Source organism: Micromonospora sp. NPDC047134, from assembly GCF_040643455.1.
Lineage (GTDB): Bacteria > Actinomycetota > Actinomycetes > Mycobacteriales > Micromonosporaceae > Micromonospora.
Genome location: NZ_JBEYUI010000008.1, coordinates 168249 through 214186, shown reverse-complemented (window position 1 = coordinate 214186; position 45938 = coordinate 168249). Strand labels below are relative to the sequence as shown.

The window sequence follows — 45938 nt, the reverse complement described above, 5'->3', positions numbered from 1 at the left end:
GGGGGGGGGGGGTGGGGGGGGGGGGTGGGGGGGGGGGGGTGGGGGGTGGGGGGTGGGGGGTGGGGGTGCGCGGGGGGTTAGAGGGTTAGGCGGATGGTGGCGGTCAGGACCAGTTGGGCCAGGGCGGTGGGGACGAGGATCAGCCAGCAGAGGCGTTGGAGTTGGTCCTCGCGCAGGCGGGGGAAGGAGACCCGCATCCAGATGATCACGAAGCTGACGGCGGCGACCTTGAGCAGGGTCCAGAGCCAGCCGAGTTGGGCGTCGGCGAAGGGGCCCTGCCAGCCGCCGAGGAACAGCACCGTGGTCAGCGCGGCGATCACCACTATGCCGACGTACTCGGCGAGCAGCAGGAAGGCGAAACGCAGGCCGGTGTACTCGGTCAGGTAGCCGAAGACCAGTTCCGAGTCGGCCACCGGCATGTCGAACGGCGGTCGGCGGATCTCGGCCAGCCCGGCCAGGAAGAAGACCACCATGGCGGGGGCCTGCCAGATCAGCCACCAGGGCTGCCACGCCTCGACGATGCCGGACAGGCTGAGGGTGCCGGCGGCCATCGCCACCGAGGCGGCGGCCAGCACCAGCGGCAGTTCGTAGCCGAGCAGTTGGGCGGCCCCGCGTACCCCGCCGAGCAGGCTGTACTTGTTGGCGGAGGCCCAGGCCGACATCAACACCGCCAGCACACCCACCCCGACCACCGCGAGCACGAAGAACAGACCGATGTCCAGGGGCTGCCCCACCAGGTCGTTCGGGCCCAGGGGGATGACCAGCAGAGCCAGCAGGTACGGCACCAGGGCCACCGCCGGAGCCAGCCGGAACACCGGCCGGTCGGCCGCGCGGGGGGTGATGTCCTCCTTCTGTACGAACTTGACCCCGTCGGCGACGAGCTGTGCCCAGCCGTGGAACCCACCGGCGTACATCGGCCCCAGCCGCCCCTGCATGTGGGCCATCACCTTGTGTTCGGCCTGCCCCACCAGCAGTGGCAGCACGAGGAAGGCGACCACCACGCCGCCGATCCGGATCACCAGCTCCAGCCACAGTGGCATCAGGTCGTACCTTCCTCCTCAGGCTGCCCGCCCTCGGCCGGGGGCGCCGGGTCGCCGGGCGGGGCCGCGGCGGCGGGTGCCACCGGGGCCGGGCGTTCCCGGGGCGGTCGGGCCGGTCGTTCGCGGGCCGGCCGGGCCGGGGTGCCGCCGCGCGGCCCTTCCCCGACGCCACCGGCACCGGCCGGGGTCGGGGTGGTCCCCCACTCGCCGGGTGCCGGTACCCCGGGTGGCCGGATCGGTCGTCGGCCACCTCCGGCCTCGGACTCGCCCGGTTCCTTCGCCCCGGGCCAGGGCTTGGCCACCCGGGAGGCGAGCACGAACTCCTTGCGCAGCGGATGCCCCTCGAACTCCGGGGGCAGCAGCAGCGGCAGCAGGCCGTCGTGCCCGGCGAAGTCGATGCCGAACATCTCGTGGGTCTCCCGCTCGTGCCAGGCGGCACCCGGATAGACCGACACCACCGAGTCGATCGTCGGGGTCGTCCGGGGCACCCGCGCCCGCAGCAGCAGACCGTGCCGGTGGGTGGTCGACCAGAGGTGGGCCACCACGTCGAAACCCTCGGCCAGCTCGTCCACCGCGGAGAGCCAGTCGAAGAAGTCGCAGGCCAGCTCGGTGTCGTCCCGCGCGGCCAGCAGCGCCGCCCGCCAGGCCGAGGGGGGTACGTCGACCGTGGCCCGGGCGTGTGCCTGACCTCCGGAAACCGTAGCGGTGGCCTCGACGGGTGCGAGCAGCGTGACAAGGCGCCGGCCGGCCTCTTCCGGTGTCATGGCACTGATCCTATGGCCGTACCCGGCCCGACGCGCCGCCCCGGTGTGATGCCGACACCACGCGGCCGGGTGGAGATACCCGCTTTGCCGGCGGGGGTCGACCCGCGCGCAGCAGGATGGGGCCGTGCGCGCTGTCACCGTGATTCCCGGGGTGCCCGGCTCCCTGCGGCTGCTTGAGGACTACCCGGAGCCGACCACCGAAGAGGGGTCGATCCTGGTGGAGGCCCTGGCGGTGGGGATCTGCGGCACGGACATGGAGATCATCGAGGGCAAGTACGGTGAGGCCCCGCCCGGTCATGATCATTTGGTGCTCGGGCACGAGTCGCTGGGCCGGGTGATCGAGGACTCGACCGGCACCCTGCAACCCGGCGATCTGGTGGCCGGGATCGTCCGGCATCCCGATCCGGTGCCCTGCCCGAACTGCGCGGTCGACGAGTGGGACATGTGCCGCAACGGGTTGTTCACCGAGCACGGCATCAAGGCCCTGCCCGGCTTCGCCCGGCAACGCTGGCGGCTCCAGCCCCGCTTCGCCGTCGGACTGGACCCGGCCCTGGGCGAGGTGGGGGTGCTGCTGGAACCGACGAGTGTGGTGGTCAAGGCGTGGGACCACATCTTCCGCATGGGTCAGCGGGCGCAGTGGCAGCCGCGTACCGCGTTGATCACCGGTGCCGGTCCGATCGGCCTGCTGGCCGCCCTGCTGGCCAGCCAGCGTGGTCTGGACGTCCATGTGCTCGACCTGGTCACCGAGGGTCCCAAGCCGGCGCTGGCCAGTGCCCTGGGGGCCACCTACCATGCCGGCTCGATCGACCAGCTGGACTTCACACCGGATGTCATCGTCGAGTGCACCGGCGCACCGGCGGTCGTCCTCGAAGCGATGTACAAGGTCGCCCCCGCCGGGATCGTCTGCCTGGCCGGGGTCTCCAGCGGGGGCCGGACGGTAGACCTCGACGCCGGCTCCCTCAACCGCACTCTGGTCCTGGAGAACAACGTGGTGTTCGGCTCCGTCAACGCCAACCGGCGGCACTGGAACGCCGCCGCCGAGGCGCTGTCCCAGGCCGACCAGTCCTGGCTGGCCTCGTTGATCACCCGCCGGGTGCCGCTGTCGGAGTACGCCTCGGCGTACTCCCCCGGCCCGCAGGACATCAAGGTGATCCTCGACTTCACCTCCTGACCGGCCGGGGGAGGCTACGCCTCAGAGACCCGGCAACCTGCCGTTGCGGAACAGGTCGACGAAGAGCTGGTGATCCTGGCGGGCCCGGATGCCGTACGCGTGGGCGAAGTCGACCAGGTGCGCGACGAAGCCCGCGGGGTCGGCGGCCACCACGGCGACGATCGCCTCCTCGGTGGAGTAGTCGACCAGGTCGTGGCTGGACTCGTCGTCGGCCACCGAGTGCATCCGGGCGACCGCCCGACCCAGGTCGGCCAACACCCCGGCCAGTTCCTCGGGTTCGTTGACGTCGGCCCAGTCCAGGTCGGCGGCGTACGGGGAGACCTCGGCGACCAGTTGGCCCACCCCGTCCAGCTCGGTGTAGCCCACCCAGGGATCGGCGTGCGCCTGAAGGGCCCGCTGTGACTCGGCGGTGCGGTGGCCCTGGTGCCGGAAGTAGCCACGGACCCCTTCGTCGTCGACATGTCGGGCCACCGCCGGCACCTGAGCCTGCTTCATGTAGATCACGACGTCGTTCTCCAACGCCTGGGTGTGCCCCTCCAGCAGCAGGTTGTACGACGGCAGACCGGCCGAGCCGATGCCCACCCCCTTACGCAGCACCACGTCCTTGATCTGGGTGGCCAGCGGGCGGGCCTGCGCGGTGGCCGCCGGCAGGGTGTCCAGGTAGGCCTCGAAGGCGGCACAGACCCTGGCCCGCACCTCCCCGTCGATCTCGTACACCCCGTCGCGCAGGGAGAACCGCCGCTCGTACGCGTCGATGGTGGTCTGCTCCCGCAGCAGATCGACCCGGGTGTTGAGCCGGGCCTGCTGGAGTACCCGGCGCAGCACCCCGTCGGCGTTGTCCAGGGTGATCGACCCGATGGCGTCGTCACCGCCCTCGGCGATGGCCCGCAGCTCGGTCAGGTAGCTCTCCGCGAAACCGGTCACCAGCTCGCTGATCACCCGGTCGGAGAGGGCCTTGGTGTAGCCGATCAGGGCCACGCTGGCGACGAAGCGCCGCAGGTCCCAGGTGAAGGGCCCGACGTAGGCCTCGTCGAAGTCGTTGACGTTGAACACCAGTTGGCCGGAGCCGTTCATGTACGTGCCGAAGTTCTCCGCGTGCAGGTCCCCGTGGATCCACACCCGACTGGTCTGGGCGTCGAGGTAGCGGTCGTCGGCGAAGTCGCCGCGCTGGTCGGCGTAGAAGAGACTGGCACTGCCCCGGTAGAAGGCGAACGGGGAGGCGGCCATCTTGCGGAACTTGCGTCGGAAGGCTGCCGGGTCGAGCGCCATCAACGCGCCGAACTCCTGGGCCAGCACCTCGACGATGAAGGCGGAACGTTTCTCCGCGGCATCGGTCATGATCCGTACGCTAATCCCCGGCCGCCACCGCACCGTCCAACGACGCTGCGGCGGCCCGGTACGCCGGAGGTCAGATGCCCGGCGGGCGTACCGGCGGGGCGATGAGCGAGGCGGTGGAGCGGGGCGCCGTGCCCTCGGCGGAGGGCGCGTCGGTGGGCGAGGCCAGCGGGTCCGGGCGGGACACCCCGCCGGGGCCGGACTGCTCCGCGGCGATCTTCTCCTGAAGGCGCAGGATGCCGTGCAGCAGGGCCTCCGGTCGAGGCGGGCAACCCGGCACGTAGACGTCGACCGGGATGATCTGGTCGACCCCCTTGGTCACCGAGTAGGAGTCCCAGTAGGGGCCGCCGCAGTTGGAGCAGGCGCCGAAGGAGATGACGTACTTCGGTTCGGGCATCTGGTCGTACAGCCGCTTGATGGCCGGGGCCATCTTGTCGGTGACCGTGCCGGAGACCACCATCAAATCGGCCTGGCGGGGACCGTGCGCGAACGGGATGACGCCCAACCGCATGAAGTCGTGCCGGGACATGCTGGTGGCGATGAACTCGATGGCGCAGCAGGCCAACCCGAAGTTGAAGACCCAGAGCGAGTACCGCCGACCCCAGTTCAGCACGAACCGGATCGGCTCCCCGAGCACCGCCGGCAGCTGCACGATCGCCCCCTTCCCGTTCCTCGACAGTCAACCACAGCCCTTCCGGTAAGGAAGGGCCCCCTGTTAACGCCTGGCGTTGTACAGGGGACCCCTCCTAACAGCGGGGGGTCAGTACGACGGGCGTTGCAGCAGACTGACGAACTCGACGAGCAGCCGCTCACGCAACGCCGGTGGCGCGGCGTCCAGCAAAGTGTTCACCGGCGCCATCCGCTCCGGCAGCCCCGCGCCTGCCCCTGGCCCGCCCGCGCCGGGACCGCCTGTGCCGGGACCGCCTGTGCCGGGACCGCCTGTGCCGAGGCCCAGGCCGGCGGCCAGGTTCGCCACCAGGTCGGCGGTGAGGGTCTCCGGGGAGAGGGCGCCGGCCAGGGCCAGCAGTTCCGGGGGCAGAGGGACCGGCCCGGCGGCAGCGGCCGCCGCTACCGCCTCGGCCAGGTCGGCGGCGAACTCGGCCGCCCGGGGGGCCACCGCAGCGGTCACCGTCAGGTGCACACTGCGCGGCAGTCCGGCGTACCGGAGCTGGGGTTGGGTGTGCCAGCCCCGGGCCGCCAGCTCGTCCACCAGGACGAACAGGTCCGGCCCGGAGTCCGTGGCGGTGAAGCAGACCACTGTCGACTCCGGCTCGGCGACCAGCCGCAACCCGTCGACTCCGCGTACGGCCTCGGCCAGCACCCGCACGGCCTGGCGGGTCCGCCGGGTCAACTCCAGGTAGCCCTCGTCACCCAGGTGCCGCAGGGTCGCGTACGCGGCCGCGATCGGTCCGCCCGAGCGGGTGGAGGAGATCACCGGGTTGATCATCGTGTATCCGGGCCAGTCGGCGTACGCGAAGTACTGCGGTGCCCGCAGGGCCGGATCGCGGTGCAGCAGCACCGAGACCCCCTTCGGGGCGTACGCGTACTTGTGCAGGTCCACCGAGATCGAGGTGACCCCGGGTACGGCGAAGTCGAAGTCGGGCACCGGCTCGCCGAGACGACGCAGGTAGGGCAGGGTCCAGCCGCCGAAGCAGGCGTCGACGTGGCACCGTACCCCCGCTACGGCGGCCGCCTCGGCGATCTGGGCTACCGGGTCGATGACCCCGTGGGCGTACGAGGGGGCGGAGCAGACCACCAGGACCGTGTCGGGGCGGATCGCGGCGGCGATGTCGGCGACCGCCGGTCGCAGGGTGTCCGGGTCGATCGGCACCGTATCGACCTGGACCCGCAGGTAGTGCGCCGCCTTGGCGAAGGCCGCGTGCGCGCTGGTCGGCACCACGATGCGCGGTGCGGTGATCTCCGGCCGGGCGTCCCGGGCCGCCTTCACGGCCAGGATCAGCGACTCCGTGCCGCCGCCGGTGATGCTGCCGACCACCTCCGGGGCACTGGTGCCGGGCCCACCGTTCAGTAGCCGGGCCGCCGCTCCGACCAGCGCGTTCTCCATCGCCAGCAGGGACGGGAAGGCGGTCGGGTCCAGTCCGTTGACATGGGCGCTCTCCGCGTACGCGGCGGCAGCCAACTCGTCCAACCCGGGCACCCCCGGGTCGTACACATAGGCGAACAACCGCCCCCCGTGCGTGGGCCGATCCAACCCCCGCAGCTCCCGGATCTCCCCCAACACCCGCTCCGCGGCCACCCCACGCACGGGCAGCGCCCCCGCTTCTTCGTCGATCATGGAGTTTTGGTCTCCTCTTCGTGCTGGTTCGCACCTTTAGTCCCGACGGAAAGTGCATGATCGACGGGAGAAAGGGCGGGGGTGGGGGTGGGAGGGGTGGTTAGGCGGGCTTGGGTCAGGTCGTAGGGGCGGAGGAGGAGGGTGGCCAGGGCTATCAGGAGGGCGGGGAGGAGGGTGAAGCCGAGCAGGACGCCTAGGCGGGCGGTGTCGGATTGGGGGGCGGAGGTGCCGGTGGTGGAGGAGACGTAGCCGGTCAGGGCGAGCACCAGACCGTAGATGCCAGGACCCAGGGCCAGGCCGAAGGTCTCCCCGGCGGTCCACAGGCCGGTGAAGACCCCGGCCTGACGGCGGCCGGTACGGGCGGTGTCGTACGCGATGCAGTCCGGGAGCATGGCCAGCGCGAACACCTGCTGCCCGGCGTACCCGACCCCGATCGACGCGACCAGCAGGTAGATCACGGCGGCGGGGAGCAGCGGCGCGGCTACCAGCGCCAGCCCACCGCCCGCCAGGATCAGGGAGGCGATCACCAGCCCGGCGAGCTTGCCCAGTCGGGCACCCACCCGCGACCAGAGCGGCATCACCACCAGGGCGGGCCCGACGAAGCAGGCGAACAGCAGGGTGGGGCCGGTCTTGGAGTCACGCAGGATCTGGTCGGCGAAGTACTGCACCCCGGCGAGGATCGTCGCCACCCCGGCGGACTGCACCACGAAGCAGAGCAGCAGCACCCGGAACGGCCGGTTGCGGCCGGCCACCGCGAGTTGGACGCGCAGGCTGGGTTCGCTCTCGGCGACCACCTGCTGGGGCGCGGACCGGGTGCCCAGGAAGGCACCGACTGCACCGAGGGCGATCAGGGCGGCGACGAAGACCCCCATCCAGCGGTGTCCCGGCACCCCACCCCCGGCGATGTCCCGGACCAGGGGGGCCACCGCGCCGGAGACCAGGATGGCCAGCGCCAGCACCGCGATCCGCCAGGTCATCATCCGGGTACGTTCGGCGTAGTCGCTGGTCAACTCGGCCGGCATGGCCACGTACGGCACCTGGAAGAAGGCGAAGGCGGTCGCCGTGGCCAGGAAGGCGACAGCGACGTACGCCCCGGCGGCCGGCCCGGCACCGAAGGGGGCGGCGAAGATCGACCCGAAGAGTACGGCCAGGGCCAGTCCACCGATGAGCAGGTACGGCCGGCGGGCACCCCAGCGGGAGCGGGTCCGATCCGAGATCCGCCCGGCCACCGGGTTGACCAGCACGTCCCACGCCTTCGGCAGGAGCACCAGCAGGGCCGCCACGCCGGCGGCCACCCCCAGGGTGTCGGTGAGGTACGGCAGCAGCAACAGCCCCGGTACGGTGCCGAAGGCCCCGGTGGCCAGCGAGCCTAGGGCGTAACCGGCGTGCACTTTGCGCGGCAGGGCCGCGGCGGCGCCACTGGGCGGTGCGGTCATGGCGCCGAATCGTACTCAGATTATGGCCCTCGTCACATCCCCTCGGTCGGCCACCAACTGGCCGCCCGCATGTCCACCCGGTCCTGGCGCATCGGCGTGCCCTCGGCCAGCCACCGCGCTCGCGCCTGCGCCGCCAACTGCGGCGGCATCGCCCCGGCCGCGTTGACGACCCGGTGCCAGCCGACCGCCCCACCGTGCCGGGCCATGATCGCCCCGACCAGTCGGGCGGAGGCCCGACCCGAACGCTCGGACAGGGCGTCGGCCACCGCCCCGTACGACATCACCCGACCAGGGGGAATCCGGTCAACGAGGTCCAGAACCGCCTCGACGTACTCCTCAGGGGTCACGACCAGCCAGAGTATGGGAACGCCGAGGGGAGTCCCAAGGACGACAGCGCAGAATAGGCGGGTGCGCGACGCGGTAACCACGGCCCGGCGGGTCGTCGTCAAGATCGGATCTTCCTCGTTGACCACCGCCACCGGCGGTCTGGACGACGAGCGGCTCGACGCGCTGGTCGACGCCCTCGACACGCGTACGGTCGACGGCCGCGAGGTGGTGCTCGTCTCCTCCGGCGCGATCGCCGCCGGTCTCGCGCCGCTCGGGCTGGCCCGGCGACCCCGCGACCTGGCCACCCAGCAGGCCGCGGCCAGCGTCGGGCAGGGCCTGCTGATCGGGCGGTACGCCGCCGCCTTCGCCCGGCACGGTCGCACCGTAGGGCAGGTGCTGCTGACGGTCGACGACGTGACCCGGCGGGCCCACTACCGCAACGCGTACCGCACCCTGCGCAAACTGCTCGACCTGCGGGCCGTACCGATCGTCAACGAGAACGACACCGTGGCCACCCAGGAGATCCGGTTCGGTGACAACGACCGGCTGGCCGCCCTGGTGGCTGCCCTGGTCGACGCCGACCTGCTGGTGCTGCTCTCCGACGTCGACGCCCTCTGGACGGGCAACCCGGCCCGACCCGGTGCCCGCCGCATCGCCGAGGTACGTGACGAGTCCGACCTGGCCGGAGTCGACATCGGCGGCACCGGCCGTTCCGGGGTAGGCACCGGCGGCATGGTGACCAAGGTCGAGGCGGCCCGCATCGCCACCGGGTTCGGCATCCCGGTCGTGCTGACCTCCGCCGCCCAGGCCGTGGCGGCGCTCTCCGGTGAGCCGGTCGGCACCTTCTTCCACCCCAGTCCCCGACGGCCGGCGGCCCGCCTGTTCTGGCTGGCCCACGCCACCTCCCCCCGGGGACGGCTGCACCTGGACCCGGGTGCGGTGGCCGCCGTGGTGGGCCGACGCAAGTCCCTGCTGCCGGCCGGGATCACCGCCGTGGACGGGGCCTTCACCGCCGGTGACCCGGTCGACCTGGTCGACGACGACGGCGCCCCGGTCGCCCGAGGGCTGGTCAACTACGACGCGGTCGAGCTGCCCGGCCTGCTGGGACGCTCCACCTCCGACCTCGCCGCGGCGCTGGGCCCGGCGTACGAACGGGAGGTCGTCCACCGCGACGACCTGGTACTGCTGTAGAAGCCGGTAAGGAGGGGCACCTTATTAACGCGTGGCGTATTAAAAGGGCCCCCTCCTAACACTTGAGGAGCATGGGATGAACGTTAGCGAGCAGGCGCGTCGGGCGCGGATCGCGGCGGAGACACTGGCGACGGCGACGCGTACCGCCAAGGATGCCGCGCTGAACGCGATGGCCGATGCGCTGTTGGCGCGTACCCCCGAGATCCTCGCCGCGAACGCCGCGGACCTGGCGGCCGGACGCGAAGCCGGGCTGAGCGCGGCCGTGCTGGACCGGCTCGCCCTCGACGAGGGCCGGATGGCCGGCATCGCGGACGCCCTGCGGCAGATGGCCGCCCTGCCCGACCCGGTGGGTGAGGTGGTACGCGGCTCGACCCTGCCCAACGGGCTGGAACTGCGGCAGATCCGGGTGCCCTTCGGGGTGGTCGGCATCATCTACGAGGGACGGCCGAACGTCACCGTGGACGCCGCCGGCATCTGCCTGAAGTCCGGAAACGCGGCCCTGCTGCGCGGTTCCTCCTCGGCCGCGCACTCCAACGCCGCGCTGGTCGCGGTGCTGCGGGACGCGATCGTCGGTGCCGGCCTGCCGGCGGACGCGGTGCAACTGCTCGACTCCAGCACCCGCGACTCCGTCAAGGAACTGATGCGGGCCCGGGGCCTGGTGGACGTGCTGATCCCGCGCGGCGGGGCGTCACTGATCCGGGCCGTGGTCGAGGAGTCCACCGTGCCGGTGATCGAGACCGGGGTGGGCAACTGCCACGTCTACGTGGACGCCGCCGCCGACCTGTCGATGGCCCTGTCCATCGCCCTGAACGCCAAGACGCAGCGGCTGTCTACCTGCAACACCGCGGAGTCCCTGCTGGTGCACGCGGCCGTCGCCGACGACTTCCTGCCGGCGATGCTGACCGCCTTCGCCGAGGCCGGGGTCACCGTGCACGGCGATGCCCGGACGGCCACCTACTCCGAGGCCGTGGTCCCGGCCACCGAGGAGGACTTCACCACCGAGTACCTCTCCGCGGACATCTCGGTCGCCGTCGTCGACTCCCTCGACGCGGCGGTCGCACACATCCGGCAGTACGGCACCGGCCACACCGAGGCCATCGTCACCGACTCGCAGGCGGCCGCCCGGGAGTTCGTGGCCCGGGTCGACTCGGCCGCGGTGATGGTGAACGCCTCGACCCGGTTCACCGACGGCGGCGAGTTCGGCTTCGGCGCGGAGATCGGCATCTCCACCCAGAAGCTGCACGCCCGAGGCCCCATGGCCCTACCCGAACTCACCAGCACCAAGTACGTGGTAACCGGCACCGGCCACCTCCGCTAAACCCACCCCACCCCACCCCACCCCACCCCACCCCACCCCACCCCCGCCCTCACCCCGGCCCCGCCCCCGCACCCCGGCCCCGCCCCCGCGATCTTGCACTTTTGGTCGCCAATTCGCCCCGATATGTCGGCTTTGCCCCGACCGAAAGTGCAAGATCGCGGGAGGTGAGGGCTCGCGGCGTCGTGGGGGCGCGGGGCGGGCGGCGCTCGGGGAGGGCTGGGGGGTCAGCGGAAGGCGCGGATTACGGCGAGGGTGGTGTGTACGTCGAACTGGTGGCCGTCGTCGCTGGTCCAGCCGCCGTCGCTGCGTTGGGTCTCGGCCAGTCGGCGGCGGGCCGCCACCAGGGTCCACTCCTGCTCGTCGACGCCGACCCGACGCAGGGTCGAGGCCAGCCAGGCCGCGTCGGCGGGTGAGGCCTGCGGGAGACGCTCGGCGAGCACGGCCTTGATCCGCGCCGACTCGTAGAACAGCTGCTGGCGGTGCAGTACCGCTGCGGTCAGCCAGCCGGTGGCCAGGAAGGACGGCCAACTGCCGTCGGGGTTGAGGTGGGCGGCCAGCGCCTGCCCCGCGGCCTGCACCACCCCGGCGTACGCCCCACCGACCCGGTGGTCCAGCGGCCCGGCGGCGCGGGCGTCCAGCCCGGCCACGGTGAGCCAGAAGGCCGCGTTGGCGGTCAGGTAGAGCCGGGCCTCCGGGTCTCCCGGCCGGGCCCACTCCGGGGCCACCTCGGCCAGGGCCTCGTCCTCCTCCCAGCAGCCGTCCCGCTGCTGGGCGGCGGCCAGCCAGTCCAGGGCCCGGCGGGCGGCCGGGCGGCTGAGGGCGCCCAGGTCGTCCAGTTCGGCGAGGCGGAAGCAGGTGGCGTCGACCGACGCGATCTCGTCGCCCCAGGAGGCCGGCCAGCCTCCGCCCAGGGTCTGCCCGACCTCGGCGCTGTCGAGCGTCTCGGGTGACGGCGGCGCGCCGGTACGCAGCCAGGAGAGGCGGGCACGTTCCACCGCGTCCCCGTGTGCCACCACGAACCCGATCGCGGCGTCGATGTCGACCACGGCGGTCAGGCTACCGGCGCATACGTGATCTCGCCTCGGCGAATCGGGCAGCCGACATCGGCCCGGACGGCAGGTGTGAGCAGGGCGTTGCGGCGGATGTTAAGAAGGGACCCCTGCTCTACCGGAGGCGTTAAGAAGGGGCCCTTCCTTACACCCTCAGTAGGTCGGGAGGGAGGGGTCGATCTGCTTGATCCAGGAGAGCACCCCGCCCTGCACGTGCACGGCGTCGCGGAAGCCGGCCGCCTTGAGCGCGGCCAGGGCCTCGGCGGAGCGTACGCCGGACTTGCAGTGCAGCACGACCTGCTTGTCCTGCGGCAGCTTGGACAGCGCCTCCCCGGAGAGGATCTCGCCCTTGGGGATCAGGGTGGCGCCGGGGATGCGGACGATCTCGTACTCGGCCGGCTCCCGGACGTCGACCAGGAAGATGTCCTTGCCGGCGTCCTGCCACTCCTTCAGCTCGGCGGCGGTGATGGTGGCGTCGACCACGGCCTCCTGGGCCTCGACGGACACCGCGCCGCAGAAGTCCTCGTAGTCCTCCATCAGGTCGGTCAGGGTCGGGTTCTCGCCGCAGAGCACGCAGTTCGGGTCCTTGCGGACCTTGATCTTGCGGTAGCTCATCTCCAGGGCGTCGTAGACCATCAGCCGGCCGACCAGCGGCTCACCGACACCGGCGAGCAGCTTGATCGCCTCGTTGACCTGGATCGAACCGATCGAGGCGCAGAGCACACCGAGCACCCCGCCCTCGGCGCAGGAGGGGACCATGCCGGGCGGCGGGGGCTCCGGGTAGAGGCAGCGGTAGCAGGGACCGTGCTCGGCCCAGAACACCGAGGCCTGGCCGTCGAACCGGTAGATCGACCCCCAGACGTACGGCTTGCCGAGCAGCACCGCCGCGTCGTTGACCATGTAACGGGTGGCGAAGTTGTCCGTACCGTCGACGATCAGGTCGTACTGGGCGAAGATCTCGCGGACGTTGTCCCGGTCCAGGGCGGTGTTGTGGATCTCCACGTTGACCAGGGGGTTGATCTCGCGGATGCTCGCCGCGGCCGACTCGGCCTTGGAGCGGCCGATGTCGGAGACCCCGTGGATGATCTGCCGCTGGAGGTTCGACTCGTCGACGGTGTCGAAGTCGATGATGCCCAGGGTGCCGACCCCGGCGGCGGCCAGGTACATCAGGGCGGGGGAACCGAGGCCACCGGCGCCGACGCAGAGCACCCGGGCGTTCTTCAGCCGCTTCTGACCGGTCACCCCGACATCCGGAATGATCAGGTGACGGGAGTAGCGACGGATCTCGTCAACGGTCAGCTCGGCGGCGGGTTCGACGAGCGGGGGCAACGACACGGTGAACTCCCCGGAATCGATGGCGGACAACCGGGCCATTGTTGCTCGCCGACATGGCCGTCGGCCATGAGCGGGGACACGTAGCCCGGCATACGGGAGCGGGAATAACCGGGGACCGGCCGGCGGGCGGGTCAGGGGATCAGGTCATCGGCGTACCGGGGGCCGTCGGGGTAGGGCCAACCGTTGGCCAGGCAACCGGCCAGGCCGTACGTCTGCTGTTGCATGACCGGGGCCGGCAGTCCCGGCCCCGGGCACTCCGCGTGCCACTCACCGAACTCGTGCCCCACCTCGTGGTTGATCACGTAGGCCCGGTAGACCGCCAGCGGTGCCCCGTAGTCCGGCACCGCCTCCCGCCACCGCGCCAAGTTGATGATCACCTCGCCGGGGAGCCGGCAGGAGGTGTAGCCCTCCGTGCTCAGGCCGCCGACGGCGCACATCCGCTCCGAGGTCAGCGGGGTGGCCAGGTAGACGGTGAAGTCGGCCCGGTCGAACTCGGCTACCCGCTGCACCCGCAGGTCCCCCGACCCGATCCAGCTACGCGGATCGGACAGCACCCCGTCGACCTCGGCCGCGAAATCGGCCGCCTCCGTACCGGCCTCCTGCTCGACGGCCACCCGGTAGCGCACGAGCGGCCCGTCCAACCCGTACACCGGGGACTCCGCGTCGGCGACCAGGAACTGCCCGCTACCGGCGCTCGGGTACGGGCTCGGTTCCGGTGGCTGCTGCACCAGGCCCTGCGCGGGCCGGCTCCGGCCGTCCGGCTCCCCCGCCGGGTCATCCTTGAGGCCCAGCACGGCCAGCACGACGACCGCGAGCATCAGCAGACCCAGGGGTACGGCCAGCCAGTGCCGTCGCAGCCGCGCTGCGGGAACCGAACCGCCCGGGCGCCCAGCAAGGGGTGAAGAGGGCATGACCCGATCGTCTCACCCATGTCAGGTCGAATCGGCGCAAACTGGAAATGTCTCGGGTCAGCTTGGACCGGTCACAGGGGCGGACCGGCGTAGCGCCGACCATCGAGGTACGGCCAGGGGTTGGCCTTGCAGCCCTTGAGGAACAGGGTCTGCTGCATCATCACCGGGGCCGGTCGGCCCCGCCCCGGGCAACGCTCGTGCCGGTTGCCCAACTGGTGCCCGACCTCATGGTTGATCACGTACGTGCGGTAGACCGACAGGGGCACCTTCGCCTCGACGAAGTGCGGCACCGACCGCCGCCACCGCTCCAGGTTGATGATCACCTTCCCGGGGGCCCGGCAGGAGGTGTAGGGCCGCCCACCTACCCGGATGTCCACCCCGCCGGCCGCGCACATCCGGCCCGCCGTCGCCGCCGTGGCCAGGTAGACGGTGAAGTCGTACCGGGACGAGGTCGGCACCTGACGCAACCGCAGTCGGCCACTGTCCACCCAGCTGCCCGGCCCGGTCAACGCCTCCTGCACGACCAGCCCGAACTCGCCCGGATCGACCTTCGCGCCGGACTCCACCGCCACCCGGTACCGCTGAAGCCCACCGGACTTCCCCAGCACCGGGCCGGTCCGCTCGTCGTAGTCGAAGCGACCCCGCCCCGCCGAGGGCACCCGCCCGGGCTGCTGCAACACCGGCGCCGCCGGGGAAGGACTTGCCACCGCAGGCGCGGAGGACGGCGTCGCCGGTGACGGTACGACCGCCGACACCGGTGGCGGGACCGCCTGCACCTCGTCGGCGTCGGCCGGGCCGGGGAGCCAACCCGTACCCCCGGCCACCAGCATCACCGCGGCACCCACCGCCGCCAGCACCCCCACCCGGACGGCGACCCTGGGCCGGTGGCCGGCCCGCCGGTCGACGCCTTGCCCGGAGGAAGCCCCGCGACTGGTGTGTCGGCCAGGATGCCGGCGGTGGCTACGAGGGGTGACCATCCCGGTCATCCTGCCAGGTCTGACCGGTACCTCGCGTCCCCCGTCTCGGTGAGCAGCCCGACCACGGCCCGAGCCACCAGGCGCGGCACCTCCAGTTGGGCCACATGGCCCACCCCGTCGAGCATCAACAGTCGACTGTCCGGAATGGCCCGTGCGGTCTGCGGCGCCACCCGGACGTCGACCAACCGGTCCCGCCGACCACCGACGACCAGTGTCGGCGCCTGCACGGAACGGGCCAGCCGCCACAGCGAGTCCGCCCCCGGCAGGTACGACCGTAGGAAGCTGTGAACCAACCCCCGGAAGGTACGCACATAGGCTGCGGCGTAGTGCTCCGCCTGGTAGCGCACCCGGATCTCCTCCAGCGCCTCCTGTCGACGCTGATCGCAGATCCGGCTCAGGTCGGCCACACAGGACTCCATCACCTGCTGCGCCATCACCTCCGGGGCCATCTGGGCCAGCCGCCAGGCGACCAGCCGCTCGCCCCGGGGAACAGCCAGCACGGGGAGCATCCGGCCCTGCAACGACCGGCGGAAGTTCAGGAACGGCAGGGCCGGCGAGACCAGGGTCAAGGTACGGACCAGGTCCGGGCGCAGCGCGGCCACCCGGACCGAGATGGCCCCGCCCAGCGAGTTGCCGAACAGGTGCACCGGCCCCCGGCCTGAGTGCTCGATCCAGCGGATCACCCGTTGCGCGAAGAAGGGCACGGTGTACCGCAGACCCGGCTCGCTGCGACCGAAGCCCGGCAGGTCGATGGCCTGACCGTCCAGCCGGTCGGCCAGCAGACCGGCCAGGTCGGTCCAGTTCTGCGAGGAACCACCCAGCCCGTGCACGTACAGCGCCGGTTCGGCGTCCGGCCCGGTAGCCGGGGTGTCGCGCACGTAGGTGACCGTGCCGTCTAGCCGTACCTCCCGACCGGGCCAGGGTGGTGGCACCGAGTGGGCGGGCAGCAGCCGGTCGGAGGAGAGACGAGCAGGCTTCACCATTCCAGTCTGCCCGGGTGCCCCTCAGGCCAGCAGGGCCTCCAGCCGACGATTCACCGCAGCCAGTGTGGCGCGTACCACCGCCTGTCGGGGATCACCGGCGACCAGGGCGGACCCGGCCAGTTGCTCCACCCACCCGTCGCAGACCAGCAACGCCACCACGGTGGCCACCTCACAGTTGCCGAAGGGCACCACGGCGGCATGTTCGACGAAGCACCGTCCGCCCTCCACCGGACCGCCGGCACCCCGCAACAACTCGTCGATCGAGGCCGCGGCCGCTACCGCACAGAGCCGCAGCACGTAACCGTCGACCGCCGGGCCGGTGGCGTACCCGGCGGCACTGTGCTCCCCCGCGACCAGCCGGACCTCGACGGTGGCGTCCAGCCCGAAGGTGCTGACCTGCACGTGGTCGAGCACCACCCGGGGACCGGGACGCCCGCCGGTGTCCAACGGCCGCGACGGCGCGGACTCCGTGGTGGTCAACTGCCCACCGGAGTACGAGGCGCCCAGGGTCGCCGGGCTCCCGGTCGCGCCGGGCTCCTCCACGGCGGCCCGGCCACTGTTGGGTGAGGGTGCCGGACGTCTACGCCGCAACTGATCCGGCGCGGCTTCGGTGCGGGTCGCCACGCCTTCCGTACGGGCGCCCGCCGGTCGGTTGGTCGGGCGTCGAGGCTCGCCGCCGGCCCGGCTCTCGCCGTCGCCACCCCGGTTGTCCGCGGACCGACGTCGCACCGGCGCGGCCGGTGTCACCGGCACGCCGCGCGGTGCGGCGGCAAGACCCATCCGCTCCTGGAGCAGCCGGGCCACCTGCCGGCTGACCTCGGCCGGGTCGGCACCGTCTGAGAGGTCCAGACGCAGGCTGTGGGCACCCGCCGGGGTACGGCGCAGCGACGCATCGCGTACCCCCTCGACCCCTCGGACCGCGTCGAGGATCGCGTTGACGTCGAAGCCCTCCGGCCGGTCGCGCAGCGGTGCCGGCTCGTCATCGCGGCGCAGATGGGTGGCGATCCGGGCGAGTTCCGGCGTTTCGGCAGGTGGATCCACGGCAGGCGGCTCCGGAACGAGGGGCACGTCCGGTTCGGCGGGGACGCGCTGGGGCAACACCGCCGCTGTGCCGTCCGGCGACCGACCCCCGCCCGGTTCCACCGGCGGTACGGGTTCCGGCGCGGACCGACGTGCCGCGTAAGGGGCCGAGTTCGTCGACCCGTTGGCGGCATGGCTCTGCTCGTGGCGGCCCGCCCCCGCGGCGTTCATCCCGGTCAGCGCATCGGCGGGAACCGGAGTCGGGTCAGGCTGGCCGGGGGTAGCCGCGGAACGAGTCGGGGCCGGCTCGTCGGAGACCGGACGAAGCCGGAAGGGTCGGTGAACAGACAGGTCGGTCGGCTCCCGGTGATCGGCGACCGGCCCGGCACCAGAGGTCGGCCTGAGGTCTGCGGTCGGCATCGGGTCGGTGGTCGGCCTGAGGTCGGCGGGAGGGCTGAGTTCAGCGGCGGATCTGGCCGCAGCGGTGGCCCATGGATCCGGCGTGGCTTCCGGGGCGGCGGCCAAATGGGCCCCGGGTGCCTCCCGGTAGGTCGACCCGCTGGCCGGTGGGGCGCTGGTCGGGCCGTGCGCCCAGGACCCCTGCTCCTCCGTCGACGGGTGGGCTGCTCGGGTGCCCCAGCGCCCCTGCTCCTCCGACGGCGGCTGGGCGCCCCAGGGCAGCCCCTCCTCGGCCGGCGCGGCGCTGACCGGGCGGGCCCAGGCCGGACGCTCCGGCGGCTGCGCGGTCGGGCCGGTCACCGGCCGTTCGTCGGCGGCCCGAGGAGCCCAGGTCGGTCGCTCCATCGGGGTGCTGGTCGGCGGCATCGCCCAACTCGGCCGGTCGGAGAAGGTCTGCTCAGCCCGCCCGGGTAACTCTGGCTCAGCCCTACCGGACAGGTCCTGTTCAGCTCCGACAGGCGGATCCTGCTCAGTCCTGCCGGAGGGATCCTGCTCGGCCCTACCGGGCGGGTTCTGCCCGGCCGTCACGCCGGGGTCGGACTGAGCCCAACTGGGGACGGGCTGCTCCGGCTGACCGGGGGTCGGCTCCGGCCCCTGACCCGAGGAGCGAAATCCCTCGTACGGTCGGGTTGGTTGCACGGGTACCGGCTCGTAGGGACGGCTCGGCGCGGCGCGCACCGGCTCGTACGGCCGACTGGGCTCGTGGGCCCAGGTCTGAGCCGGAGTGTCACGCGAGCGTCGACCTGGTGAGTCCCCCTCACCCCGGGCCCACGAAGGAGCCCATTCGCTGGTCGGAGTCGACCGGGCCCAGTCCGGCTGCTCGGCGGCCGCCGGTAGCCGGAGCCCGGCCTGGTCGGTCGGTGCCGGGTCAGTCGGCTCGGCGGCAACGGCCTCGGCGGGCCCCCACCGGTTGGCCCCGTTGGAGTCCTCCCACCCGTGCGGCGCCGGGCCGGCCGACTCCTCCCGGTGGCGCTCCGCGGTGGGCGCGTGCAGCCCAGGGGGCATCTCGAAGCCCGAGGCGGCGGTGCCGACCGGCGGCACCTGCACGGTCGGCGACGAGGTCGGCAGGCCGGTCACCGGCGGAGCCGACGTCGGCAGACCACTCACCGGTGGCCCGGAGGCGGGCAGGCCACTGACCGGCGGCGCTGAAGTGGGCAGGCCACTCATCGGTGGCCCGGAGATCGGCGGGCCGCTCACCGGCGGGGCCGAGGTGGGCAGGCCGGTGACCGGCGGCCCAGAGGTGGGCAGGCCGGTCATCGGCGGGGCCGAGGTCGGGGCAGCGTGCACCGGGGCCGACAGCCCCCCGGCCGGTGGCGCGGAGGTCGGTAGGCCGGTGGGGGGTGCGGATTGCTCACTGGCCGGTACGGGGCGCGGTGCCGGCAGCACCAGGCGCTCGTGACCAGGGTGGTGGCCGGAATCACGGGACCCGGGCGGGGCACTCACCGGGGCGTGCCAGTCGGCGGAAGGCTCGTTCGCACCGGGGTACCTGCCGTTGACCTGCTGACCGTTGACTCCCTCGGACCGCTGCGGCACCGGCTCTCCGGGTGGGGCCGGCAGGTCGGCGTAGGGGGGCGAGGCCGTGGACCAGCCGGTCGGCGGCGGAATCACCCGCCAACGTTCCCCGGTCTCCTGGGAGCTTTCCGCGCTCCAGGACCAACCCCCGGTCGGCGGCGCCCACCCGTTGCCGGAACGGCCCAGGTCATCCTGCTGACCCGTACCGTCGCCGTGCTCTCCCGGGGTGGCGGCACCGGGCTGTCCTGTTTCACTCACCGCGCGCTCCTTGGTCGCCCCCGCTGAGGCTACCGTGTGGCGACAGTGGCGATAAGTTACAGCGGCGGGCCAATTCCGCCCGGGGCCCTCCAGGCCCTGGTCGGTTTGACAGAAATGCCGGTCCGCACGACGACCTCGGAGGTTCTGATGACCGCTACGGGGAACGGCGCCCAGACCGCCGGCCGGCCCACGCGCCTACCTCGTTCGGCACGCCGTAAGCAGCTGCTCGCCGCAGCTCAGGAGGTGTTCGTCGCGCAGGGTTACCACGCCGCAGCCATGGACGACATCGCCGAGCGGGCGGGAGTCTCCAAGCCGGTGTTGTACCAACACTTCCCCGGAAAGATGGAGCTGTACCTGGCCCTGCTCGACACGCACTGTGACGCCATCGTCGCCAAGGTGCACGATGCCATGGCCAGTACCACCGACAACAAGGAGCGGGTCGGGGCGTCCGTGCGGGCCTACTTCGACTTCGTCGACCACGAGAGCGAAGCCTTCCGGCTGGTCTTCGAGTCGGACCTTCGCAACGACCCCGCCGTACGGCAGCGGGTCGAGCGGGTGGAGCAGGGCTGCATCGCCGCCATCACCGACACCATCATCTCCGACACCGGAGTGAGCCGGGCCCACGCCGAGCTGCTCGCCTCCGGCCTGGTCGGTGCCGCCGAGACCGCCGCACAGTTTTGGCTGGCCGGGGGCCGTCCGGTGCCCAAGGCCGAGGCCGAGGCGCTGGTGGCGGCGCTCTCCTGGCGGGGCATCGCCAGCTTTCCGCTGCAAGGTGAGTCAGCCTGAACTAGCACCTTGTGATCGGATAGCCTTCGCACGGCGGCCATTTCGCCCGACGGAGGAGGCACAGTGGAGGTCAAGATCGGCGTGCAGTACGCGCCCCGCGAACTGGTTCTGGAGAGCGCGCAGTCGCCGGCAGAGATCGAGCGGATCGTGACCGACGCCGTCGCCCGGGGTGAGGGCACCCTGTCCCTGACCGACGAGAAGGGCCGGCGGATCATCGTGCCGGTCAGCAAGGTCGCCTACGTGGAGATCGCGGAAGCATCTCCCCGGGCGGTGGGTTTCACCGTCCGCTGACGGTCCAGTTGGTAGGTCCGGCGGCGACCCTCCGCGCGATGCGCGAGTCGGTCAGCCGCCGGATCAAGCCCCCTGACTGCTCACCCTGACAGGTTCAGGTGGTGAGCGCCCCACGATCGACGCCGGTCACCCCCGGGACAGCCGCCACCCCCATCGACGGCCGCTTGGCCATTCCGGGTCGGCGAAGCCCGCTTGCGGCCATCGACGTAGCCCGGCTCTCGGCCCGGCGCATCTTGTCGGAGTCCGGCCGCACACCCGGCGCATCGAGCCCGATCAGCCCACAGCGGTGCAGAAGTGCGGTCGAGACGGGCAACCCGCAGTTTTCGCCGAACGGGGACACACCGGGATCTGCGGGCAGAAATTTCGAGAGGCCCGACCTGGTCGACAGACCGGGCTGCCGGTGATACACATCACGTAAGAGCCTGCCCGGTGACGCTTGCTTGCGCGGAATCAGGACAGCGTATGGCCCGTTCAGGTAGCATGGAGGAGTTGCCGTAGGCGCCGATCCGGCCGGAATCGCAGTGGATCTGGGATGGCATTGCTTCCCGATTCGCAGGTGATCCCGAGTCGAAGTCCGACCCCACGGCGCGCGTGCGGCCCGGTCCGCTCGGCTTTCTGCCGCCGACCGTGTGGCCCGCGCCATACCGAACGCGCCCTGAGGACATGACGGGGCGCACCCACGAGAGGGCACCCCCAAATCCATATGAGTGAGCTGACTCAAGACCTCACAGACGGCCAGGAACTGGCCCCCACTGCCCCGGTCCGACCGGAGGCACCGACCTTCGCCGAGCTGGGCGCCCGCGACGAGACCGTCGAGGCGCTGGCCGCGGCCGGCATCACCCGCGCCTTCGCCATCCAGGAGTACGCCCTGCCGATCGCGCTGCGCGGGGCCGACCTGATCGGGCAGGCCCCGACGGGCACCGGCAAGACCCTAGGCTTCGGCGTACCGCTGCTGGAGCGGGTCTTCGCGCCCGGCGAGGGCAGCGGCGACGGGCTGCCCCAGGCGCTCGTCGTGGTACCCACCCGCGAGCTGGGCATCCAGGTGGCCAAGGACATCGCGGCCGCCGGCCGCACCCGCGGCGTACGCGTGCTGCCGATCTACGGCGGGGTGGCGTACGAGCCGCAGGTCGAGGCGCTGCGCAAGGGCGTGGAGATCCTCGTCGGTACGCCCGGCCGGCTGCTCGACCTGGCCAAGCAGAAGCACCTGCGCCTGAACGGCATCCGGGCGCTGGTGTTGGACGAGGCCGACCGGATGCTCGACCTGGGCTTCCTCGACGACGTCGAGCGGATCCTGGCGATGCTGCCCGAGGACCGGCAGACCATGCTGTTCTCGGCGACCATGCCCGACCCGATCGTGACCCTGTCCCGGCGATTCCTGCGGCACCCGGTCACGATCCACGCCGGGCACACCGCGGAGACCGGCCCGTCCCCGCAGACCGAGCAGTTGGTCTACCGCACCCACTCGATGAACAAGGTCGAGATCGTCGCCCGGATCCTCCAGGCGGAGAGCCGTGGCCTGACGATGATCTTCACCCGGACCAAGCGCGCCGCCGACCGGGTCGCCGAGGATCTCGACTTCCGCGGCTTCGCGGTCGCCGCCGTGCACGGTGACCTGGGCCAGGGCGCCCGCGAGCGGGCCCTGCGGGCCTTCCGGGCCGGGAAGATCGACACCCTGGTCGCCACCGACGTCGCGGCCCGGGGCATCGACGTCACCGGCGTCACCCACGTGATCAACTACGACTGCCCGGAAGACCAGGACACCTACACCCACCGCATCGGCCGCACCGGCCGGGCGGGCGCGAGCGGTGTCGCGGTGACCTTCGTCGACTGGGACGACATGCCGCGCTGGCGGATCATCGACAAGACCCTCGGGCTGGACATGCCCGAGCCGCAGGAGACGTACCACACCTCCCCGCACCTCTACACCGACCTGCACATCCCGACCGACGTGACCGGCACCCTGCCGACCGCCGAGCGCACCCGGGCCGGGCTCTCCGCCGAGGTCGAGGAGGACCTGGGTGGCGGCCGGTCCCGCCGAGGCGAGCCGCGCGGCGGACGCCGCCGGGACCGTGGCCGCAGCGACAGCGGGCGCGGTGAGGATCGCGGGCGTGCCGAGGGTCGTGGACGTTCCGCGGGCCGCTCTGCCCAGGAGGGCGAGGCTGCGCCGGAGACCACCGAGGTCACCGAGGGCGGCAGCCGTACCCCCCGGCGTCGTCGACGTCGCCGGGACGGCGAGGTCATCGCCGGTGTGGACGCGAACGCCACCGCCGGTGCGACCACGGCCGTCGAGACCAGCGCCGGCACCGAGGGCGCCGCAGGTGAGGCGGGACGCCCCCGTCGCCGCCGACGCCGCCGTGGCTCCGCCTCCACCGCCGGTACGGCCGCCGAAGTCACCGACTGACCCCAGCGACACCCAGGCCGCACCGTCCCCGTCTCGGGCGGTGCGGCCGTGCGTTCGGCCACCCTCACCCGGCCGGCTCGACAAGATCACGCTCGATCTTTGATCGAGTGGCCTCGTTCGCGTCTGAGGCCACTCGATCCCACATCGAGCGTGATCTTCAGCGGAGGCTGTGGCGGGGCAGCCGCGAGCGGGCGGGCAGGCTGGCGGCGGGGCTGGGCAGCCCGGGAGGGAAGATGGGGTCATGCCCGAACCGTTGGATGTTGCCCTGGCCGAGGTCCGCTCGATGCTGCTCGGGTCCGGGCTGACCCGGGCCGTGGCCGCCGGGCGGCGGCGTGGTCAGCGTCCTTCCGTGGTCCGGGCCGAGCTACGGCCGGTGGTACTCAAGGCCGGGCCCCGGTTGCAGATCGCCACCTCGGACGGCGCCCGGCCGTACACCCGGAATGTGGCACCGGGGCGGGAGTCGGATGCGGCGGTTGAGGCCCTGCTGGCCGAGCCGTTCGGGAACTGGCATGTCGAGACCACGGACAGCGTCCTGCAACTGCGGGTCACCAAGTCGGGCGAGGCCCAGGTGCACCGCCGGTCGGTCGCCCCGGCCGACGGGGAACAGCCGAGCGCAGCGCAACAGGCTGCGGTGCGGCACGACCGGGCCAAGGAGTACCTGCTCGATCCCGGTGACCCGATTTTCGCCGAGATCGGCGGTTCGGCGGCGAAGCGTCGGCAGGTGGACGCCTTCCTGCGGGCGCTGGTGGCCACGTTGCCCGCCGGGCTGACCGGCCCGCTGCGGGTGGTGGATCTAGGGTGCGGCAACGCGTACCTGACCTTCGCCGCGTACCGGTACCTCTCCCACCACGGGCTGGAGGTGGAACTGGTCGGGGTGGACGTGCGCGAGGACCAGCGCCGCCGCAACACCGAGCTGGCCGAACGGCTCGGCTGGGCTGATCGGGTGCGGTTCGTGGCCGGCACCATCGCGGACGCCGTCGTCGAGCCGGCACCTGATCTCGTTCTCGCCCTGCACGCCTGCGACACCGCCACGGACGAGGCGTTGGCCCGTGCGGTGCGGTGGGGGGCCCGCTGGGTGTTGGCCGCACCCTGCTGCCATCACGATGTGGCGGCGCAACTGCGCGCCGGTGGGGCACCCACCCCGTACGGTCTGCTGACCCGGCAGGGCATCCTGCGGGAGCGCTTCGCGGACGTCCTCACCGACGCGCTGCGGGCCGGGCTGCTGCGGTTGCACGGCTACCGTTCCGAGGTGGTCGAGTTCGTGGATTCCGCCCACACCCCCCGCAACCTGCTCATCCGGGCCCGCCGTACGGATGTGGCCCCCACCGCTGAGCAGCGCGCGGAGTACGCGGAGCTGGTCGAGCAGTGGCGAATCACACCCCGGCTGGAAACCCTGATCAACCGGACCACAACGGCTCTTTAACCCCCAGCCGATGCCGCCAGCCGTACCTGCCTGATCAGTCAGTCAGTATTTTCCGGCGAAACCCGTACTACTCTCGGATAAGCGCACCGTCAGGTGCCGTCGGGAGGGAAGACCCACCGGATGGGTTCGGCAGAAATATCGCCACAGATGGCGTTCGCGCGCTTCGTGCGCCGGGCTATCGACGACGCCCGCGAGGAACGCGGATGGACCGTCACCGACCTGGCCGCCCACACCGGAGTCGGCCGGTCCACCATCTTCCGCTGGCTGGCCGGTGACTGGCAGGACTACCCGGAACTGGCCAAGGTGCGGGGCTTCTGCTCCGCCCTGGACCTCCCGGTGGCGGCTGCCTTCCGGGCGCTGGGGCTGCCGGACACCGGCTCGGGAAGCCTCCCCCGGGGCAGCGATGGCCCGGTCGAGGCGGACGTGCGGGTGATCCTGCAACGGCTGGCCGACCCGAGCGTGCCGGCCGAGGAGAAGCACCACATCCGGGACCTGCTGCGCTACCTGGCCCGCCGCCCGATCCGCCGCGCCGGCTGACCTGCGCGAGCCCGGCCGACCTGCGCGAGCCCGGCCGACCTGCGCGAGCCCGGCCGCCTGACCTGCGCGGGCCTGGTCGGTCAGCGCACCAGCACGGTGAACTCGGCCGTGCGGACCTCACCCCCGGTGGCGAAGTCCAGGTAGAGGCGGTACCGCCCCGGTCCGGGTGCGGTCAGCCAGAACTGCATCGCCCCGTCCACCAGTTCCGGTTCCGGGTGTACGTGCAGGTAGCCGAGGTCACCTTCGCGCAGCGCGACAAGGTGGCCGTACGCCCCTAGGTACTGCTCCAGTTTCGGGCTGCTGCCGTCCGCTGCGGTGACCCGGAAGCTCACCGGCACGGTCAGGCCGGGCTCCGGGTCGCCCTGGTAGCTGACGGTCAGTCCGTCGACCGGGTTGCTGGTCGCGGGGGCGGGTAGGGGGCGCGGCGCGTACTCACCGGGGGCCACCAGGTCCACCCCCAGGGTGGTCGCGGTCTGCCGACCGTCCTCGGCCAGGGCGGTGAAGTCGGCGTACGCCCGCCAGATGCCGGGCTGCGGCAGGGTCAGCGGTACCGACCAGGTGCCGTCGGCCGCCATGCTGGGATGCAGGTGCTGGTATCCGGTCAGGTCACGGCGTACCACGATCAGGTGCATCGGCTTGTCGTGGACCACCGCGAACCGGGTGACCGTCCGCCGTTGCGCGTCCTGGATCTGGAACCGCAGCTCATCGGCCTGCCCCGGGGTGAACTCGGCGGCCAACGGGGTGAGGGTGTACCCGCCCCGACTCACCGCCAGGCCACCCGCCTCGGCCGCCTCCGCCTGGCCGGCCTCATGCGAGTGGGCACCGGTGCCCGGGGCGTGGGTGTGGCCGGTCAGGGCGCTCTGCGGCACCCCGCCCGCCGCCAGGGCCCCGCCGGTGTTCATCCGACCGAGCCCGAACCCGAGCAGTACGGCCAGGACCAGCCCACCGACCACCAGCGCCAGCCGCACCGTACCCGGATCGGCCCTGTCCACCCTGCCCTCGCCGCCGCCAACCCCGAGCTCCCCGACCCCCACCTGCCCATCCGTTCCGTCATCCCCCCGCACCGCCACATCCCCTTCTCGCTCCCCCGGCACCCACCCACCGTAGCCACCACCCCCGCACCCCCACCCCACCTCCCCCGCGATCTTGCACTTTTTGTCGCTGAGATGCGGCATTCACCCGTTATGTCCCGACAGAAAGTGCAAGATCGCGGGGGAGGTCAGGTCGTTAGGGCCAGGGTTAGGGGGAGGACGGCGGGGGCGTTGGCGCGGCGGAGTTCGCGGGCGGCCAGGGTCAGGGTCCAGCCGGTCTCGACGAGGTCGTCTACTAGCAGGACGGGGCCGGTCAGGTCGGCCAGGGCGGTGGCCAGGGGGGCGGGCACGGTGAGGGTGCCGTGCAGGGCGCGTACCCGCTGGGCGCTGTTTCCGCGGGCGGCACCGGGCGGGGCGGCGACGGTCACCCGACCCAGCAGGGGCATCCGCCCGACGGCGGCGATCCGCTCGGCCAGTGAGGTGATCAGGAGCGGATGAGTGGTCGAGTCCACCGCCACCACCCCCACCGGGCGACTGGGCCAGGGGTCGTCCCCGTGCGCCCACGCCTTGAGGACCTCGATGACGGCCATGACCACGTCGTCCGGCACCGGCCCGTCCGGGATACCCGGCCCGACCAGCCCGCGCAGCCGGTCACCCCAACCGAGATCGGAGAGCCGGCCCACGGCCCGACCGGGCAGCGCCTGCTCCGTCGGGGCGATGCGCCCCTTCAGGGGTACGCCGACCGCCGCCAACCCGGTCGGCCAGAGCTTCTTCGGCACGATCTGCACCCCGGGGCGGCCCAGGAAGTTCTGTGCGGCCGTCAATGCCGCCGGTGACACCTCGGAGGTGAACAGGGGCTCGGCACACCGGTCGCAGCGGCCACAGTCGGTCGCCTCGGCGTCGTCCAGGCACTCCCGCAGGTAACGCAACCGGCAACCGGGCGTCGAGGCGTACTCCAGCATGGCCTGTTGCTCGGCGGCGCGGGCGGTGGCGACGCGGCGCAACCGCTCGGCGTCGTAGGTCCAGGGCTCGCCGGTGGCGAGCCAGCCGCCGCGCACCCGGCGGACCGCGCCGTCGACGTCGAGCACCTTGAGCATCATCTCCAGGCGGGCCCGACGCAGGTCGACCAGCGGTTCCAGGGCCTGGGTGGAGAGCGGCCGGTCGGTGTGCAGGGCGGCGAGCACCGCACGGACCTGGTCCTCCGGGGGGAAGGCCAGGGAGGCGAAGTACCGCCAGATCGCCACGTCCTCGCGGCCGGGCAGCAGCAGCACCTCGGCGTGGTCGACGGCCCGGCCGGCCCGGCCGACCTGCTGGTAGTAGGCGATCGGGGAGGGTGGGGCACCCAGGTGCACCACGAACCCCAGGTCCGGTTTGTCGAAGCCCATGCCGAGAGCGCTGGTGGCCACCAGGGCCTTGATCTTGTTGTCCAGCAGGTCCTGTTCGGCGGCGCGCCGGTCGGCGTCCTCCGCCTGCCCGGTGTACGCCGCCACCGACCATCCTCGGGCCCGCAGGAACTCCGCGGTCTCCGTGGCCGCAGCGACGGTCAGGGTGTAGATGATGCCGGACCCGGGCAGCCGGTCCAGGTGGTCGGCGAGCCAGCCGAGTCGGTGCGCCGGGGTGGGCAGGTCGAGTACGCCCAGCCGCAGGGACTCACGGTCCAGGCTGCCCCGCAGCACCAGCACCTCCGGCCCGGGGACGGCCACCTCCGTGCCGAGTTGCTCGGCCACGTCCCGGGTCACCCGGGCATTGGCGGTGGCCGTCGTCGCCAGCACCGGGGTGTGGGCCGGCAGGTTGCCGAGGAAGGTCCGCAACCGGCGGTAGTCCGGCCGGAAGTCGTGCCCCCAGTCGGAGACGCAGTGCGCCTCGTCGACCACCAGCAGCCCGGTGGTGGCCGCCAGCTGCGGCAGCACCCCGTCCCGGAAGTCCGGATTGTTCAGCCGCTCCGGGCTGATCAACAACACGTCCACCGTCCCGGCGTGGATCTCGGCGGTGATCTCCGCCCACTCCTCCAGGTTGGCGGAGTTGATGGTGCGGGCCCGGATGCCGGCCCGGGCGGCGGCCTCGACCTGGTTGCGCATCAACGCCAACAACGGGGAGACGATCACCGTAGGCCCGGCGGGAGAGGGCTGGTCGCGCAGCAGGGCGGTGGCCACGAAGTAGACCGCCGACTTGCCCCAGCCGGTACGTTGCACGCAGAGCACCCGCCGCCGGTCGATGACCAGCGCCTCGATCGCCCGCCACTGGTCCTCACGGAGGGTGGCGTGGTCGCCGGCCAACCGCCGCAGCACCTGTTCGGCGCGGTCCCGGACCATGCTGCGTTCCTGGCTCATCCGGCATTTCTACCAGCGCGTGCGGCAGCGGGGATGATGTCCCTCCGGCCCGGCCCGACCTGCTGGCATACGATGCCGTTCGATGAGAGAGGACGACATGACACAGCCAACCGGCACCACCGTCACGAGCCGGCGGATCGCGGTCGCCGTGGTGGCCCTGCTCACCGCCGCCATGGTCACCGCCTGCGACGACGACACGCCGCAGGCGGCCCCGCCACCGCCGGACCCGAAGCAGGAGTTGCTGGCCGCGGTGCCGACCGAGGAGGACCCGGCCTTCCGCTTCGTCACCCGGGACACCTCCGGCGACGTCTCCGGGGTGGTGGATCCGGCGAACCGGGGCATGGACATCGACACCGTCACCAAGGACAAGGACTTCACCCTGGAGATGTCCTTCCGGATGGTCGACTCCCGGACCTGGATGAAGGTCAACTTCAAGGGTTCCAAGGACATCCAGAAGCTGATGAAGCTGCCCACCACGTGGATGGAGATGGACCCGGCGAAGATCGAGACCCCGGACACCCTGCCCACCTACCAGGGCACCGATCCCGGCAACGCCGAGGCGATCATCCGCGCGGCCAGCGAGGTCCAGGCGGGTGAGGGTGGGACGTACACCGGGGTGATCGACCTGGCCACCCAGCCGGACCTGGTGGAGGCCATGGAGGGGCTGGTCACCCTCGGGGAGGGCACCGAGCCGATCCCGTTCGCCGCCGTCGTCGGCCCGGACGGCAACCTGGCCTCGCTCACCCTGGAGATCCCGCCCGCCGGCAAGAAGAAGGCCAGCGAGTACGTGGTGGAGTACTCCGACTTCGGCAGCACCCCGCAGATCGTCGCCTTCACCCCCGACGAGGCCGAACCGGCCCCCACCTCCGCCTACGACCTCCTGAACGGCTGACCCCCTCCGGCTCGTCGTGTTGATCAAGAGGTTTGCGTCTGGAACGGGCTCTTCGGAGACGCAAACTTCTTGGTCAACGCGTTTCTGGGGGGGGTCAGCGGCCCAGGACGGAGCCGCCGTTCACGCCCAGGATCTGGCCGGTGACGTAGCCGGCGGCGGGGCTGGCCAGGTAGCGGATGGATTCGGCGATGTCGTCCGGGGTGCCGGCCCGGCCGACCAGGGTGGCGGCCACCCGCTTGGCGTGCCCCTCGGGGGTCATCCGACCGACGAAGAGTTCCGTCTCCGCCACGTAGCCGGGGCTGACCACGTTGACCGTGATCTGCTCCGGACCCAGTTGGGCCGCGAGACTGTACGCCCAGCCGTGCAGTGCCGCCTTCGCCGCCGCGTACGCCTCATCCCCACCCCGCTGGGCGGCGATCGAGCTGATCAGGATCACCCGTCCGCCGGGACGACGCAGCCTGGGCCGCAGCGCCTCGGTGAGCAGTACGGCCGTCAGCACATTGGTGTCCAGGGTGGCCCGCCAGTAGTCGGCGATCCCGGTCAGGGAGTCCTGCTGCGGGCTGTGGAAGGCACCGGCGTTGTTGACCAGCACGTCGACCGGTCGGTCCCCGACCGCCTCCAGCACCCTGCCGACCTGCTCGGGGTCGGTGAGGTCGACCGGCACCGGGCGTACCGCCTCCGGTCGGCCGGTCTCCGCCCGGATCCGGTCGGCCGTCGCCGCCAGCACCTCCGCCCGTCGACCGAGCACGAGCACCGAGCACCCGTCCGCGACGAGGGTCCGCGCCACGGCCGCCCCGATTCCCGTACCCCCGCCGCTGACCACAGCCAACCGCTCGGCCACCCCGGGTCCCCTGTCGTCGTCGGTACATTGATCGCCAAGGCTAGCGGCCTTCTGGTCAACTCTCCCGACGCGGGCCCCGGCTCTCCCGACGCGGGCCCGGGCGCAGGGCGTTGCGCAGCAGGGCCAGGCGGGGAGCCAGGCTGGCCAGGCCGCCGGGGAAGAAGTAGACCGCCAGGATGAAGACCGTGCCGAGAACGAACAGGGGCTGGGAGAGGGGTCGGCTGAGGAAGGCCGGCAGGGCGTCCACCGCACCGGAGCTGCCGACCGAGACCAGGCGGTGGTCCAGGTACATGTAGAGGATGCCGCCCAGCACCGGGCCCCAGCGGGTGCCGGGGCCGCCGAGCACCACCATCACCAGCAACGACAGGGTCAGCTCACTGCTGGTGATGTGCGGGGAGGCGCCGCCGACGATCAGGCAGTAGACCACCCCGCCGGCCGCCGCCAGACCACCGGCCAGGGTGAAGGCGACCAACTTGAACCGGTACGGGTCCAGCCCGAGCACCCCGATGCGCCGCTCGTCGTCGCGTACTCCGGCCAGCACCCGCCCGGTCGGGGAGCCGCTGACCCGGTGCACCACGAAGACCACCACTACCAGGTACGCCAACGCCAGCCAGTACAGGTTGACCGTGTTGGCCACCCCGACCAGCCCGGCGGGCACCCCGGTCACGTCCAGCGGCAGCCCCTCCTCACCGCCGGTCAGCCCACCGAAGTCGCGGGCCACCAGGATCGCCCCGACCTGGGCGAAGGCCAGGGTGACCATGGCGAAGGCGATGCCGACCGTACGCAGGGCCACCGCCCCGACCAGCGCGGCCAGGATGGTCCCGCCGACGATCGCCAGCGGCGCGGCCTGCCACAGCGGCAGCCCGGCCCGGGTGATCAGGATGTCCGTGCCGTACACCCCGGCGGCGAAGTAGAGGGCGTGCCCGAAGGAGAGCATCCCGGTCCGCCCGAACAGCAGGTCGTAGCCGGCCGCCAGGCCACCGAAGACCAGGCAGACGGCGAGCAGTTGCAGGGTGCCGGGCGAGTTCAGGGCCCCCTCGAACAGGCCCGGCAGGTGCAGGGTCGAGTACGGCAGGATCAGCGCCACGACCAGCACGACCAGGGGCAGGAAGGGGCGCAGCCGGGACCCACCGGTCGGCTGGGCCGGCGCCTCCGCCGCAGGTGCCGGGATCTCGGGACTCTTGACCTCGGTCATGCCGTAGCCACCTTTCCGGCGATGCCCTGCGGGCGCAGCAGCAGCACCACGGCCAGCAGCGCGACCACACAGATGTCGCCCAGCCCGGAGGTGCCGTAGTAGTTGACGAACTGTTGCAGCAGCCCTACCGCCACGGCCGCGTACGCGGACCCGATCACCGAGCCCATGCCGCCGATGACCACCACGATGAAGGCGAAGATCAGCAGGGAGCCGCCCTGCTGGGGCGAGACCGTGCCGAAGTAGACACTGCCCAGCGCACCAGCCAGGGCCGCCGCCGCGCCACCGATGGCGAAGACCAGGGTGAAGGCCTTGCGTACGTCGATGCCCAGCGCGGTCACCATCTCCCGGTTCTCCACCCCGGCCCGGATGATCAGGCCATACCGGGTCCACTGGAGGAAGGCCAGGATCGCGGCCAGCACCAGCACCGCGGCGGCGATCAGCAGCAGCCCCCCGTTGGGCACCTGGGCGCCCAGGATGGTCGTCACCTGGCGGGTCCACTCCGGACGCGGGAAGGGCCGGGCGTCGGCCCCCCAGGTGGCCTGCAACAACGCCACCCCGGCCAGGGAGAGACCGACGGTGACCAGCACCTGTTCGATGGTGCGGGAGTAGAGCGGCCGGATCAGCACCAGTTCCACCAGCACCGCCATCAGGGTGCCGGCGGCCACCCCGAAGGCGACCGCGACCACAAAGCCGAAGCCGTCCGCACCGGCCCCGGGCAGGTTCCCCGCCGCCCACCAGGTCGCGTACGCCCCGACTCCGAGGAACAGTCCGTGCGCGAAGTTGAGTACGTCGGCCAGGCCGAAGACCAGTGACAGGCCGGAGGCCACCAGGAAGTACAGCGCCGCCAGACCCAGCCCGGTCAGGGTCAGCAGGATGACCGCGTCCATCAGTGCCCGTCCTTCCGTCCCGCGCCGGGCGCGGCGTGGTGGCCCTCGGCCGAACCGACCCCGAGCAGGGACCGGGTCAGCTCGGTCTCGGCCAGCAGCCGCTGGGCGTCGCCGGTCCAGGCCACCTGGCCGGCGGCCAGCACCACGGCGTCGCGGGCCAGTCGCCGGACCACGGCCAGGTTCTGCTCCACCAGCAGCACCGGCACGGATTCGGCGACCCGCGCCAACACCTCCGCCACCTCGGTCACCACCTTCGGCGCCAACCCCTTGGTCGGCTCGTCCACCAGCAGCAGCCGGTTGTCGTTGAGCAGCACCCGACCGATCGCGAGCATCTGCTGCTGCCCGCCGGAGAGGGAACCGGCCCGCTGCCGGGACCGTCGCTGCAACTCCGGGAAAAGTGCGAAGACCCGGTCGTACGCCGCCGTGCCACCCCGCCGCTCGGCGAGCCGCAGGTTCTCCGCGACGGTGAGTCCGGCGAAGACGCAGCGGTCCTCCGGCACGTAGCCGAGCCCACCCCGGACCAGCCGGTGGGTGGGTTGACCTAGCAGCGTCGCCGACTGCATCCGGACGGTGCCGCGTACCTCGCCGTTGCGGGGAGTGAGCCCGACCAGGGCCCGCAGGGTGGTGGTCTTGCCGACCCCGTTGCGGCCGAGCAGCACGGTGACCCCGGTCGGGGCCACCGTGAACGACACCCCCTGCAGGATGTGCAGCCCGGCGATCCGCACCGACAGGTCCTCGACCGTCAAGATGGGCTCCATCAGAGCTCCTCCCCCAGGTAGGCCTCTTGCACGGTCGGGTTGGCCATCACCGTCTCCGGGGTGTCGCAGGCCAGCAGGGCCCCGTGGTGCATGACCGCGATCCGGTCGGCCAGTTCGAGGATCACGTCCATGTGGTGCTCGACCATCAGCACCGACCGGCCACTGTCCCCGGTCAGCGACCGGATGACCTGGACCAGTTCCGGGACGTCCTCGGCGCTGACCCCGGCCATCGGCTCGTCCAGCAGCATCACCCGTGGTTCGCCGGCCAGCAGCAGGGCGATCTCCAGCTTGCGTTTCTCGCCGTGGGCCAGGGTGCCGGCCAACGCCGTACCCCGGTGGGCCAGGCCGACCCGCTCCAGCGCCGTGTCGGCGGCGGCGGCCACCTCCCGGTCGGCCGCCGCCCGCCGCCACAGCTTCATCGAGCCCCCGCGGTGTGCCTGTACGGCCAGCCGGACGTTCTCCCGTACGCTCAGCGACCCGAAGACCGAGGAGGCCTGGAAGGTACGCCCCAGGCCCAGCCGGGCCCGCCGGTGCGGCGGCAGGGTGGAGATGTCCTGTCCGTCCAGGGTGACCTGGCCCTCGGTGGGCCGACGCAGACCGGTGATCAGGTTGAACAGTGAGGTCTTGCCGGCGCCGTTGGGCCCGATCACCCCGAGGAACTCCCCGGGTGCCAGGTCGATCTCGACGGAGTCGACGATGGCGACCTCACCGATCCGCCAGGTCAGACCGCGGGTGGCGAGCATCCTCAGCCCTTCATCGCCTGGACCGGCGGGGCAGCCTCGTCACCGGTCAGCGCCTTCTGGGCGGTGGCGGTGAAGGTGTCGCCGCTGCCGGTGAGGTTCGCCTGGTACATCGGCTGGAGCAGGGCGTGGTCCTCGGCGCGGATGGTCATGGTGCCCTTCACACCCTCGAAGCTCCAGCCCTCCAGGGCGGTGATCATCTTCTCGACGTCGTCCCCGCCCTCCTGCACGGCCCGGACCACCATCTGGGCGGCGGCGAAGCCGTCCGGGTGGAACAGGTCGAGGGTGCCGCCGGGCACCTTCGCCTTCGCGGCCCTGGCCGCCTCGGTGTCGCTGGCCCCGTCGAAGTAGTGCGACAGGAAGGAGATCTTGGTGCCGGCCGCCCCGAAGGTGGGCCAGGAGGCGCGGATGTCCAGCCCGGTGACCACCGTGGTGGAGCTGAGTACGCCCTGCTGGTCCAGGGTCTGCCACATCGCCGGGGCGGTGGTGCCGGCCCAGGCCACGAAGAGCAGATCCGGCTTGGCGGACTTGATCTGGCTGGCGAAGGGGGTGAACTCGGTGGCGCTGGCCGGTGCCCGGACCGCGCTGACGGTCGCCCCGGCCCCGCCGATGATCTCCTTGACGGCGGCCTCGTTGGCGTCCCCGAACGCCCCGTCCTGGGCGAACACCACTACCTTCTTGCCGGTCGGGTCGCCGATGAAGGACCGGGCGGTAACCACGTCCTGGTACGACTGCCGCCCGGAGCGGAAGGTGTACTTGTTCACGCCGGTCACCGCGTCGGTGGCGGCCGGGCCGGAGATGAACAGCACCTTGTTCTGGGCGGCGATCGGGGCCACCTGAAGCGCCACACCGGACGCCGTCGAACCGGCGATGATCTTGCTGCCCTTGCCGATCAGGTCCTTGGCCGCGGAGACCGCCTTGGCCGGGTCACCGGCGTCGTCGACCTCGGTGATCTCGATCGCCCGGTCACCGACCTTGTTGGTGCCGCCGGTGGCGAAGTCCAGACCGGCCCGGAACCCTTCGATGTACTGCTTTCCGTAACTGGCCAGCGCTCCCGACTGGGAGTACACCAGGCCGACCTTCACCGGGGCGGCGCTGTCGCCACCACCGTTGGCGGTGTCCTGCGGGCTACCACAGGCCGTGGCGGCCATCGCCGCGGCCAACATCGTTGCGGCGGACAGGAGCGCCCGCCGTGTCGTCCGGACCGTCATTGCCACTCCACGTGAGGACTCAGAGGGAGAGAAACCTTATGTGTCGGCTCACGCTAGAAGTGACATCACCCACGGGCTATGTGGCCCGTGCACACAAGTGGCCCGAGGTGGATGGCTTCCGGTTACAGCCAGGAGAACCCGGCAGCGTCCTCTCGGGAAGACCATGGCCGCATATCCCACGGCCACCTCCCACCCTGTGTCGTCCACCGCTACCCGCCCGACCGCCCCTCGGGCGGGCAATCTTGGACAGTTTCCGTTCTCGGGTAGCGGCAACTGTCCAAGATCTACCTCGGGATTCTGATTTCCCTCCGTTCGAGATCGCCGGAAATCGGAAGATTGTCTGGTGCACCGGTTCTTTCGTCACCCCGTACGGCTGGTGCCGCTCGCTTTCCTGGTGGCGATCGGAATCGGCACCGGACTGCTGATGCTGCCCCCGATGACGGCCCCCCGACACGAACCGGCGCCGCTGCTCACCGCCCTGTTCACCGCCACCTCGGCGATCTCGGTGACCGGGCTGACCTCGGTGGACACCCCGACCTTCTGGTCCGCCACCGGCCTGGTGGTGATCATGGTCCTCACCCAGATCGGCGGGCTGGGCATCCTCACCGGCGCCGCCCTGGTGGTCCTGACGGTCTCCCGACGGCTCGGCCTGCACAACCGGATGCTGGTGCAGGCCGAGACCCTGGAGTACGGCATCGGAAACCTGGGTCGCCTGCTGCTGCGCATCGGTGCGACCGTGCTGGCCTGCGAGGCGGCGATGACGGCCATCGTCACCGTACGGCTCTGGCTGGGGTACGACTATCCGCTCGGACGAGCCCTGTGGTCGGCGGGTTTCCACGCCATCCAGGCCTTCAACAACTCCGGCTTCTCCCTCTACCCGCACGGCCTGCTGTCCCTGGCCCGCGACCCCTGGGTCTGTCTGCCCCTGGCACTGGGCAGCATCATCGGCGGGCTAGGTTTCCCGGCCCTGTTCGAGGCGGTCCGCGAGTGGCGCCACCCGATCCGGTGGGCGGTCACCACCAAGCTGACCATCTGGGGCAGCCTCGCCCTGGTCCTCCTCGGCTTCCTGGTCCTCCTGCTGATCGAGTGGAGCAACGCCCGGACCATCGGCCCGTACGCCGTCGGCGACAAGATCCTCGCCGCCTTCACCCAGATCGCACTGTCGCGTACCGGGGGGATCGAGGTGGTGCCCATCGCCGGCCTGCGGGAGGAGACCTATCCCCTGCTGACCGGGTTGATGTTCATCGGTGGCGGCAGCGCCAGCACCGCCGGCGGCATCAAGGTCACCACCTTCTTCCTGCTCGCCTTCATCATCTGGGCGGAGATGCGGGGCGAGCCGGACGTCACCGTGGGGCATCGTCGGGTGGCCACCGCCAGCCAACGGCAGGCCCTGACGGTAGCCCTGCTCAGCGTCGCGATCGTGGCCGTGGGCACCCTCCTGCTGATCGCCATGACCCACCAGGTGCCGTTCGACGCCGCCTTGTTCGAGATCACCTCGGCCTTCAGCACCACCGGCCTCTCCGTCGGGGTGACCTCGGCCCTGTCCGACGCGGGTCTGCTCCTGCTGACCGTGCTGATGTACATCGGCCGGGTCGGGCCGCTGACCCTCGGCTCGGCGATCGCGCTGAACACCCGGCGTCGGCTCTACCGCTATCCAGAGGAGCAACCCATTGTCGGCTAACCGCCCGGATCCGGGGCCCATCGCCGTGATCGGCCTCGGCCGGTTCGGCTCCCGCCTGGCCGAATCGCTCAGCGCCCTGGGTCACGAGGTCCTCGCCATCGACCATGACGCCCAGCGGGTGCAGAAGTGGTCGAACCTGCTGGACCAGGTGACCCAGGCCGACTCCACGGACGACCGGGCCCTGCGCCAACTCGGGTTGACCGACCTGAGCCGGGTCGTGGTGGCCATCGGGGCCTCCGTGGAGTCCAGCGTGCTCACCGTGCTGGCGCTCGTCGAGTTGGGGGTGCCGCAGATCTGGGCCCGCGCCACCTCTACCCAGCACGCGAAGATCCTCTCCGCGGTCGGGGCGCACCATGTGATCTTCCCCGAGAAGGAGACCGGCGAACGGCTGGCGCACCTGATCGCCAGCCGGATGCTCGACTTCATGGAGTTCGGGGACGCCTTCGCCATCGCGAAGATGCCGGTACCCGCGGCCCTGGCCGGACACCACCTCAATGAGGAACAACTGCTCGACCGCCACGGGGTACGGATCATCGGGATCAAGCCGGCGCAGGAGCAGGGGTACCGCTACGTCTCGGACAGCCTGCGCCTGGGCCCCGAGGACCTCGTCATCGTCGAGGGGACCATCGAGCAGGTCCAGGCCTTCGCCTCACTGACCTGACCTGACCCGACCTGACCTGTTCTGACTGGGGCGTACCGCAGATCCTCAGCCCTTCCGGCCGGGAGGCCGGTGCGACTTGCCCCGCTTGGCCGCCTTGCTCTTCTCCGGCTTGCCCTTCGCCGGGGTGCCCTTGGCCTGCTGCTCCTTCTTGCCGGGGCCACCCTTCTTGCCGTCCTTCTTCTCCGGCTTGGCCTTCTCCGACTTGCTCTTCGACTTGCCGGAGCTGCCCGAGCCCCCCGAACCGGCCTTGCCACCGGAACCGGCGGCGGCCTTCACCGGCTTCGGGGTCGGCGCACTGCCGGCGATGCCGGACACCTGTACCCCGCACTGCTCGTCACCCAGGCGGAACTCCACCGGCAGCGGATTGGTGCCGGTGTAGGTGCCGGTCAGGTTCAGCTTCTCGGTGGCACCGGGAGCCAGGGCGGGACGCTGCGGGGTGGCCAGCAGTGCCACCGCGCGCCCCTGCTGGCGGGCCGGCACCGGGCTGGCCTCGGTCACCTGCTGCTCACCGGGGAAGGCGAAGCGGACCGTCCAGTCCCGCAGTTCCCGCTCCCCGGTGTTGGTCAGGCTCAACTCGGCCGTGAACTCCTTGCCGGAGTCCTTGCGCAGCGCGTACGAGACCTGGCACGGGATGCGCTGCTCACCGCCCATCCGGGCCTGGGTGGGCTGGTCGATGCCGCCGCTGGCCGGGCTGCGGGAGGTCACCCCCCACACCGCTGCGGTGACGGCCATCAGCGCCACCGCGGCCACCGCCGCCTCGGCCCGCCGCCGCCGGTCCAACCGCCGCCGGGTACGCAGACCCATCAGCGGCATGGCATCCGTCGCCGCCGACCAGGGCAGGATGGTGGTGCCCGCACTGGCCAGCGACATCGCATCGGCCGGTTGGTCGGCCGGGGACACCGGCACCCGGGGCACCTTCCCGATCACCTCGGCCAGGGTCCGGGCCACCTCGGCCGTGCCGGGCCGGTCCGCGGGCCGCTTGGCCAGGCAACGGTGGATCAGCTCGGCCACCCCGGCCGGCAACCCCGGCACCGGGGGCATGGGTTCGGGTTCGCGGTACATGTGCGCCCGCAGCATCTGGGTGGTGGTCTCCACCTGCCAGGGCAGCCGTCCGGTCAGCATCCGGTAGAGCAGCAGTCCCACCGCGTACACGTCCGTGGCCGGGCTGACCTGGCCGTTGTCCAGGCGTTCCGGGGCCAGGTAGGCCGGGGTGCCGAGCAGGGTGCCGTCCGTGCCCTTCTCGCTCTCCCCCACCAGGGCGGAGATGCCGAAGTCGACCACCTTCACGCCGGTGGGGGTGAGCATGACGTTCCCCGGGGTGACGTCGCGGTGCACCACCCCCCGGGCATGCGCGGTGGCCAGGGCGGAGGCCACCTCGGCCGCGATGGTCACCGCCTCCCGCCAGGGCAGGGTGCCCACACCGGCTAGCCGGGCGGTCAGCGGAGCACCGTCGATCAGCTCCATCACCACGTACGGCAGGGTCAGCCCCACCTGCTGGGACTCGCCGTAGTCGTACACATTGGTGATGTTGGGGTGGCAGAGCCGGGCCGCGGCCTGGGCCTCGGTGCGGATCCGGTGGCGGAAGGCCCGGTCGCTGGCCAGCCGGGAGGCGAGGACCTTGACCGCGACCTGCCGGCCGAGCACCTCGTCGTAGCCGCGCCAGACCACGGACATCCCGCCCGTGCCGAGTTGCTCGATCAGCCGGTACCGCTCACCGAGCAGCTGCGCGCCCCTGCGTACCTCTGCACCCATGGTCGGCCTTGTTGCCCGATGCGAACCCGCCTACACCTTTCTGAACGGATTCGGTCGCGGATTCACCCGATCAGGCGGTGGCCAGCAGTTGATCCACCGGGGCGTAGTCGTCCGTGAGCACCAGGGCCTCCCCGACGAAGTCCGTCAGATCCCGGCCACTGAGCAGGCTGACCGGCTCGTTGGCGGCGTCCAGCCGGGCCCGGATGGCGGCCAGCGGCAGCGGGGCGTCGGAGGCGACGATGAGGAAGTTGGCCCCCTGCTCCCCGGCCAGGGCCTCCGGCGGGGCGATCAGGGCCACCTGCGGGAACTCGGCCGCCACGGTGGCCACCTCGCTGCGGATGAACCGCAGCGGCGGATAGTCGATGACGTTCTGCACGTACACCCCACCCGGCCGGGTTACCCGCCGGATGTCCGCGGCCATCTCCCGGGTGGCCAGATGCCAGGGCACCACCAGGTGGCCGAAGGCGTCCCCGACCACGAAGTCCCGGCTGTCGGTGCCTTCCTTGGCCACCAGCATCCGGGCGTCACCCACCACCGCCCGCAGGTCCGGCCCCTGGCGTACGCCGAGCAGCCGCTCCCCCAGGTCGACCAGCCCGCCGTCGATCTCGAACACCAGGTTGTCCGTACCGGGCCGGGTGGCGGTCAGGTAGCGGGGCATGGTGAAGCCGCCCCCGCCCAGGTGCAGGGCGTCCAGCCGCTGCCCCTCCGGGGCCATCACGTCCGCCACCGCGCCGATCCACCGGGTGTAGGCGTACTGGAGGTAGGTCGGGTCGTCGAGATCCACGTACGAGTGCTGGGCCGAGTTGAGCAGCAGGGTCCGTCCGCTCTCCCGGCCGGGATCGGCCTCGACCTTGGCACAGTGGTACGCCGTCTCCACGTCACACGGATTCGGGGCGACCATGGTCAGCCCGGCACCGACCAGGCCGAGCACCGCCAGCGCCGCCTTCACCCGGGCCGGACCGGGCAGGGTGGCCCGGTCCTGGCGGTGCAGGTAAACCCCCAGGGCGATGCCGGTGATCCCCAGGGAGGCGGCCAGCCCGAACAGGATGACCGTGCTGGGCAGCGCGGCGACCAGCACGAAGCCGGTGCCCAGGGTCGCCGTGACCGCGCCCAGGGTGCCGATGCCGGAGAGCCGGCCGACCACCTGACCGGTACGGCGCAGGTCGGCCAGTTGCAGCTTGACCACCAGCGGGGTGACCGCCGACAGCAGCATCGCCGGGGCGAACACGGCGACCGCCACCAGCAGCAGGATGGCCCCGGCCGTGCCACCGGTGAGCACCTGACCGGCGTACCGCACCGCCGGCAGGGTGATCGCGGTGGCGATGCCGGAGAGCACCAGGGCAGGAGCCAGCAAGGTACGCGGGTTGCGCTTGTCGGCCAGCCAGCCTCCCGCCCAGGCCCCGTAGGCGATCGCGGCCAGGGCGATGCCGATGACCGAACTGGTCACCTGAAGAGTCACCCCGACGTACGGCCCGACCAGGCGCAGCGCCGCGGTCTCCAGCACCAGGACGGCACCGCTGGAGTAGAAGACCAGGAAGGCGGCGAGCCCGTTGGGCAGGGCCCGTGGGGTCGACGGATCGGCCGATGCGGCCGGTGCCGCGAGGTCAGGCGATGGAGAGTTCATCGTGGGCATGGTACGCAGCGTCGCGACGGCCCCGGGTCAGTACATCGAGAGATGAACGTGGTTCGTGTGGTCCGCGGCGGGACTGCCACTGCCGCCGTACGACCGCCAACCGGTGCCCGGGTGCCAGATCTGCCGGTACCAGATGACGTACAGCACACCCAGCCGATCGGCGTTGCGTACGTGCCAGGCGGCCAGACTGTCCCCGTACGCCTTGTCCCCGCCGGTGGCCGTGCGGTCCTCGAAGCCGTTGGTGGCGGCGGAGAAATCGCAGGCCCGGCCCTTGGGGTGTTCGCCCGAGCCACCGCTGCGGTAGCAGGAGACGTACCGCTTGTAGCCGGCGGCCTGGGTCTGTTGCAGGGCGTGCAGGGTGCGCGGGGTGATACAGCCCGAGGTGGTCGGGTCGTTCACCGAGCAGGACTCCGACGGCCAGGAGCCGTTGGCGTTGCGTGGTGCCGGCTTGGCCGAGGTGGAGTTGCCGCCACTGAACCCGCCGCTGCTGCCCGAACTGACTGCGGCCAGGGCCGCCTCGGTCTCCTTCTTCTTCTTGGCGATCACGGCTAGCTGCTTGGTCTGCTCGCGCACCTCGGCGTTGATCGCCAGCTTGGCCTGGCGGGCCTGCTCACGGGCCTCGGCCAGCTCCCGCACCCGACGGCCGTCCCGCTGGGCCATCATGTCCAGGCTGGCGGCCCGCTGCACGAAGGCCTCCGGGGTGCCGCTGTCCAGCAGGGCGGCGGCGGCGCTGAGCCGACCGATCCGGTACGACTGCGCGGCCACCTCACCGACCATCAGGCTCAGCTCGGCCAGCCGCTCCTCCAGCTCGGACAGCTCCTTGGCCATCTTCTTCTGGCGCTTCTTGGAGCCGTCGAGCTTGCGCTTGGCCTCGATGTGGGCCTTGGCGGTGGCCTCCAGGGTGTCCCGCAGCTTCTTGCTGCCCCCCTCGTTGGGCTCCGCGTACGCCGGCACGGCGCCGAGGCCGAACAACATCATGACGGCGGCGAGCAGGGCGATCAGCGTTCGATGCGAGCGCCGCCGCACGGGCATGGACCTGCGCACGAAAGCATCCTCTCGTCGTCCGCCGGCCCCCCTTGGTGAGATCCACTGCGCGGCGGCGGTCCCCGCCGGCGCCGATCGGCGGCCTGCTGGCGATGAACCGCCGGTCAGAATACCGGAACCAGCACCCCCGACCAGTCCCCCGACCCCCCACACCCGTCAATCATCAACCCACCGCAACCCCCACCTCACCCTCCGCCCTCCTGCCTCGCTGATCAAGAAGTTTTAGTCTTGATCCGGGCTGCGGAAGACTAAAACTTCTTGATCAACTCAACGGAGGTCAGATGGGGAGGAGGGTTTCGTGGACGGTGTGCCAGACCTGGTCGTTGACGGCGACCAGGAGGCCGTGCTCGGTGTCGGCGGGGTGATAGTCCGCGCCGTCGAAGCGGCGGGCCACCCCGCCTGCGGCCCGCACCAGCAGGGTGCCCGGACCGTGGTCCCAGGGCAGGGTGCGCCAGAAGACCACGAACTGCTGGGCCCCGGTCAGCAGGTCCAGATACTCCCGGCCGGCGCAGTGCTGACCCGGCAGCAGTTCACCGACCCGGGCGCCACCGGCCTCGACCGTCCGCCGGGAGGCCGGCGGCAGGAACCTGGTCATCGCCGCGCCCCGCAGGCTGCCCAGCGGGGGCGCCTCGGTCGGCAGACGCAGCGGGCGACCGTCGAGGTGGACTCCGGTCTCCAGCCAACCCGTGGCCAGGGTCTCCGCCAGCGGATCGAAGATCCAGCCGGCCACCGGCTCACCGCCGGAGAGCAGCGAGATCATCAGAGCGAAGGGACGTTGACCGGCCGCGAAGTTGGCCGTGCCGTCGATCGGGTCGACCAGCCACACCTCCCCTTCCGACCGCAGGTGGCGCAGCAGGCCCGGATCCTCCGCCACCGCCTCCTCGCCGACCACCAGCGAGTTCGGCCGCAGCCGGCGCAGCCCGGCGGTGATCGCCTCCTCGGCCCTACGGTCGGCGACCGTGACCAGCTCACCGGGTGCCTTCTCGGTCACGTCGGCGGCGTCCAGATGACGGAAGGACGGCAGTACGATCCGGTCCGCGGTCTCCCGCAGCAGTCCGGCGACGTCGTCGAGCAGGGTGTCAGCCACGCGGCGGCAGTTTCACCACACTGACGAAGAACTCGTCGATCTGCCGGACCACCGAGATGAACCGCTCGAAGTCCACCGGCTTGGTGACGTAGGCGTTCGCGTGCAACTGGTAGCTGCGCAGGATGTCCTCGTCGGCCTGGGAGGTGGTCAGCACGACCACCGGGATGCGGCGGAACTGCTCGTCGTTCTTAATCTCCTCCAGCACCTCCCGACCGTCCCGGCGGGGCAGGTTCAGGTCGAGCAGGATCAGATCCGGCAGCACGGCGTCCGCGTACTGGCCCTCGCGGCGCAGGTAGGCCAGGGCCTCGGCACCGTCGGAGACGACATTGAGCCGGTTACGCAGCTTGTGCTCCTCGAACGCCTCCCGCGTCATCAGCACGTCGCCCGGGTCGTCCTCGACGAGCAGCACCTCGATCGGGCTGTTGCCGTCCGCTGGCGCGGTCATCTCACCGCCTCCTTCATCCCACCTGTTTCGCCGCTACCCGACCCGGCGTCCCCGCCGACGGCCTCCCGCGAGCCGCCCTGGCGGGCCACCCCGCTCCGCTGCGCCCCGGCGGCCTGGTCGTCCGCCTCGGGAACCGAATCCGGGTCAGCGTCCGCGCCGACCGTACCCGCACCCTCGGGCTGCTCGCCTCCGTCGCGGCCTTCCGCGTCCGAATCCGGCGCCACCGCTCCGGCCGGCTGGTCGGCCTGGGCGGCCGTGACATCCTCCGGTCGGGCCGGCAGGGTGAAACGGATGGCCGTGCCCTCGGGTACGTCGGTGTCCACCCAGACCCGACCCCCGTGATATTCCACAATCTTCTTGACGATGGCCAGCCCGATGCCCGTGCCGGGGTAGGCGTCCTTGGCGTGCAGCCGCTGAAAGATCACGAAGATCTTGTCGGCGAACTCCGGCTCGATGCCGATGCCGTTGTCCTGGCAGCTGATCTCCCACTCCTCGCCGACCAGGCGGGCTGAGATGTGCACCTTCGGCGGCACCTCGGGTCGGCGGAACTTGACCGAGTTGCTGACCAGGTTCACCAGCAGGTTGGTCAGCAGGGGTTCCTCGCCCCGGATCACCGGCAGGTCGTCCCAGGTCAGCTCGGCGTCGGCGTACTGCCGGGCCGGCTCGGTCTGGGCGGCCACCTCGGCCATCAGGTTGTTCATGTTGACCTCGGTGAACCCGGCGGTGAGGCGACCGATCCGGGAGAAGGCCAGCAGGTCGTTGATCAGCCGCTGCATCCGCTGGGCGCCGTCCACCGCGAAGGCGATGTACTGGTCGGCCCGCTCGTCGAGGCGGCCCGCGTACCGGCGTTGCAGCAACTGGCAGAAGCTGGCCACCTTGCGCAGCGGCTCCTGCAGGTCGTGCGAGGCGACGTAGGCGAACTGCTCCAGGTCACGGTTGGACCGGGTCAACTCCTCGGCCTGCTTCTGCAACTGGGTGTTGACCCACTCGATCCGCTCCCGCGCCTCGCGTACCTCGGCCAGGTCGGCCGCGATCCGCTGACGCATGGCGTCCACATCCGCGCCGAGGCGCTGGAACTCCGGCGGCCCGCCACCGACGATCCGATGGGTGTAGTCGCCCGTGACGACCTCCCTGACCTGCCCGGCCAGGGCGGTCAACGGCCGCAGCACCATCCGGTCCAGCGCCAGCAGCAGGGCGATACCCGCCACGGCCACCACCAGGGCGGCGACGATCAGCAGGATGACCAGGAGGTTGCCGGTCTGCTCCACGTTGCGGGCGGTGGCCTGCCGGGCGGTGAGAATCTCCTCCTGGAGGGCGGCGACCGCGCCCCGTACCTCGTCGAACCGTTGCCGGGTCTCGTCGGTCAGCAGGGCCTGACCGGCTTCGGTGCCGCTGGTCCGGGTGGTCTCGATCACCGGCTGGGCGACCGCGCGCCGCCACTCGTCCGCCTGCTGCTCCACCGCCTGCAGATCCGCCACGATCTCGGGGTACTTGCCGGACAGCTGCCGGATCTCCTGCGCGGTGGCCCGTTCCTGGGCCAGGCCCTGCTCGTACGGGGCCAGGTCCTCAGGGTCCGCCGTCACCGCGTACCCGCGTACGGCGGTCTCCTGGTCCAGCAGCGCGTTGAGCATCTCCTGGCCCTGCACCCGCAGCGGGCCGACCTCCATCAGCAGCACGTCGGTGTACTCGCGGTTCTTGGAGGCCACGACCGCCTCGGCCACCGCGACACTGAGCAGCAGCACCCCGACCACACCCAGCAGCGCCAGCACCCGCCGGCGCAGCGTCCACCAGCTGACCCCTACGCTCACCGGCCACCGCCCCGGGTGACCAGCAGCATCGCCACGTCGTCGGCGAAGGGGCCGCCGTTGAGCTGCTCAGCCCGCCCGACCAGCCAGGCCGGCAGTTCGGGCAGGGCGACGCGGCGGCCGTCCGGCTCCTGCAACAGTCGGGTCAGACCGGGCACGTCGAGGCGTTCGTCGCCCTCGCCCACCCGGCCCTCGATCAGACCATCGGTGTACATCAGCAGAGACCAGTCCTCGGTGTCGAACTTCAGATCGAAGGCGACCGGGCGCCGTGGGCGTACCCCGAGCAGCAGGCCACCCGGTGCGGGCACCGGGGCCACCCGCCCTCCGGAGAGCAGGACCGGCGGAGGATGACCGGCCAGCCGTACGATGCCCCGGTTGGCGTCGAGGTCCAGGCGCACCGTGGCGACCGTGGCGAAGATCTCCTGGAGTCGGCGCTCGCTCATCAGCACCTGCTCCAGGGCGGGCAGCACCTCGTCGTCCGGCACCCCGGCCAGGATCAGGGCCCGCCAGGCCACCCGCAACTCGACCCCGAGCGCCGCCTCGTCCACCCCGTGCCCGCACACGTCACCGACGATCAGGTCGACCCGATCCGGACGGGTCTGCACAACGTCGAAGAAATCGCCACCGATCAGGGCAGCGTGTCGGCCAGGCCGATAGAAGGTGTGCACGGCGATCTTGTCGGTGGACATCAGTGGCTGGGGCAGCAGACCCCGCTCCAACCGGGCCGACTCGGCCTGCCGCAGCTCCACCTCGCGCAGTCGGCGGGCGTTCTCGTCGGCGCGCTTACGCTCCACCGCGTACCGCAGGGCCCGGGTCAGCAGCACCCCGTCGACCTGGCCCTTGACCAGGTAGTCCTGGGCCCCCTCGGCGACCGCGACGATGCCCAGGTGCTCGTCGCTGCGGCCGGTCAACACACAGACGGCCGCGCTGCCGGACATCTCCAACACCTGCCGCAGGCCGTCCAGCCCCTGCGCGTCCGGCAGACCCAGATCCAGCAGTACGCAGTCCACCCCGGTCATCCGGCGGCGGGCCTCGCGCAGACTGGTGGCGACCACCAGGTCGATGCCGGAGTTCGTCTCGGCCAGCAGCTCACCGACCAGGAAGGCGTCGCCCTCGTCGTCCTCT

General features: G+C 71.7%; 39 protein-coding genes (1 of these 39 only partly in view). 11 read left to right on the top strand and 28 right to left on the bottom strand.

Annotated elements, in window-relative coordinates; genetic code table 11:
* Nucleotides 1-77: 77 nt before the first annotated feature.
* On the bottom strand, nucleotides 78-1040 hold the full coding sequence (locus tag ABZ795_RS13390) for a complex I subunit 1 family protein (RefSeq protein WP_327023997.1): 963 nt from the start codon (nucleotides 1038-1040) through the stop codon (nucleotides 78-80).
* Nucleotides 1040-1804, bottom strand: a complete 765-nt coding sequence (locus ABZ795_RS13385; protein WP_357530472.1) for an NADH-quinone oxidoreductase subunit C — start codon at nucleotides 1802-1804, stop codon at nucleotides 1040-1042. The genes ABZ795_RS13390 and ABZ795_RS13385 overlap by 1 nt, the downstream gene beginning before the upstream one ends.
* A gap of 124 nt (nucleotides 1805-1928) precedes the next feature.
* On the opposite strand from ABZ795_RS13385, the gene ABZ795_RS13380 reads away from it, so the two are divergent.
* The gene (locus ABZ795_RS13380) at nucleotides 1929-2975 is read left to right on the top strand and encodes a glucose 1-dehydrogenase (RefSeq protein WP_327023995.1); all 1047 of its coding nucleotides are present in this window, start codon (nucleotides 1929-1931) and stop codon (nucleotides 2973-2975) included.
* A 21-nt stretch (nucleotides 2976-2996) separates the two neighbouring features.
* Here ABZ795_RS13380 and ABZ795_RS13375 read toward each other — a convergent pair whose 3' ends face one another.
* The 5 genes from ABZ795_RS13375 to ABZ795_RS13355 form a co-directional block, all read right to left on the bottom strand.
* Nucleotides 2997-4313 carry a DUF2252 domain-containing protein gene (locus ABZ795_RS13375; protein ID WP_327023994.1) on the bottom strand — a complete coding sequence of 439 codons (1317 nt, stop codon included), beginning with the start codon at nucleotides 4311-4313 and terminating at the stop codon, nucleotides 2997-2999.
* A gap of 70 nt (nucleotides 4314-4383) precedes the next feature.
* A complete protein-coding gene (locus ABZ795_RS13370) occupies nucleotides 4384-4962 on the bottom strand; it encodes an NADH-quinone oxidoreductase subunit B family protein (RefSeq protein ID WP_357530471.1) in 579 nt (192 codons plus the stop codon).
* 108 nt (nucleotides 4963-5070) lie between these two features.
* Complete coding sequence (locus tag ABZ795_RS13365) at nucleotides 5071-6606, bottom strand: aminotransferase class V-fold PLP-dependent enzyme (RefSeq protein WP_357530470.1); 1536 nt, start codon at nucleotides 6604-6606, stop codon at nucleotides 5071-5073.
* Nucleotides 6603-8042, bottom strand: a complete 1440-nt coding sequence (locus ABZ795_RS13360; protein WP_357530469.1) for an MFS transporter — start codon at nucleotides 8040-8042, stop codon at nucleotides 6603-6605. The genes ABZ795_RS13365 and ABZ795_RS13360 overlap by 4 nt, the downstream gene beginning before the upstream one ends.
* Nucleotides 8043-8074: 32 nt before the next feature.
* Nucleotides 8075-8389: an MGMT family protein gene (locus ABZ795_RS13355; protein ID WP_327023990.1), complete on the bottom strand. Its 315-nt coding sequence runs from the start codon at nucleotides 8387-8389 to the stop codon at nucleotides 8075-8077.
* 13 nt (nucleotides 8390-8402) lie between these two features.
* Here ABZ795_RS13355 and proB point away from each other — a divergent pair, with 13 nt between their 5' ends.
* Together proB and ABZ795_RS13345 are read left to right on the top strand one after the other, a co-directional pair.
* Entirely contained in the window at nucleotides 8403-9560 is a 1158-nt protein-coding gene (proB, locus tag ABZ795_RS13350; RefSeq protein WP_327023989.1) for a glutamate 5-kinase, read from the top strand.
* Nucleotides 9561-9636: 76 nt separating this feature from the next.
* Nucleotides 9637-10878, top strand: coding sequence for a glutamate-5-semialdehyde dehydrogenase (locus ABZ795_RS13345; protein WP_327023988.1), 1242 nt, complete (start codon nucleotides 9637-9639; stop codon nucleotides 10876-10878).
* Between the two features lie 224 nt (nucleotides 10879-11102).
* Here ABZ795_RS13345 and ABZ795_RS13340 read toward each other — a convergent pair whose 3' ends face one another.
* The 6 genes from ABZ795_RS13340 to ABZ795_RS13315 form a co-directional block, all read right to left on the bottom strand.
* On the bottom strand, nucleotides 11103-11924 hold the full coding sequence (locus tag ABZ795_RS13340) for a prenyltransferase/squalene oxidase repeat-containing protein (protein WP_327023987.1): 822 nt from the start codon (nucleotides 11922-11924) through the stop codon (nucleotides 11103-11105).
* A gap of 156 nt (nucleotides 11925-12080) precedes the next feature.
* Nucleotides 12081-13301, bottom strand: coding sequence for an adenylyltransferase/sulfurtransferase MoeZ (gene moeZ, locus ABZ795_RS13335; protein ID WP_327023986.1), 1221 nt, complete (start codon nucleotides 13299-13301; stop codon nucleotides 12081-12083).
* A 92-nt stretch (nucleotides 13302-13393) separates the two neighbouring features.
* A complete protein-coding gene (locus tag ABZ795_RS13330) occupies nucleotides 13394-14173 on the bottom strand; it encodes a DUF3152 domain-containing protein (protein ID WP_327023985.1) in 780 nt (259 codons plus the stop codon).
* Nucleotides 14174-14244: 71 nt separating this feature from the next.
* On the bottom strand, nucleotides 14245-15150 hold the full coding sequence (locus ABZ795_RS13325) for a DUF3152 domain-containing protein (protein WP_327023984.1): 906 nt from the start codon (nucleotides 15148-15150) through the stop codon (nucleotides 14245-14247).
* 5 nt (nucleotides 15151-15155) lie between these two features.
* On the bottom strand, nucleotides 15156-16133 hold the full coding sequence (locus ABZ795_RS13320) for an alpha/beta hydrolase (protein ID WP_327023983.1): 978 nt from the start codon (nucleotides 16131-16133) through the stop codon (nucleotides 15156-15158).
* Between the two features lie 21 nt (nucleotides 16134-16154).
* Nucleotides 16155-17978 carry a hypothetical protein gene (locus ABZ795_RS13315; RefSeq protein ID WP_357530486.1) on the bottom strand — a complete coding sequence of 608 codons (1824 nt, stop codon included), beginning with the start codon at nucleotides 17976-17978 and terminating at the stop codon, nucleotides 16155-16157.
* A 1551-nt stretch (nucleotides 17979-19529) separates the two neighbouring features.
* Between ABZ795_RS13315 and ABZ795_RS13310 the strand changes: the two genes are divergently transcribed.
* The 5 genes from ABZ795_RS13310 (at nucleotide 19530) to ABZ795_RS13290 (ending at nucleotide 24820) form a co-directional block, all read left to right on the top strand.
* Nucleotides 19530-20168 carry a TetR/AcrR family transcriptional regulator gene (locus ABZ795_RS13310; RefSeq protein ID WP_357530468.1) on the top strand — a complete coding sequence of 213 codons (639 nt, stop codon included), beginning with the start codon at nucleotides 19530-19532 and terminating at the stop codon, nucleotides 20166-20168.
* A gap of 63 nt (nucleotides 20169-20231) precedes the next feature.
* A complete protein-coding gene (locus ABZ795_RS13305; RefSeq protein WP_013736008.1) occupies nucleotides 20232-20459 on the top strand; it encodes a DUF3107 domain-containing protein in 228 nt (75 codons plus the stop codon).
* 703 nt (nucleotides 20460-21162) lie between these two features.
* Nucleotides 21163-22860 (top strand): DEAD/DEAH box helicase, encoded by a 1698-nt coding sequence (locus tag ABZ795_RS13300; RefSeq protein WP_357530467.1) that lies wholly within the window; start codon nucleotides 21163-21165, stop codon nucleotides 22858-22860.
* A 241-nt stretch (nucleotides 22861-23101) separates the two neighbouring features.
* Entirely contained in the window at nucleotides 23102-24283 is a 1182-nt protein-coding gene (locus tag ABZ795_RS13295; protein ID WP_357530466.1) for an SAM-dependent methyltransferase, read from the top strand.
* A 120-nt stretch (nucleotides 24284-24403) separates the two neighbouring features.
* Nucleotides 24404-24820: a helix-turn-helix domain-containing protein gene (locus ABZ795_RS13290; RefSeq protein WP_327023979.1), complete on the top strand. Its 417-nt coding sequence runs from the start codon at nucleotides 24404-24406 to the stop codon at nucleotides 24818-24820.
* 80 nt (nucleotides 24821-24900) lie between these two features.
* Here the strand turns inward: ABZ795_RS13290 and ABZ795_RS13285 are convergent, their stop codons facing one another.
* On the bottom strand, nucleotides 24901-25812 hold the full coding sequence (locus ABZ795_RS13285; RefSeq protein ID WP_357530465.1) for a hypothetical protein: 912 nt from the start codon (nucleotides 25810-25812) through the stop codon (nucleotides 24901-24903).
* A 227-nt stretch (nucleotides 25813-26039) separates the two neighbouring features.
* Nucleotides 26040-28181, bottom strand: coding sequence for a DEAD/DEAH box helicase (locus ABZ795_RS13280; RefSeq protein WP_357530464.1), 2142 nt, complete (start codon nucleotides 28179-28181; stop codon nucleotides 26040-26042).
* An 82-nt stretch (nucleotides 28182-28263) separates the two neighbouring features.
* Between ABZ795_RS13280 and ABZ795_RS13275 the strand changes: the two genes are divergently transcribed.
* The gene (locus tag ABZ795_RS13275; protein WP_357530463.1) at nucleotides 28264-29073 is read left to right on the top strand and encodes a hypothetical protein; all 810 of its coding nucleotides are present in this window, start codon (nucleotides 28264-28266) and stop codon (nucleotides 29071-29073) included.
* 94 nt (nucleotides 29074-29167) lie between these two features.
* On the opposite strand, the gene ABZ795_RS13270 is transcribed toward ABZ795_RS13275, so the two are convergent.
* Genes ABZ795_RS13270 through ABZ795_RS13245 form a run of 6 tightly spaced genes read right to left on the bottom strand, consistent with a single transcriptional unit; the run spans nucleotide 29168 to nucleotide 34705 of the window.
* Nucleotides 29168-29914 carry an SDR family oxidoreductase gene (locus tag ABZ795_RS13270; protein WP_357530462.1) on the bottom strand — a complete coding sequence of 249 codons (747 nt, stop codon included), beginning with the start codon at nucleotides 29912-29914 and terminating at the stop codon, nucleotides 29168-29170.
* A 55-nt stretch (nucleotides 29915-29969) separates the two neighbouring features.
* A complete protein-coding gene (locus ABZ795_RS13265; RefSeq protein WP_357530461.1) occupies nucleotides 29970-31109 on the bottom strand; it encodes a branched-chain amino acid ABC transporter permease in 1140 nt (379 codons plus the stop codon).
* On the bottom strand, nucleotides 31106-31996 hold the full coding sequence (locus ABZ795_RS13260; protein WP_357530460.1) for a branched-chain amino acid ABC transporter permease: 891 nt from the start codon (nucleotides 31994-31996) through the stop codon (nucleotides 31106-31108). The genes ABZ795_RS13265 and ABZ795_RS13260 overlap by 4 nt, the downstream gene beginning before the upstream one ends.
* Nucleotides 31996-32754 (bottom strand): ABC transporter ATP-binding protein, encoded by a 759-nt coding sequence (locus ABZ795_RS13255; RefSeq protein ID WP_357530459.1) that lies wholly within the window; start codon nucleotides 32752-32754, stop codon nucleotides 31996-31998. The genes ABZ795_RS13260 and ABZ795_RS13255 overlap by 1 nt, the downstream gene beginning before the upstream one ends.
* Nucleotides 32754-33497 (bottom strand): ABC transporter ATP-binding protein, encoded by a 744-nt coding sequence (locus ABZ795_RS13250; RefSeq protein WP_357530458.1) that lies wholly within the window; start codon nucleotides 33495-33497, stop codon nucleotides 32754-32756. The genes ABZ795_RS13255 and ABZ795_RS13250 overlap by 1 nt, the downstream gene beginning before the upstream one ends.
* A gap of 2 nt (nucleotides 33498-33499) precedes the next feature.
* Entirely contained in the window at nucleotides 33500-34705 is a 1206-nt protein-coding gene (locus tag ABZ795_RS13245; protein WP_327023970.1) for a substrate-binding domain-containing protein, read from the bottom strand.
* A 343-nt stretch (nucleotides 34706-35048) separates the two neighbouring features.
* On the opposite strand from ABZ795_RS13245, the gene ABZ795_RS13240 reads away from it, so the two are divergent.
* Together ABZ795_RS13240 and ABZ795_RS13235 are read left to right on the top strand one after the other, a co-directional pair.
* Nucleotides 35049-36386 carry a potassium transporter TrkG gene (locus tag ABZ795_RS13240; protein WP_357530457.1) on the top strand — a complete coding sequence of 446 codons (1338 nt, stop codon included), beginning with the start codon at nucleotides 35049-35051 and terminating at the stop codon, nucleotides 36384-36386.
* 25 nt (nucleotides 36387-36411) lie between these two features.
* Nucleotides 36412-37047, top strand: a complete 636-nt coding sequence (locus ABZ795_RS13235; RefSeq protein ID WP_357530485.1) for a TrkA family potassium uptake protein — start codon at nucleotides 36412-36414, stop codon at nucleotides 37045-37047.
* A gap of 45 nt (nucleotides 37048-37092) precedes the next feature.
* Here the strand turns inward: ABZ795_RS13235 and ABZ795_RS13230 are convergent, their stop codons facing one another.
* The 7 genes from ABZ795_RS13230 to ABZ795_RS13200 all read right to left on the bottom strand — a co-directional run.
* A complete protein-coding gene (locus ABZ795_RS13230) occupies nucleotides 37093-38799 on the bottom strand; it encodes a serine/threonine-protein kinase (RefSeq protein WP_357530456.1) in 1707 nt (568 codons plus the stop codon).
* 70 nt (nucleotides 38800-38869) lie between these two features.
* A complete protein-coding gene (locus ABZ795_RS13225; RefSeq protein WP_357530455.1) occupies nucleotides 38870-40423 on the bottom strand; it encodes a fused MFS/spermidine synthase in 1554 nt (517 codons plus the stop codon).
* Nucleotides 40424-40459: 36 nt separating this feature from the next.
* Nucleotides 40460-41464 carry a hypothetical protein gene (locus ABZ795_RS13220; RefSeq protein ID WP_357530484.1) on the bottom strand — a complete coding sequence of 335 codons (1005 nt, stop codon included), beginning with the start codon at nucleotides 41462-41464 and terminating at the stop codon, nucleotides 40460-40462.
* A 289-nt stretch (nucleotides 41465-41753) separates the two neighbouring features.
* Nucleotides 41754-42563, bottom strand: a complete 810-nt coding sequence (locus ABZ795_RS13215) for an inositol monophosphatase family protein (RefSeq protein WP_357530454.1) — start codon at nucleotides 42561-42563, stop codon at nucleotides 41754-41756.
* Nucleotides 42556-43008, bottom strand: a complete 453-nt coding sequence (locus tag ABZ795_RS13210) for a response regulator (RefSeq protein WP_013736029.1) — start codon at nucleotides 43006-43008, stop codon at nucleotides 42556-42558. Before ABZ795_RS13210 ends, ABZ795_RS13215 begins: the two co-directional genes overlap by 8 nt.
* Nucleotides 43005-44816, bottom strand: coding sequence for an ATP-binding protein (locus tag ABZ795_RS13205; protein ID WP_357530453.1), 1812 nt, complete (start codon nucleotides 44814-44816; stop codon nucleotides 43005-43007). Before ABZ795_RS13205 ends, ABZ795_RS13210 begins: the two co-directional genes overlap by 4 nt.
* Nucleotides 44813-45938 carry the 3' portion of a fused response regulator/phosphatase gene (locus ABZ795_RS13200; protein WP_327023964.1) on the bottom strand. The gene runs 11 nt beyond the window's last position, so only the last 1126 of its 1137 coding nucleotides appear in the window; its start codon lies beyond the right edge, outside the window — the gene reads right to left on this strand; it ends in the stop codon at nucleotides 44813-44815. Before ABZ795_RS13200 ends, ABZ795_RS13205 begins: the two co-directional genes overlap by 4 nt.

Bases quoted from the DNA above. Each gene is read 5' to 3' on its own strand.
- ABZ795_RS13225 (WP_357530455.1), bottom strand. From the start codon at position 40,423: ATGAACTCTCCATCGCCTGACCTCGCGGCACCGGCCGCATCGGCCGAT.
- ABZ795_RS13325 (WP_327023984.1), bottom strand. From the start codon at position 15,150: ATGGTCACCCCTCGTAGCCACCGCCGGCATCCTGGCCGACACACCAGT.
- ABZ795_RS13260 (WP_357530460.1), bottom strand. From the start codon at position 31,996: ATGGACGCGGTCATCCTGCTGACCCTGACCGGGCTGGGTCTGGCGGCG.
- ABZ795_RS13265 (WP_357530461.1), bottom strand. From the start codon at position 31,109: ATGACCGAGGTCAAGAGTCCCGAGATCCCGGCACCTGCGGCGGAGGCG.
- ABZ795_RS13230 (WP_357530456.1), bottom strand. From the start codon at position 38,799: ATGGGTGCAGAGGTACGCAGGGGCGCGCAGCTGCTCGGTGAGCGGTAC.
- ABZ795_RS13255 (WP_357530459.1), bottom strand. From the start codon at position 32,754: ATGGAGCCCATCTTGACGGTCGAGGACCTGTCGGTGCGGATCGCCGGG.
- moeZ (WP_327023986.1), bottom strand. From the start codon at position 13,301: ATGGCCCGGTTGTCCGCCATCGATTCCGGGGAGTTCACCGTGTCGTTG.
- ABZ795_RS13330 (WP_327023985.1), bottom strand. From the start codon at position 14,173: ATGCCCTCTTCACCCCTTGCTGGGCGCCCGGGCGGTTCGGTTCCCGCA.
- ABZ795_RS13290 (WP_327023979.1), top strand. From the start codon at position 24,404: ATGGGTTCGGCAGAAATATCGCCACAGATGGCGTTCGCGCGCTTCGTG.
- ABZ795_RS13245 (WP_327023970.1), bottom strand. From the start codon at position 34,705: ATGACGGTCCGGACGACACGGCGGGCGCTCCTGTCCGCCGCAACGATG.
- ABZ795_RS13375 (WP_327023994.1), bottom strand. From the start codon at position 4,313: ATGACCGATGCCGCGGAGAAACGTTCCGCCTTCATCGTCGAGGTGCTG.
- ABZ795_RS13345 (WP_327023988.1), top strand. From the start codon at position 9,637: ATGAACGTTAGCGAGCAGGCGCGTCGGGCGCGGATCGCGGCGGAGACA.
- ABZ795_RS13385 (WP_357530472.1), bottom strand. From the start codon at position 1,804: ATGACACCGGAAGAGGCCGGCCGGCGCCTTGTCACGCTGCTCGCACCC.
- ABZ795_RS13300 (WP_357530467.1), top strand. From the start codon at position 21,163: ATGAGTGAGCTGACTCAAGACCTCACAGACGGCCAGGAACTGGCCCCC.
- ABZ795_RS13295 (WP_357530466.1), top strand. From the start codon at position 23,102: ATGCCCGAACCGTTGGATGTTGCCCTGGCCGAGGTCCGCTCGATGCTG.
- ABZ795_RS13210 (WP_013736029.1), bottom strand. From the start codon at position 43,008: ATGACCGCGCCAGCGGACGGCAACAGCCCGATCGAGGTGCTGCTCGTC.
- ABZ795_RS13310 (WP_357530468.1), top strand. From the start codon at position 19,530: ATGACCGCTACGGGGAACGGCGCCCAGACCGCCGGCCGGCCCACGCGC.
- ABZ795_RS13390 (WP_327023997.1), bottom strand. From the start codon at position 1,040: ATGCCACTGTGGCTGGAGCTGGTGATCCGGATCGGCGGCGTGGTGGTC.
- ABZ795_RS13275 (WP_357530463.1), top strand. From the start codon at position 28,264: ATGAGAGAGGACGACATGACACAGCCAACCGGCACCACCGTCACGAGC.
- ABZ795_RS13220 (WP_357530484.1), bottom strand. From the start codon at position 41,464: ATGCCCGTGCGGCGGCGCTCGCATCGAACGCTGATCGCCCTGCTCGCC.
- proB (WP_327023989.1), top strand. From the start codon at position 8,403: ATGGGAACGCCGAGGGGAGTCCCAAGGACGACAGCGCAGAATAGGCGG.
- ABZ795_RS13250 (WP_357530458.1), bottom strand. From the start codon at position 33,497: ATGCTCGCCACCCGCGGTCTGACCTGGCGGATCGGTGAGGTCGCCATC.
- ABZ795_RS13360 (WP_357530469.1), bottom strand. From the start codon at position 8,042: ATGACCGCACCGCCCAGTGGCGCCGCCGCGGCCCTGCCGCGCAAAGTG.
- ABZ795_RS13280 (WP_357530464.1), bottom strand. From the start codon at position 28,181: ATGAGCCAGGAACGCAGCATGGTCCGGGACCGCGCCGAACAGGTGCTG.
- ABZ795_RS13315 (WP_357530486.1), bottom strand. From the start codon at position 17,978: ATGCCGCCGACCAGCACCCCGATGGAGCGACCGACCTGGGCTCCTCGG.
- ABZ795_RS13320 (WP_327023983.1), bottom strand. From the start codon at position 16,133: ATGGTGAAGCCTGCTCGTCTCTCCTCCGACCGGCTGCTGCCCGCCCAC.
- ABZ795_RS13365 (WP_357530470.1), bottom strand. From the start codon at position 6,606: ATGATCGACGAAGAAGCGGGGGCGCTGCCCGTGCGTGGGGTGGCCGCG.